This window comes from Paenibacillus sp. IHB B 3415 (assembly GCF_000802655.2).
Taxonomy (GTDB): Bacteria; Bacillota; Bacilli; order Paenibacillales; family Paenibacillaceae; genus Paenibacillus_AQ; species Paenibacillus_AQ phytohabitans.
Window position 1 is genome coordinate 1 of the sequence record NZ_JUEI01000021.1, and the last position, 57,671, is coordinate 57,671.

At 51.7% G+C, this 57,671-nt stretch carries 51 protein-coding genes (1 of these 51 running past the window's edge); 8 read left to right on the forward strand and 43 right to left on the reverse strand.

Annotation, left to right across the window (positions count from 1 at the left end; translation table 11 throughout):
• Window positions 1–93 precede the first annotated feature (93 nt).
• Window positions 94–450 carry a hypothetical protein gene (locus QW71_RS11475; RefSeq protein WP_039297666.1) on the reverse strand — a complete coding sequence of 119 codons (357 nt, stop codon included), beginning with the start codon at window positions 448–450 and terminating at the stop codon, window positions 94–96.
• A 148-nt stretch (window positions 451–598) separates the two neighbouring features.
• Here QW71_RS11475 and asnB point away from each other — a divergent pair, with 148 nt between their 5' ends.
• Window positions 599–2,443 carry an asparagine synthase (glutamine-hydrolyzing) gene (asnB, locus tag QW71_RS11480; RefSeq protein ID WP_039297667.1) on the forward strand — a complete coding sequence of 615 codons (1,845 nt, stop codon included), beginning with the start codon at window positions 599–601 and terminating at the stop codon, window positions 2,441–2,443.
• An 81-nt stretch (window positions 2,444–2,524) separates the two neighbouring features.
• Here the strand turns inward: asnB and QW71_RS11485 are convergent, their stop codons facing one another.
• From QW71_RS11485 to QW71_RS11530, 10 genes are all read right to left on the reverse strand, one after another.
• Window positions 2,525–3,976 (reverse strand): serine hydrolase, encoded by a 1,452-nt coding sequence (locus QW71_RS11485; protein ID WP_039297668.1) that lies wholly within the window; start codon window positions 3,974–3,976, stop codon window positions 2,525–2,527.
• Between the two features lie 186 nt (window positions 3,977–4,162).
• Window positions 4,163–4,486 carry a hypothetical protein gene (locus tag QW71_RS40440; protein ID WP_039297670.1) on the reverse strand — a complete coding sequence of 108 codons (324 nt, stop codon included), beginning with the start codon at window positions 4,484–4,486 and terminating at the stop codon, window positions 4,163–4,165.
• 12 nt (window positions 4,487–4,498) lie between these two features.
• Window positions 4,499–5,335 (reverse strand): aldo/keto reductase, encoded by an 837-nt coding sequence (locus QW71_RS11495; protein WP_039297672.1) that lies wholly within the window; start codon window positions 5,333–5,335, stop codon window positions 4,499–4,501.
• Window positions 5,336–5,541: 206 nt separating this feature from the next.
• The gene (locus QW71_RS11500) at window positions 5,542–6,000 is read right to left on the reverse strand and encodes a cupin domain-containing protein (protein WP_039297676.1); all 459 of its coding nucleotides are present in this window, start codon (window positions 5,998–6,000) and stop codon (window positions 5,542–5,544) included.
• A 143-nt stretch (window positions 6,001–6,143) separates the two neighbouring features.
• Entirely contained in the window at window positions 6,144–7,079 is a 936-nt protein-coding gene (locus tag QW71_RS11505) for an SPFH domain-containing protein (protein WP_152679743.1), read from the reverse strand.
• Window positions 7,079–7,513, reverse strand: a complete 435-nt coding sequence (locus QW71_RS11510; protein ID WP_039297677.1) for an NfeD family protein — start codon at window positions 7,511–7,513, stop codon at window positions 7,079–7,081. The genes QW71_RS11505 and QW71_RS11510 overlap by 1 nt, the downstream gene beginning before the upstream one ends.
• A gap of 330 nt (window positions 7,514–7,843) precedes the next feature.
• Window positions 7,844–9,811 carry a glycosyl hydrolase family 18 protein gene (locus QW71_RS11515; protein ID WP_039297680.1) on the reverse strand — a complete coding sequence of 656 codons (1,968 nt, stop codon included), beginning with the start codon at window positions 9,809–9,811 and terminating at the stop codon, window positions 7,844–7,846.
• Window positions 9,812–10,443: 632 nt separating this feature from the next.
• On the reverse strand, window positions 10,444–11,085 hold the full coding sequence (locus QW71_RS11520) for an XTP/dITP diphosphatase (RefSeq protein ID WP_039297683.1): 642 nt from the start codon (window positions 11,083–11,085) through the stop codon (window positions 10,444–10,446).
• 1 nt (window position 11,086) lies between these two features.
• Entirely contained in the window at window positions 11,087–11,845 is a 759-nt protein-coding gene (rph, locus tag QW71_RS11525; protein WP_039297685.1) for a ribonuclease PH, read from the reverse strand.
• Window positions 11,846–12,175: 330 nt separating this feature from the next.
• Window positions 12,176–13,288 carry a GerMN domain-containing protein gene (locus QW71_RS11530; protein ID WP_039297804.1) on the reverse strand — a complete coding sequence of 371 codons (1,113 nt, stop codon included), beginning with the start codon at window positions 13,286–13,288 and terminating at the stop codon, window positions 12,176–12,178.
• A gap of 261 nt (window positions 13,289–13,549) precedes the next feature.
• Here QW71_RS11530 and QW71_RS11535 point away from each other — a divergent pair, with 261 nt between their 5' ends.
• Both QW71_RS11535 and QW71_RS11540 read left to right on the forward strand, forming a co-directional pair.
• Window positions 13,550–14,149 (forward strand): phosphatidylglycerophosphatase A, encoded by a 600-nt coding sequence (locus QW71_RS11535; protein ID WP_039297687.1) that lies wholly within the window; start codon window positions 13,550–13,552, stop codon window positions 14,147–14,149.
• Window positions 14,150–14,192: 43 nt separating this feature from the next.
• Entirely contained in the window at window positions 14,193–15,020 is an 828-nt protein-coding gene (locus tag QW71_RS11540) for a hypothetical protein (protein ID WP_039297689.1), read from the forward strand.
• A 310-nt stretch (window positions 15,021–15,330) separates the two neighbouring features.
• Here QW71_RS11540 and QW71_RS11545 read toward each other — a convergent pair whose 3' ends face one another.
• The 18 genes from QW71_RS11545 to nifB all read right to left on the reverse strand — a co-directional run bounded on the left by QW71_RS11545 (window position 15,331) and on the right by nifB (window position 35,495).
• A complete protein-coding gene (locus QW71_RS11545) occupies window positions 15,331–15,903 on the reverse strand; it encodes a TetR/AcrR family transcriptional regulator (RefSeq protein WP_039297690.1) in 573 nt (190 codons plus the stop codon).
• A 1,256-nt stretch (window positions 15,904–17,159) separates the two neighbouring features.
• Window positions 17,160–18,161, reverse strand: a complete 1,002-nt coding sequence (locus QW71_RS11550) for an MBL fold metallo-hydrolase (protein ID WP_039297806.1) — start codon at window positions 18,159–18,161, stop codon at window positions 17,160–17,162.
• 39 nt (window positions 18,162–18,200) lie between these two features.
• Window positions 18,201–18,935, reverse strand: a complete 735-nt coding sequence (locus QW71_RS11555) for a bifunctional 2-polyprenyl-6-hydroxyphenol methylase/3-demethylubiquinol 3-O-methyltransferase UbiG (protein ID WP_039297693.1) — start codon at window positions 18,933–18,935, stop codon at window positions 18,201–18,203.
• A 234-nt stretch (window positions 18,936–19,169) separates the two neighbouring features.
• The gene (locus QW71_RS11560; protein WP_039297696.1) at window positions 19,170–20,873 is read right to left on the reverse strand and encodes an alpha-glucosidase; all 1,704 of its coding nucleotides are present in this window, start codon (window positions 20,871–20,873) and stop codon (window positions 19,170–19,172) included.
• Window positions 20,874–20,978: 105 nt separating this feature from the next.
• Window positions 20,979–21,470 (reverse strand): hypothetical protein, encoded by a 492-nt coding sequence (locus tag QW71_RS11565; protein ID WP_039297699.1) that lies wholly within the window; start codon window positions 21,468–21,470, stop codon window positions 20,979–20,981.
• Window positions 21,471–21,681: 211 nt separating this feature from the next.
• On the reverse strand, window positions 21,682–22,260 hold the full coding sequence (locus QW71_RS41300; protein WP_052769990.1) for a hypothetical protein: 579 nt from the start codon (window positions 22,258–22,260) through the stop codon (window positions 21,682–21,684).
• 23 nt (window positions 22,261–22,283) lie between these two features.
• Entirely contained in the window at window positions 22,284–22,988 is a 705-nt protein-coding gene (locus tag QW71_RS41305; protein ID WP_052769991.1) for a hypothetical protein, read from the reverse strand.
• A gap of 332 nt (window positions 22,989–23,320) precedes the next feature.
• A complete protein-coding gene (locus QW71_RS11580; protein WP_039297702.1) occupies window positions 23,321–24,097 on the reverse strand; it encodes a Cof-type HAD-IIB family hydrolase in 777 nt (258 codons plus the stop codon).
• A gap of 176 nt (window positions 24,098–24,273) precedes the next feature.
• Complete coding sequence (locus QW71_RS11585) at window positions 24,274–25,416, reverse strand: homocysteine methyltransferase (protein ID WP_039297705.1); 1,143 nt, start codon at window positions 25,414–25,416, stop codon at window positions 24,274–24,276.
• On the reverse strand, window positions 25,413–26,165 hold the full coding sequence (locus QW71_RS11590) for a HesA/MoeB/ThiF family protein (protein ID WP_039297708.1): 753 nt from the start codon (window positions 26,163–26,165) through the stop codon (window positions 25,413–25,415). Before QW71_RS11590 ends, QW71_RS11585 begins: the two co-directional genes overlap by 4 nt.
• A 37-nt stretch (window positions 26,166–26,202) precedes the next feature.
• Window positions 26,203–26,769, reverse strand: a complete 567-nt coding sequence (locus QW71_RS37940; protein WP_052769992.1) for a DUF269 domain-containing protein — start codon at window positions 26,767–26,769, stop codon at window positions 26,203–26,205.
• Window positions 26,753–27,163 carry a nitrogen fixation protein NifX gene (gene nifX, locus QW71_RS11600; protein WP_039297710.1) on the reverse strand — a complete coding sequence of 137 codons (411 nt, stop codon included), beginning with the start codon at window positions 27,161–27,163 and terminating at the stop codon, window positions 26,753–26,755. Before nifX ends, QW71_RS37940 begins: the two co-directional genes overlap by 17 nt.
• Window positions 27,138–28,466 (reverse strand): nitrogenase iron-molybdenum cofactor biosynthesis protein NifN, encoded by a 1,329-nt coding sequence (gene nifN, locus QW71_RS11605; protein WP_039297712.1) that lies wholly within the window; start codon window positions 28,464–28,466, stop codon window positions 27,138–27,140. Before nifN ends, nifX begins: the two co-directional genes overlap by 26 nt.
• Window positions 28,456–29,820, reverse strand: a complete 1,365-nt coding sequence (gene nifE, locus QW71_RS11610; RefSeq protein WP_039297818.1) for a nitrogenase iron-molybdenum cofactor biosynthesis protein NifE — start codon at window positions 29,818–29,820, stop codon at window positions 28,456–28,458. The genes nifN and nifE overlap by 11 nt, the downstream gene beginning before the upstream one ends.
• Window positions 29,821–30,108: 288 nt before the next feature.
• Window positions 30,109–31,668 (reverse strand): nitrogenase molybdenum-iron protein subunit beta, encoded by a 1,560-nt coding sequence (gene nifK / locus QW71_RS11615; protein WP_039297715.1) that lies wholly within the window; start codon window positions 31,666–31,668, stop codon window positions 30,109–30,111.
• A complete protein-coding gene (gene nifD / locus QW71_RS11620; RefSeq protein WP_039297716.1) occupies window positions 31,665–33,122 on the reverse strand; it encodes a nitrogenase molybdenum-iron protein alpha chain in 1,458 nt (485 codons plus the stop codon). Before nifD ends, nifK begins: the two co-directional genes overlap by 4 nt.
• 132 nt (window positions 33,123–33,254) lie before the next feature.
• Window positions 33,255–34,121 (reverse strand): nitrogenase iron protein, encoded by an 867-nt coding sequence (gene nifH, locus QW71_RS11625; protein WP_039297719.1) that lies wholly within the window; start codon window positions 34,119–34,121, stop codon window positions 33,255–33,257.
• Window positions 34,122–34,127: 6 nt separating this feature from the next.
• Window positions 34,128–35,495 carry a nitrogenase cofactor biosynthesis protein NifB gene (gene nifB, locus QW71_RS11630; RefSeq protein ID WP_039297721.1) on the reverse strand — a complete coding sequence of 456 codons (1,368 nt, stop codon included), beginning with the start codon at window positions 35,493–35,495 and terminating at the stop codon, window positions 34,128–34,130.
• 599 nt (window positions 35,496–36,094) lie between these two features.
• On the opposite strand from nifB, the gene QW71_RS11635 reads away from it, so the two are divergent.
• Window positions 36,095–36,922 (forward strand): TerC family protein, encoded by an 828-nt coding sequence (locus QW71_RS11635; protein ID WP_039297722.1) that lies wholly within the window; start codon window positions 36,095–36,097, stop codon window positions 36,920–36,922.
• Window positions 36,923–37,002: 80 nt separating this feature from the next.
• Here QW71_RS11635 and QW71_RS11640 read toward each other — a convergent pair whose 3' ends face one another.
• The 5 genes from QW71_RS11640 to QW71_RS11660 all read right to left on the reverse strand — a co-directional run bounded on the left by QW71_RS11640 (window position 37,003) and on the right by QW71_RS11660 (window position 44,165).
• On the reverse strand, window positions 37,003–39,342 hold the full coding sequence (locus tag QW71_RS11640) for an S-layer homology domain-containing protein (protein ID WP_039297724.1): 2,340 nt from the start codon (window positions 39,340–39,342) through the stop codon (window positions 37,003–37,005).
• A 153-nt stretch (window positions 39,343–39,495) separates the two neighbouring features.
• Window positions 39,496–40,248, reverse strand: coding sequence for an ABC transporter permease (locus QW71_RS11645; RefSeq protein ID WP_039297726.1), 753 nt, complete (start codon window positions 40,246–40,248; stop codon window positions 39,496–39,498).
• The gene (locus QW71_RS11650; protein ID WP_039297729.1) at window positions 40,242–41,024 is read right to left on the reverse strand and encodes an ABC transporter ATP-binding protein; all 783 of its coding nucleotides are present in this window, start codon (window positions 41,022–41,024) and stop codon (window positions 40,242–40,244) included. Before QW71_RS11650 ends, QW71_RS11645 begins: the two co-directional genes overlap by 7 nt.
• Complete coding sequence (locus QW71_RS11655) at window positions 41,005–41,976, reverse strand: ABC transporter substrate-binding protein (RefSeq protein ID WP_231637720.1); 972 nt, start codon at window positions 41,974–41,976, stop codon at window positions 41,005–41,007. The genes QW71_RS11650 and QW71_RS11655 overlap by 20 nt, the downstream gene beginning before the upstream one ends.
• A gap of 458 nt (window positions 41,977–42,434) precedes the next feature.
• A complete protein-coding gene (locus QW71_RS11660) occupies window positions 42,435–44,165 on the reverse strand; it encodes a cellulase family glycosylhydrolase (RefSeq protein WP_039297733.1) in 1,731 nt (576 codons plus the stop codon).
• A 296-nt stretch (window positions 44,166–44,461) separates the two neighbouring features.
• Here QW71_RS11660 and QW71_RS11665 point away from each other — a divergent pair, with 296 nt between their 5' ends.
• Both QW71_RS11665 and QW71_RS11670 read left to right on the forward strand, forming a co-directional pair.
• Complete coding sequence (locus QW71_RS11665) at window positions 44,462–44,755, forward strand: hypothetical protein (protein ID WP_039297736.1); 294 nt, start codon at window positions 44,462–44,464, stop codon at window positions 44,753–44,755.
• Window positions 44,756–45,029: 274 nt separating this feature from the next.
• The gene (locus tag QW71_RS11670) at window positions 45,030–45,215 is read left to right on the forward strand and encodes a hypothetical protein (RefSeq protein ID WP_039297739.1); all 186 of its coding nucleotides are present in this window, start codon (window positions 45,030–45,032) and stop codon (window positions 45,213–45,215) included.
• Between the two features lie 105 nt (window positions 45,216–45,320).
• On the opposite strand, the gene QW71_RS11675 is transcribed toward QW71_RS11670, so the two are convergent.
• From QW71_RS11675 to QW71_RS11685, 3 genes are all read right to left on the reverse strand, one after another.
• Entirely contained in the window at window positions 45,321–46,202 is an 882-nt protein-coding gene (locus QW71_RS11675) for a DMT family transporter (protein ID WP_039297741.1), read from the reverse strand.
• Between the two features lie 80 nt (window positions 46,203–46,282).
• Window positions 46,283–48,232 (reverse strand): NAD(P)/FAD-dependent oxidoreductase, encoded by a 1,950-nt coding sequence (locus QW71_RS11680; protein WP_039297743.1) that lies wholly within the window; start codon window positions 48,230–48,232, stop codon window positions 46,283–46,285.
• A 37-nt stretch (window positions 48,233–48,269) separates the two neighbouring features.
• Complete coding sequence (locus tag QW71_RS11685) at window positions 48,270–49,538, reverse strand: OFA family MFS transporter (protein ID WP_039297745.1); 1,269 nt, start codon at window positions 49,536–49,538, stop codon at window positions 48,270–48,272.
• Window positions 49,539–49,760: 222 nt separating this feature from the next.
• Between QW71_RS11685 and QW71_RS11690 the strand changes: the two genes are divergently transcribed.
• Window positions 49,761–50,297, forward strand: coding sequence for a PadR family transcriptional regulator (locus tag QW71_RS11690; RefSeq protein WP_039297747.1), 537 nt, complete (start codon window positions 49,761–49,763; stop codon window positions 50,295–50,297).
• 160 nt (window positions 50,298–50,457) lie between these two features.
• Here the strand turns inward: QW71_RS11690 and QW71_RS11695 are convergent, their stop codons facing one another.
• The 3 genes from QW71_RS11695 to QW71_RS11705 form a co-directional block, all read right to left on the reverse strand.
• Entirely contained in the window at window positions 50,458–51,282 is an 825-nt protein-coding gene (locus QW71_RS11695) for an alpha/beta hydrolase (protein ID WP_039297751.1), read from the reverse strand.
• 53 nt (window positions 51,283–51,335) lie between these two features.
• Window positions 51,336–51,734 carry a MarR family winged helix-turn-helix transcriptional regulator gene (locus tag QW71_RS11700; protein ID WP_235441450.1) on the reverse strand — a complete coding sequence of 133 codons (399 nt, stop codon included), beginning with the start codon at window positions 51,732–51,734 and terminating at the stop codon, window positions 51,336–51,338.
• 93 nt (window positions 51,735–51,827) lie between these two features.
• Window positions 51,828–52,190: a helix-turn-helix domain-containing protein gene (locus QW71_RS11705; protein WP_039297754.1), complete on the reverse strand. Its 363-nt coding sequence runs from the start codon at window positions 52,188–52,190 to the stop codon at window positions 51,828–51,830.
• Between the two features lie 172 nt (window positions 52,191–52,362).
• Between QW71_RS11705 and QW71_RS11710 the strand changes: the two genes are divergently transcribed.
• Window positions 52,363–52,893 (forward strand): NAD(P)H-dependent oxidoreductase, encoded by a 531-nt coding sequence (locus tag QW71_RS11710; RefSeq protein ID WP_039297756.1) that lies wholly within the window; start codon window positions 52,363–52,365, stop codon window positions 52,891–52,893.
• 316 nt (window positions 52,894–53,209) lie between these two features.
• On the opposite strand, the gene QW71_RS11715 is transcribed toward QW71_RS11710, so the two are convergent.
• The 3 genes from QW71_RS11715 to QW71_RS11725 all read right to left on the reverse strand — a co-directional run.
• On the reverse strand, window positions 53,210–53,971 hold the full coding sequence (locus QW71_RS11715) for a SagB/ThcOx family dehydrogenase (protein WP_039297759.1): 762 nt from the start codon (window positions 53,969–53,971) through the stop codon (window positions 53,210–53,212).
• A 268-nt stretch (window positions 53,972–54,239) separates the two neighbouring features.
• A complete protein-coding gene (locus QW71_RS11720) occupies window positions 54,240–55,958 on the reverse strand; it encodes a beta-N-acetylglucosaminidase domain-containing protein (RefSeq protein WP_047013747.1) in 1,719 nt (572 codons plus the stop codon).
• Between the two features lie 64 nt (window positions 55,959–56,022).
• Window positions 56,023–57,671: the 3' portion of a family 10 glycosylhydrolase gene (locus QW71_RS11725; protein ID WP_039297764.1), read on the reverse strand. The gene runs 91 nt beyond the window's last position; 1,649 of the gene's 1,740 nt are visible here — the last part of the coding sequence; its start codon lies off the right edge, out of view; the stop codon is at window positions 56,023–56,025.

The window sequence follows — 57,671 nt, forward strand, 5'->3', positions numbered from 1 at the left end:
GGGGGAAAGCTTCCTGCTCTATGGTCCATCCTATAGGTTATTGGTTGTTGGTGATTGTGCAGTGAATCTTCGTTGCAAGAGGTCCCGCCGGAATCAAGAGTACTGCCTGAAATGTTCGCCCAGCTGCTTCTTCAGCTCTCCGAAGATCAGCAGCTCGCGCTGAAATTTGGACCGTTCATCCTCCGGACTCATTACGGTGCTGCCGGTGAAGCCGCTGACCGTCACGTCCTTGAAAGCATCATGCAGATTGTTATCGAACCAATCGGTGGCGGTGTCCGCGTCATTCGTCAAAATACGGACAATTTCGTACCCCTCCTCACGCCGGTCCTCAACAATATACACCAAAAGTGCGGAATCGCCCACAGCTCCAGGCAATACGCCAACCTCTGCACAAGGTGCTCCGTCATACTCGGTCATTCTGCGGATTTTGGCGTCTTTAATGTAATACACTTGTCATCCATCCCTCCTGGCAAATTTCCCTCTCCCCTAGTGTTCGGATAAGGACATACATTTTATCCCTTCCTTCGGCATATATCTGTATTACTTGGCAAAAAAGAAAGGACAGACAACAATCGCACAAAAGAGAGGATGAACCAACATGTGCGGAATAACCGGATTTGTCCAGTGGCGCGGTGATCTTACAGGGCACTCGCAACTGCTTGTCAGAATGACTGAAACTTTAGCGAACCGCGGACCGGATGCAGCCGGAACCTGGATTTCAGGACCCATTGCCTTCGGACACCGCAGACTCAGCGTCATTGATCCCGAGAACGGCGCACAGCCGATGATTGCCCGCCATGACGATAAGGTGTATGCAATTGTGTATAACGGCGAGCTATATAATGCCCCTGAGCTCAAAAAAGAGCTGAAGCAGCGCGGCCATCATTTCCTCACAGAATGCGATACCGAGGTACTCCTGCATGCCTATATCGAATGGGGACCGGACTGCACGGAGAAGCTGAATGGCATCTTCGCTTTTGCCGTCTGGGACAGCTTGCGCGATCAGGTCTTTCTGGCGCGCGACCGTCTGGGCGTGAAGCCTTTGTTCTACAGCCAAGTGGACGATGTCTTCGTATTCGGGTCCGAGCCGAAGGCGCTGCTGCAGCATCCCAAAGTCCAGCCGAAGGTTGGACCGGAAGGCCTTGCCGAAATCTTCATTATCGGTCCGGCCCGGACACCGGGACATGGTGTATACAAAGATATATTCGAGCTTCGTCCAGGTCATGCCATGATTTACAGCCGCAGCGGTATCCGCACCTACGCGTATTGGAAGCTGGAGAGCGACCAGCACACGGATAACGTGGATGAAACGGCAGCCCGGGTACGGGAATTACTCCAGGATACGCTGGAGCGCCAGCTTGTTTCCGATGTTCCGGTCTGTTCTCTGCTCTCCGGCGGACTCGACTCCAGCGCCTTAACTGCGCTTGCCGTAGATTATTACAACCGGACCGGCCAAGGCCGGGTAGATACCTTCTCGGTGGATTATGTAGACAACGACAAGCATTTCAAAAGCCATACCTTCCAGCCCGGAGCCGACGGCCCCTGGATTCAGCGGATGATCGATGAACTGAATACGAACCATCACTTTATTGCTTTTGATACACCTGAACTGGTAACGGCGCTCGACAACGCCCTCTACTCCCGCGATTTACCGGGGATGACCGATGTGGATTCATCACTTTATTTATTCTGCCAGGAGATTAAAAAGAAGGCGACTGTCGCTATCTCCGGCGAAGCTGCGGATGAAATTTTCGGCGGCTACCCCTGGTTCCACCGTGAGGAGATGCTCACTTCCGGCACCTTCCCCTGGTCGGTAGCACCCAAAATGCGCGCCAGTCTATTGTCGCCTGAAATTAATGAGTGGATACGTCCGCTGGAATATTTGGGTGACCGGTACAGCGACGCTGTGGCCGAGGTGCCGAAGCTTGACGGCGAGACCGGCAAACAGGCGCAGATGCGCGTGATGTCCTATCTCAACATTACCCGCTTCATGCCTACGCTGCTGGACCGCAAGGACCGGATGAGTATGGGCGTGGGCCTGGAGGTCCGTGTTCCTTATTGTGATCACCGCCTGGTGCAGTATGTATTCAATATTCCCTGGGAGATCAAAACCGTAGGCAACCGTGAAAAAGGCATTCTGCGCAAAGCACTCGAAGGTGTACTGCCGGACGATGTGCTCTACCGCAAAAAAAGCCCGTACCCTAAAACGCATAATCCTGCCTATCTGAACAAGGTGCGCTCTCAGGTACTCGGCATCCTGAATGATCCTTCTTCGCCTATCCTTCCGCTGATTGATCCGGCCAAAATCCGGGAAATCGCCGCATCACCGGAATCCTCCAGCAATCTGCCGTGGTTTGGCCAGCTGATGTCCGGCCCGCAATTATTCGCTTATCTGGCCCAGGTGGATCTGTGGCTGCGGAAATACAATGTCTCCATCGGCTAATGCCAAATAGATGTGAACATGCCCGCCAAGACCGTATAGCATACGTTCAGGCAGGCATGTTTTTTTCACATTAGTATGAAACTAAGCCAGTTCAAGCTCGCCTATAGCCGCATACTCCGGAATATTAAGCGAAACGTTAATGTTGAACCGGAATTCCAGCTTGTTTTCCTCAAAAATAATCGTGTACGTGACCACATAAGGAGTCTCAATGTAGTACAGCGTAAGCTTCAGCATGTCCTCAGCCAGCCAGTTAGCGTAAGTGACTACCTGTTGCCGGTGTAACGAGAGGTCTTTGTGGAACACATCCTCCGTCCATACCGGTTTGCTGAAATCGAAAGGCAGCACATTATCCCGCTGATCGCCATACACCATTTGCAGCTCAAGCTGCCTGTTATTCCTGGTAAAAGTAATCCGCTGCAGCCCATGGGGATTACCGCCGATCTGGTATGGGCCGCTCAAACCATCCGCCAGCCATCTCTCCGGACAAAACTGCTGAACCACAGGTAAGGCTGAAGTACTCCAATCGGACAATAGCTCCTGCAGACCGGCGTTATGCCCGGAATCCGGCAGCGGGCCGCCTCCAAGCGTATCAAAAATATACTCAAAAATCAGATCCAGCAATACCTGCAGCCGGTTCATACTCCCGAAGCTTGCTGCCACTGCAATGACGATATTCTGCTCCGGAGCCACCAGACACAGCTGTCCAAAAGACCCGTCTCCCCGGTAGCAGCCCCTCCGGCATAGATGAAATTGGTAACCATAGCCCTGCGCCGAGTCGATCCGCTGGACATACGTACGGTTATCGCTCTGTTCAGTGGCGGCCTGTTCTATGTACCGCTCCGATACAATTCTCTGCCCGCTATATACTCCTTTATTCAGCAGCATCTGGCCAAACCTGGCTACACTTTCTGTAGACAGGCTGAGTCCCATCCCGCCAGCCGTGATTCCCTGCGGACAAGTTTCCCAGGATGGCCTCGGGATACCCAGTGGTCCGAACAAACGCGGCATCAGGTAATCGACCATACTTTGCCCGGTCACCCGTTCGAGGATGCCCGCCAGCATATAGCTGGAGGGGGTACTGTAGCGGTAATAACTTCCCGGCTCATGCTCAACCTGCTGGGCGAGGAAGGCGGTGATCCAGTCCTGTTCCTTGACCACAGCAGGATAAATATCTTCATGATGGCCCGCATTCATGGAGAGCAGGTGATGCACTGTCATTTGCGCCAGATTAATAGACACAGCCTCAAGCAGCTTGTCCGGGAAAAAGGAAATCACCGCATCCTCCAGCTGCAGCAATCCCTCGTCCCAGGCAATACCTATGGCTATAGAGGTAAAGCTCTTGCTAAGAGAGTAGAGCAGCTGCGGGGTATCCGGAAGGTAAGGCATCCGGGTAAACTCTGCCGTAACTTGGCCGTCCTGCAGCAGCATGAAGCTGTTAACCTCAAGCCCCCGTTCCCTGACCTCCATGAAAAAACGGCTTAAAGCCTGCGAAGATAATCCATGCTTCTCCGGATAATCTCTGATCAATTCCAACAGTTGTGCCCTCCCATTGATTCCTTCTATTCTCATCATAAAAGCCGGGGCAGCGGATGTCGATGAGCTTTGATTCCAGGTCGTTTGGCGCGTTGTCGCCAAATGCAAAGAGCAGACCACCTGAAAGGGGCCTGCTCTTTGCATTCATGGCTTATACGCCGCCACCCATAGATTGAACCGAGATAGTCAATAAAAAGATGAAAGTACGGAGGGGAATTTTGGAACTGTAGGAGCGTCAGCGACCGCCTTTGTCCCCGGATTTCCACCGCTTATAGCGGTATGAATCAAGAAATCTGGGGACAACAGCGGCCGGAAGTCCAAATATTCACCGCAGTTACGGCTAACATCAATTTTATTAATAATTCCTCCGCCGGCGCCCGCCTTTGTCCCCGGATTTCCACCGCTTATAGCGGTATGAATCAAGAAATCTGGGGACAACAGCGGCCGGAAGTCCAAATATTCACCGCAGTTACGGCTAACATCAATTTTATTAATAATTCCTCTGTTCAATCTACATCAACCCTAGAAATTGAAATTATCCGGGTCCGGGCCGAAGCGGTGATTCTGATTCAGGTCCTCAATGGCCTTGACATCGTCATCGCTGAGGGTGAAGTCGAAGAAGCCGGCATTCTCAATGATCCGCTCCGCATGCACGGATTTCGGAATCGTGATAACTCCCTGCTGCAGGTCCCAGCGCAGGACAATCTGCGCCACGGTCTTGCCGTACCGCTCCGCCAGCTCCTTCAGCAGCGGCACATCCAGGTTCCCTTGCATCAGCGGGCTCCACGCTTCCAGCTGAATGTCATGCTCCCGAGTAAACTTAAGCAGTTCACGCTGGGTCAGCAGCGGATGGAACTCGACCTGGTCAACCACAGGTACCACACCGCTATCATCGATGATATCCTGCAGGTGATGGGTCTGGAAGTTGCTGACGCCGACCGATTTGACCAGGCCTTCCTTTTGCAGATGAATCAGCGCTTTCCAGGTCTCTTTATATTTGCCGGCAACCGGCCAGTGAATAAGGTACAAATCGATCTGCTCCAGACCCAGCTTCTTCCGGCTGACTTCAAAAGCCTTCAGCGTAGATTCATATCCCTGATCAGGATTGCGCACTTTAGTGGTAATAAACAGCTCTTCACGGGCTACCCCGCATTCACGGATGGCTTGTCCAACGCCTTCTTCATTGTTGTACCCGGCTGCGGTATCAATGCTGCGGTACCCGGTCTCCACGGCAGCTTTCACTGCCTGGATAACTTCATCGCCATCCTTGGTCTGCCAAACGCCAAGACCCAGCCAGGGCATGGTCACTCCGTCGTTCAAGGTAGGCCCGCCTGTAAATGGTGCGTTTAATTGACTCATATGTTTACCCTCCAAGCCTAATTTGAGTTCATCAAGCATCCTTAACCTTAAAAGCGCCTTCATAATCATCCAAAATCAGAATCAGTATAACAGATAGGAGTAAAGCCGCCAAAAGTGACAAAAACATGTCTGGTCATCGTTGCGGGTTCGGATAAAAAAAAGGAGTACAGCCTATCCTCCGGCTGTACTCCTTTTCATTTCTGCCCTTATTTCTTGTCAATCAGTTTGAAATCATCAAAGTGGAACTCCGGTGACACGATGCAGGAGACCAGCACCGGCTCTTCACCCAGCGGACGGGCTGCCTGCCATACTCCGGCAGGAATAACTACCTGCGGCTGCTGGCCTGCGGCGATGTCCAGCCCCAGAATCACTTCCGTCACGTTCTCCGGCTGTTCACCGCTGCCGCCCAGGCTTAGTACAATCGGACTGCCGGAATGATACAGCCAGATTTCGGAGGACAGCACAGTATGCCAATCCGAAGTCTCGTCAGCATGAAGCAGGAAATAGATCGAGGAAGCTGAAGCACGCGGCCCCGAATAGCTTCCGCCCAGAGTCTCCTGGGGAATCTCGAAGGATGAATTCCAAAGTCTCTTGTACCATCCGCCTTCAACGTGAGGCTGCAGCCCCAGCGTTTCTACGAGCGGTGAAATCTCTTTTTGCGTCACAGTATCTTCTCCTTAAAGTTTTGCGTAGCAAAACTGTCTTCGTAAGCATAGGCTTAGTTTTGCGTAGCATGCTTCGTAAGCATAGGCTTAGTTTTGCTTCTAACTTTAACGGAATGTGCCGCAATTGTAAAATAGTTCTGAGCTTATTTGCCGTCCTTGCTCGCCTTGAATACTTCTGCAATAGCTCCGAGACTGCCAAGCGTTTCAACAGCACTGGTCGGCAGGAACACTTTGTTCGCCGGTCCCTTGGAGATTTCAGTCAATGCTTCGAAGGACTGATAAGCCAGTACTCTTTCATCCAGTCCTGCACTGGCGATCAGGGCAATCCGCATCTTCTCGGCTTGCGCGACCGCTTCGATCGCCTTGGCCTGGCCGAGGGCTTCCAGCTCCTGCGCCTGGCCGAGACCTTCCGCCTGACGGATACGCGCTTCCTTATCCCCCTCAGCCTTCAGGATCTTACTCTGCTTATCCCCTTCAGCGCGGAGGATCATATCCTGTTTGGCGGCTTCCGCCTCCAGTACAATCGCACGCTTGCTGCGCTCAGCCTTCATTTGTTTGTCCATCGCTTCCTGGATATCCAGCGGCGGCTTGATGTCGATAACTTCTACACGCTCAATCCGCACGCCCCATTTCTCAGTGGCTTCATCCAGCGCGAGACGGATATCCGAGGAGATTTTTTCACGGCCGGACAAGGTTTCATCCAGCTCCAGCTTACCGATAATCTGGCGCATGGTGGCTGTAGAGATATTACGTACACCATAGACATAATCGGAAATTCCGTAAGTTGCTTCTTCCGGTCCTACCACTTGATAGAAAATAATCGTGTCGATCTGTACCTGTACGTTATCCTTCGTGATTACCGTCTGCGGCGGTACATTCGCCTGTTGAATCCGCAGGTCATGATAGACCCGCACCTGATCGATTACCGGAATCAGAATATTCAGACCCGGTGTAAGCAGGCGGTTGAATTTACCGAGACGCTCCACGACCCCCACTCGTTGCTGCGGGACAATCTTGATAGTCAGTGCGATAAATACTACGACAACAACAACAATAATTCCGATAATAGCTAACTCCATCAGTACATATCCCCCCATCGTTCTACTTCGATAATTGTGGTGCCTCTTCTTACAACAATAACCTCTTGATCCTTGCCTAGCGCCACTGTGGATGTTGCACTCCATGTATCGCCGCCTACCTTGACCTGCCCGTAACGGCCGGGCTCAATCGCTTCGACGACCAGACCCTTTCGGCCGACAATATCGGTACCGGTATCCTTGAAGCCCCTGGAATTGCGTAATCTCGCTGCCAAGGGTTTGGTGAAAACGGTCAGGATCAAGGCCACCAGTGAACCGGCCACCACTTGCAGCAATAATGCATCCGGGAGCAGAAGCGCGACCAAGCCGGCAACCAATGCCCCGAGACTAAGCCATAATAGGTAGAATGTAAACGTAAACATTTCTACAACAAACAAGACGCCAGCGGCAATCAACCATAATACCCAAACAACCATCGGTGAATCCACCACCTTCCGCTATATACTACTATAACGAAATAAACGGCGTCACGTTCCATAAATATATTTGACCGGGACAGCCGCCTGCCTCTTTCATTATATTTCAGCTTGTGGAAGCTTATGAACACCGGTTAAATATAACTAAGTATATGTAAACATGAAATTATTCAAACGAAGCAGTAATAGGCGGGAATGGCAAAATGATACTCTGGCTAGAGCGCATAAAAAAACGGTGCCAGCCTTATGCCGGCACCGTTTCTTCGTGTGGAGATTGCTATGCTGCACAGCCTGGCGAATTCAGTGGATTAACCCGGATTCCAATTAAAATCAGTTCAGCTTCCAAAGAGCTGGCGTAGTAGACGGCTCCCAGCTTACCAGCGAGGTGTGTGCCTGCAGACAGGTATATGAATTCCCGCTGTAGGTTACAACATCACCCGCTTTATAAGCAATTCCGGCAGCCCAGGCTGAGGCACCCGTGGTTGCCGTCGGGGTTGCCGTCGGGGTTGCCGTGACCACAGGCGTCGCGGTTGGTGCTGCTGTCGGAGTAGCCGAAGGACTTACAGTGGGAGTGGCTGTAGCGGAAGGCTGCGGTGTAGTGTTGCCGCAAGTGCCGACAACCCTCCAGACTCCGAAGGCACCGCTGAGATCCGGCCGTTCGCCCTGCGTCCACCACTGGGCTTGATAGAGCAGTCCGCCGTAGGAGGCCTGCTGTCCTTGAGTGTAGACAGCGGTTGAATTCCAAGCCGCTGACGTACATTGGCCTGGTGTTGCAGTAGGTGCAACTGTTGCAGTCGGTGTGGCTGTAGCAGTCGGTGTGGCACTCGGCTTAACCGTTGCCGTAGGTGTCGGCGATGGGGTTGCACTCGGCGTTGCCGATGGTTTCACTGTAGCTGTTGGCGTAGGGCTTGGCGTTACCGAAGGCGTTGGTGAAGGAGTCACCACTCCGCCCCCAAGATCAGCGCTCAGCTTAGTCTGCAGTGTCCGGTTACGATCGCCGCTGGTCTCCCAGAACATGGCTCCGGCCAGGCCTTTGGATTTCAGATAACTTGTTTTGTAGCCGATGGATTCTACATCATCGTAGCTGATAAATGTCTGATTTGAAGGATTATAAAGATAAGGAACCTTTGAAGTATTGTTCCAGTAGCGGGTGTAGCCGTTCTTATTGATGTAGTTGGCTTCCAGATCACTGAAATCATAGTTGCCCTTCTCCCAGGTGCCTGTGGAGGAGATTCCCGCCGAGACCTGATACTGGCCATTCCCCGCAGCCGGAGCACCGCCCCAGCCTCTGCCATAGAACGGCATGCCAAGCACCAGTTTGTTTGCCGGCACGCCGGCACTCAAATAGCTGGTAACCGCTTTGTCGATATTGTAATTCGCCGGCTCGGTCAGCCCCGATGAAGCTGCAGCCGGATCATAGTAGAGCGGCGCGTTGTGGCCGGTAGTCGTGTTCCAGCTTCCGTTGAAGTCATAGGTCATGATATTAATCCAGTCCACCACTGCTGCGATTCCGCTAAGGTTATTGTTCTGGATATAAGCCGGTCCTGCGCCGGAAGCGATGGTGAGAAGATACGTTTTGCCGTCGGCAGTTCCTGCAGCATTCAGCTTCTCGCGGATCTTCTGCAGCAGCAGAACATAGTTCTGTTTATCCTCTGCACGGTAGCTATTGCCAGCCAATCCTCCGCTGACCGGGTATTCCCAGTCCAGATCGACGCCGTCCATCTTGTATTTGCGGATGAAATCTACGGCGGAATTGGCGAATACCTCGCGGGTCGCTGCAGTCGCAGCTACATCCGAGAAGCGGTTCGACCATGTCCAGCCGCCGACGGAGATGACTGTCTTCAGGTTCGGATTCTTCTCCTTCAGCTTCCAGAGCTGCTTCAGGTTACCCTTGATCGGGTCATCCCATTTATCGTCACCGAAGCTTTTCTGGGCATCGATCCAGGGATCACCCAGCACAATGGTGCCGTTCGGGACGCTAATTGTCTGGCCTTGCTCATTCTGGCAGGACCAGGTTACCGGATTCGGACCGGTAGGGTCTGGATTGCCATGTATCCCGTTCCAGCAAATATCCGCAAACGCATAGTTGATTACATTCATTTTATTAGGATCAATATCCGTTACATTATACGCCCGCCCGTAAGCGGCCCAGGAAGCATAATACCCGACAAGCTTGTAATCCGAAGCTGCATTAACCGTTCTGGTATTTGTACCGAAAGCCGAAAAAAGAGTAAGGATAAGGACTGCCGCCAAGCCAAGCACAAAGGGTTTACGAGATTTACTTTTGATAAAGACCATTTCGTTATTACCTCCCCGGTTCAATGCGTTGCCCAATCAGAAAGCTTCAGCACTCACCTCCAGGACCCTATTGACCCCCACCCTGTAAATCTATTAAATTCACAACTAGCAGGCTGAATGCTATAGTCCAGCCCAAAAAGCGCAGCTAAGCTGCATACCTGCGGATCTCGTGCTCTCTTGCCGGGTGCGTACCTGTAACTATGGCTTATGCTTGTGTAGTAAGTTTTGCGTCAATCAGCTAGGCTGCCTCTGTTTGCAAAACTTGTGAAAGGAATGGGGTAGCGGAAGAATGCAGAATGTTCGAAAGGGGTGAAGTCAACTCTTATTCTCATACAAAGCACGCTGCTGCGCTAGGGGTAAATTTCCATACTGAGGGGGGATTATCATCTAATTTCCATATCACAATAAAAAATCCGGAAGCCCCGTGCATGTTACACATGCATGGGGGCTTCCGGATAAGTTGTAGCTTTTTATTTCACGTCCCGCTGCGCGGCAGCAAGCTTCTCAGTCAGCAGGGGGTAAATTTCCATACTGAGGGGGGATTATCATCTAATTTCCATATCACAATAAAAAATCCGGAAGCCCCGTGCATGTTACACATGCATGGGGGCTTCCGGATAAGTTGTAGCTTTTTATTTCACGTCCCGCTGCGCGGCAGCAAGCTTCTCAGTCAGCAGGCGCAGTGCCGCGCCCCGGTGGCTGACCGCCTGCTTTTCTTCCAGCGTCAGCTCCGCCATCGTCTTCTCAAACTGCGGAAGATAGAAGAGCGGATCATAGCCGAAACCGCCGCCGCCCGCAGGCTCCGAGGTAATCCAGCCTTCCACTGTTCCTTCCGCCGTCAGCTCCCGCCCGTCCGCCGGATCATACAGCGACAGAGCACAGACGAACCGGGCCGGACTGAGCAGCGGCTGGCCGGTATCCTCACCCTGCTTCAGCCTCTCCAGCTCGCTCAGCAGCTTCAGGTTATTCGCTTCATCATCTGCAGGCTCCCCGGCGTAGCGGGCCGAGTATACTCCCGGACTGCCGTCCAGCGCTTCCACGCATAGACCCGAATCATCCGCAAGCACCGGAAATCCGAGTGCATCCCCTACCGCCCGGGATTTTTTGAAGGCATTCTCGGCAAAAGTCACCCCATCCTCCACCACATCCGGCAGATCCGGGTAATCGAACATGCTTTTGACGGTGAGTCCAAGGGGAGCAAAGGCGTGCTGGAACTCCCGCACCTTGCCTTTATTCTTCGTCGCGACAATCAGAATCCCGCTGCCGGACTTCATATTACACCTCTTGGCCAGGCTGGCCGGAAGGGATTTTGAGCGCAATGGGGCCCAGTACTTCTTTTTGAACGGCGATCAGCTCGTAGATCCCCTTCTCGCCCAGACCCAGCAGCTGGTCAAGCTCCTGGCGGGTAAACGGCCGCTCTTCGCCGGTACCCTGCACTTCAACAAACGCACCGCCGCCTGTCATAACCACATTCATATCAACCTTCGCTTTGGAATCCTCTTCATAGTTCAGATCGAGCAGTGTTTTGTCGCCAACGACACCGACGCTGATCGCCGCCAAGTAATCCGTAATCGGAAATACCGCCAGCTTGTGCTGCAGCGCGATCTTATTAATGGCAAAGGCCATCGCTACAAAAGCGCCCGTAATCGAAGCTGTCCGTGTCCCTCCGTCTGCCTGAATCACATCGCAATCCAGCGTAATACTGCGTTCGCCCAGCGCCTGCAGATTCACTACGGAACGGAGTGCCCGTCCGATCAGACGCTGAATTTCCATTGTCCGTCCGGTAAGCTTGCCGCGTGCTGCTTCGCGCTGGTTACGGGTCTGGGTGGCCCGGGGAAGCATGGAATATTCGGCAGTGACCCAGCCTTTGCCTTGTCCTTTCAGAAACGGCGGAACTTTCTCATCCACGGTTGCCGTGCAGATGACTTTGGTATCTCCCATCTCAATAATTACAGAACCCTCTGCATATTTGTTGGTTTGGGTGGTTATCGTCAGCGGCCGGAGTTGGTCTTCTTGGCGCCCGTTTGATCTCATCTTTTCTGCCTCCTACATCGTATAGCCATAAGTTTGTGTGTACACGAATCCATCCCTTATCTTATACGCAGAAACGGGTGCCGTCCTCTGCTTCAGAGAACGGCACCGCTATTCCTGTCAAGATATCCGGATCAATGAACCTTTATTCTATCAAAGAGTAGGCACAAAAGCATCTTTTTAAAAAGATAAGAATTTATATGCTACACGCCATAAATTTTCCTTATCTTTCTCGCTGAAACGGGTACTTGAAAGCGGTACGTAGTAAGCGCTGCTTCGAAAGCATATGCTTTAAAAGGACGCCCAGCCCTTTCCACTTGCCATGCATTCATTCTACAGCGGCAGCTCGTTCACATATTCCGGTGCCGAGACCGGCTGGCCGTAATCGACATTATTGGTTCCCGTAACTGTCTCTTTACCGTTCAGGCGGATCTGCACCAGGGCATCGTCCGTATTCTGTGCAACCGTCAGCACGACCGATTCCAGCATTTCCTCAGGAACGCTTGTGCTGCCTTCGAACATCTCATCCTTCAGGGAAACGGTAACTACCCCATTCTGGCCTGCTTCTACGGAATCAACCACCGTGCCCTGCGTCATGACCATCTCCAGGCCGTTCTCGGACTGAGGTCCGGCAATCAGCTCGTTCAGAGCTGCCTTCACCGAATCTCCCCCTGCGGGTACAAAGCGCGTAACCGGAACATAATACTGATGAATGCCATCCGGAGAAGCAGCAGAGAAGTAGACGGTCACTGCGCTGGAGTTCATCATGAGCGCACTCTGCTTCGGCAGGTTAATGCCCATGGCCCGGGACAGCGGCCGATCCAGCGGAGTACCCTGCAGCGGCATTTCGGTAAGCTTTTTGCCATCGACCCAGAGCTGTACGCCCTGGATGTCTTCCTGACCCGTCAGGGTCCAAGTGACTGCCTCCAGAATTTTGCGCTCATCCGCCGGATCATAGTCATTGAATGCCGAATTGAATTCAACGATGGCCACCTTATCCTGGCCGATAGATACATTGTTCACTTCCGTCCCTGCCGGCAGTACGCCCTGGAAGCCTTCGGGAAGTACAGATTTGTATGCCCCCTTGCTGACTAGCGCAGTAAGAGAATCCTCCAGCATTGCTGTGCCCTCCCCTTGCGGAAGGGCCAGAGACACCGGTGCCAGCAGGCCGTGCTGATCCTCCAGGAACACGGTTGTCCGTTCTCCGGCCGTAGCGGAGGCTGCCGCATCTTTAACCCCAGCTGCGAGGTCGCTCTCATCCAGCGAGACCGGTCCCAGCACCCCGGTGTCGAGTGTGCCCTCTCCGCTGACCTGCAGCATTTGTGCTTCGACTTCACCCGGAGGCGGGTCTACCGCTGCCGATTCCGAACCGAACAGACTGCAGCCGGAGAGCATAATTGGAACGGCCAGCAGGCAAGCCGCGGAAACCCCGCGGATGTGTTTCATAGGCTTATTCAATCTACATTACCCCTTTCAACGCTAAGATCAGTTTGTACTGCTATGTATACGAGCCCTTAGTCCAAAAAATAACAACAGCTTATCCTAAATTGCAGAAGTTCTGTCCGGGCGGGCAGATACAGCCAGGGTCCGGACCGATACCGCCAGACACAGCCCACGAATCCGCACGGTTCTGGACATCAGTCTGCCGCTTGCGTACAATTTAGTACAAACAGCTTTTCTAACTTACTTACGAATGGAGGACTTCTCATGACTGATGCCAAAATCCCTTACAGCCTCAACAGCAAAGCCGTCGCCGAAGCCACCCGGTTCTGGCTGCAGAAACGCGGGGTAACTATACTTGAGATTGCCGAGCTTGTCATGCTGCTGCAAAAGAAGTATTATCCGAACCTGACCATGGAGGAATGCGTTCATAATGTGGAGATGGTACTGAGCAAAAGGGAGGTGCAGAATGCGGTCCTGACCGGAATCCAGCTTGACGTACTGGCCGAGGAAGGCAAGCTGTTCGCTCCCCTGCAGGATATGATTGAGAATGATGAAGGGCTGTACGGCGTAGATGAGATTCTGGCGTTCTCCATCGTGAATGTATATGGCAGCATCGGCTTCACCAACTACGGCTATGTGGACAAGCTGAAGCCCGGAGTGCTGGAGCGGTTGAATGACAAGACGACCGGCCAAATCCACACGTATCTGGATGACATCGTAGGTGCCGTGGCCGCAGCAGCCAGCAGCCGCATTGCCCACCGGAAGCAGGCAGAACGTGAACAGGAGCTTGGGCTGCCCCATGCGCCGGAGGATGTTGAAGAAGCCGCGCGGAGAAAGGTTCAGGAGAATGAGGAGCCGGAGTAAGACGATATTCTATTGATTTTATTTTGAAAGGTGCGAAGTATGAATGACCTATTCGTTTGTAGTTGAGCCTGTGTCCGTTCTTGACTTTGACAGTGAAGATGAGCTGATTGACCGGTGTAAGGAATGGAATCTCCTGCCCGCTACAGCCACCCGGGTCAAAACTTATCAGTATAAAAGAAACGGCCTGACACTGCCCGTACAAATTGTAGGGTACGTGGACAGTCAGACCGTGGTGATACAGTTTGAGAATAAACAGCAGCACTGCATACATCCCGCTTATCTGAAAGAAATGCAGACCGCCGCCTTTGGACAACGCACTATAGCGCCAGCTGAAGCTGCTAAGGCGGAAGACTCCGCAGAGATGCAGGAAGAGACTCCGCCAGCGGAGAACATCCTGGAAGAGCAGGCAAGCCAGGCAGGACCGGAAGCAGAAGCAGCAAGCGGGGAAATTCTGTCTGCGCCGGACAGCACAGATTCAGATTCAGCAAAGCAAGAGACACCGGTAATTCCGCAGAAAAAAGCAGCCGCCTCCAAAAAGAAAGCCGCTGTCCAGCTGCCTGAAGACAAGCTCGCGATTACCGCTAGGGTCAAAGAGTTCACAACCGTCCCCAATCATTTCTCGGACAACGATGATGAAGTTATTATATATGAAGCCGTTTCGGTAGAAGGCCATGATCTTGCGATTGAGGAGGTCTGGTCCAGCCATAGCGCAACGCTGAAGAAGCTGGAGCTTAATACCGGCGATAAAGTATCCTTCGAAGCCAAAATCGTTTCCAAGAAGCTCACGCAGCATCCGGTTAAATACAAGGTCAACAACCCGTCCAAAATGAAAAAAATCGATCCGGCTTCGCTTACTGAGGATTTGCAGTGACCCGATTACGAATTAGGCGGTATGCTTAATTGTACTTTGTACAACTAAATCGTCTGATTTACAACCAATTATCCGTTTAGTTGTATTTCGTGCAATTAAACTGCGATTAATAGATTGGTTCTCACCATTCAGGCAGATTTAGTTGTACAGAATACAGTTATAAGATACTAACCTACCTTTTCGCTGTTTTTAAGTGTACGTTCTACAACTATCACTGAATTCCACTCGTAACTACTACATCAATTGCTGCATAAAAACAGCGGGATGTCTTTTTTTCGGAATAATATTGTAACCTACGGCTTCTACAGATCTATTGCACAGTATCCAGCGGCCGTGGCGCCATTTGATTGCGCTCCATCAGAGCCAGAATGTCTTCGATCATTTCTTTGGCCGGGTAGGGCATCGAATGGGTGATCCACCACTCCATTACACCCACTACAGCCGATGCCAGGAATTGGATCAGCATCTCTTTGTTCATCCCTCGGTTCAGTCCGCTCATGTCGATCTGCTCACTCAGACCCTGCAGCAGAATCGCATGCAGACGGGTCCGGAAGGCCGGAACGCCTTTATTGTTAAGCAGTGTAGTGAAGACCCATGCGTGCCGCTCCAGATATTCGGCTGTGCGCAGCAGCACGCCTCCGGAGGCGATATGGGCGTCCTCTCCGCCGGCCAGGCAGCTCTCGCACAGCTGTTCCATTTGTGTCTCTATACACTGATCCAGCAGATCGTACTTGTCTACGTAATGGAGATAGATTGTACCTCTGCTTACATTGGCACGCGCTGCGATCTCATTTACCGTAATCTGCTCAAAGTTCTTCTCGGCCATCAGGCTGATAAAAGCCTCGAAAATAGCTTCCCGCGTTTTGCCGATACGTCTGTCCATAAGCTTCTCCCTTTCATCTGTCGTCCAGTTGCTTAGTTGCACTTATTATATTTAACAAATGTCAATAAATCAACAAGTGTGCACATCGTCACCGTGCTCTGCTCTGCCCTACCCACCATACTCGCTATATGCGCACAACGTTTCAGCACAACGGGACACATTGGGCCCGGTTACCTTCGTGGTAGCCTAATGTATTCGATTTTTCGCACACATTCGGCCCCATTACCTTCATGCTAGCTCATTGTATTCGATTTTTCGCATACATTCGGCCTGATTACCTTCGCGGTAGCACATTGTATTCGATTTTTCACATACATTAGGCCTGATTACCTTCGCGCTAGCCCAATGTATTCGATTTTTCGCACACATTCGGCCCCATTACCTTCATGCTAGCTCATTGTATTCGATTTTTCGCATACATTCGGCCTGATTACCTTCGCGGTAGCACATTGTATTCGATTTTTCACATACATTAGGCCTGATTACCTTCGCGCTAGCCCAATGTATTCGATTTTTCGCGCATACATTTGGCCTGATTACCTTCGCGCTAGCCCAATGTATTCGATTTTTCGCATACATTTGGCCCGAATACCTTCGCGCTGGCACATTGTATTCGATTTTTCGCATACATTCGGCCTGATTACCTTCGCGGTAGCACATTGTATTCGATTTTTCACATACATTAGGCCCCATTACCTTCATGCTAGGAATACCTTCGCGCTGGCACATTGTATTCGATTTTTCGCATACATTCGGCCTGATTACCTTCGCGGTAGCACATTGTATTCGATTTTTCACATACATTAGGCCCCATTACCTTCATGCTAGCCCAATGTATTCGATTTTTCGCATACATTCGGCCTGATTACCTTCGCGCTGGCTCATTGTATTCGACTTTTCACATACATTTGGCCCAAATGTCCACTTCCGGCGGATTTAGAGGGATTTATACCTTTCACTTTCTCGTATCGCCCGCTTCCGGCGAATTCAAAGATACTTCTTGTTCCCGCCACTCGGAGTAACTTGGTACTTTTCTAACTAACACAAAAAACGGGTACCCTCCTTGGCGGATAGTGCCCGTTTCTCTTAAGTATGCTGTATTCTGGTAGTTGTTTGGTATTGGAAGTAGTCGTAGTAGTAGTAGTAGTGGTAACAGTAAAGGGTAAGGTTCCCGCGACTGTTGTAAGAACAGCCTCATGGAGAGACGGCAACGGGCACAGATGGACTTATGTCTGCAACAAGCATCCTATTGCAGCTTATCCGGACACCGCCGCCGTGAACAATATGCTCCCGCCGGGGCCGTCCTCCGTCTCGGCCGCCCGCTCCCGGCGCACCAGCTCGGCCAGATGGGCCAGCGCCTCGCTCATCGCGAACCGCATCTGATGCGCAGTCGCGATCCGGCTGCGGAACAGCCCCTCACAGACGGCGAACCCGCTCAGCGGTCCGCCTGCAAGCAATGCGGCTGTAGTATCCAGCCGCTCCTCATGATGCCGGAGCAGGCTGTCCGCCCGCGCCGTGAACCCGCTGAACGGTTCCCGGTGGCCCGGGAACGCCAGCTGCACCTCAAGGCTGCGCAGCTCCCGCAGCCCCTGCAGATACGTCCGCAGCGGCTGCGGATCGCTGCCCGGCTGCAGCCCGACATTGGGCGAAATCTGCGGCAGCACAGCATCGCCGCAGAAGATTTGCCCGCTGCCGCCGTGGTAGAGCGACACATGACCCGGCGCATGCCCGCCGGTCATTAGAACCTGCCATTTGCGGCTGCCCATCACAAACGGCTCCGCCTCATTGATATAGGTGACCTCCGGCTGCGGGGTCACCTCCGGCCGGAAGCTCTCCAGATGCTCCCGGATGCCCTGAATCCAGACCTCCGGCATGCCGTGCCGCAGGAAAAACAGCGGCAAAGCCTCATCCAGAATCGCCCCGCTGCCCCAGGCAAGGCCGGCTTCAGCATGAGCCCGCTCCGACATCCAGACCCGCGCCCCGCTGCGCGACTGCATCCAGCCGGCAAGACCATAATGGTCGGGATGATGATGGGTAACGACGATATCCCGCACCTTGGACCAGGACAGATCCAATTCCTCCAGCACGCCCTGCCAGGCAAGCTCTGCATCCGGGGTGTGCGGACCCGGGTCAATCACCGTAATCCTGCCGTCCCGGTCAGGCAGAATATAGCTGTTCACCTGACGGAGCGGCAGCCCCATCGGCACAGATACCTGCAGAACTCCGCCATCCCAAGATTGAATATCCGCCTTGTGCAAAATCCTCTCTCCTCCTCCGGCTCTTCTTCCCGCCGCCATCTATGGTCTAGCTCCTGTGAAGATCATCCGGGTTGAGGACTCAGCATCATATTCCTCTTCATCGTAGCTGCCATGCACAGCTTCAAGCCGCAGCCCGGCAGCAGCGATCATCTCGCGGAAATTGTCCACGGAATAGAGCTTCACCCGTTCATGATATTTCCGGGGCGCCCCCCCGGCCTTCGAGATCAGAAGGATATCCTTCTTCACATAACCCTCCTCAATCCGGCGTGATTCATCGATCAGAGTATCCCCGTCCTCACGGACAGAGTGGGGCACCAGATGGCGGATGACATAAGCCGGATTCAGAAAATCAATAATAAATTTGCCCTCCGGCTTCAGCATCCGGCAGATTTCCTTCAGCACCTTGATCTGCTCCTCGTCTTCTTCGAAATATCCGAAGGAAGTAAACAGATTGACCACTGCATCGAATCCGCCCTCCAGGGAAAGCTCACGCATATCAGACCGCAGCCAGGTTACGGCTTCCGCACCCGCCTGCGAACGTGCTTCACGCAGCAGCGCCTCGGATAGATCAACACCGGTCACCTCATAACCAGCCTCCGACAAAGCCAGTGAATGGCGGCCCATACCGCAGCAGAGATCAAGCACCCTGGCACCCCTGGGCAAGTCCAGCCAGCCAATCATCGTCTCCACCTCATGGCGTGCACCGCAGAAGTCCCTGTGTCTATAAACGATTAAATAGTCCTCGCCAAAGCTTGTTTCGTACCACTCACTCATCTCTCTATTACTCCCTCCACAGCCTTTTTCCCAGTACGGTCTTATGCCTCTCTTTAATAACGCTTATTGTACCGTCTTTTACTGTGGAAACAAAGCATCAGGATCACAATTCAGCCGGAACATAGATTGAATAATTATTTATTTTCGTGAAAAAAAACAGCAATCCCCGGAGACCACTCCCGGACTGCTGTTTTGGGTTCTTCAGTCGGCTGTCCGGGGAACCCGGGTCCGGCCTTACGTTTTGCTGCTTAAGCGCTGCAGATATACGCGCGCTTCATACGGACGCAGCTTCAGACTGCGCAGATCATCCTCTTTGGCTGCAGGATAATTAGAGATCAGCAGCTCCAGCTTCTCCGCCGCCTGAAATTCCTCCGGAAGCTCAAATAGCGGCTCACGTTCATAGAAATTCAGAATGACCAGCAGCCGCTGGTCCTCCAGTGTCCGGGTGTAGGCATAGATCTCGGGATGCTCTTCCAACAGCAGACCATATTCGCCGTAGACGATCACCTGATGTTGTTTTCTAATCTGAATCAGCTTCTTATAGTAATTGTAGATGGAGTCCGGGTCCTTGACTGCATTAGCCACATTAATCTCCCGGGAGTTCGAGTTCACCCTGATCCAGGGAAACCCCGTCGTAAATCCGCCATCCTCACCATCGTCCCACTGCATCGGTGTGCGGGCATTATCGCGGCTTTTGGTATGAATAGCGGCCATAATATCGGCTTCGGGAACGCCGGCGGTCCGCTTTTCCTCGTAGAAGTTCAGCGTCTCTACATCCCGGTATTCATCAATCGACTCGAAGGCGACATTGGTCATCCCAATTTCTTCACCCTGATAAATGTAGGGGGTGCCTTCCAGCATATGGATGAAGGTCGCCAGCATTTTGGCTGACGGGATACGGTAGAACAGATCATTGCCGAACCGCGACACCGAGCGCGGCTGATCATGGTTGCACAGATAGTTGGCGTTCCATCCCCGGTTATGCAGAACGGTCTGCCAGTTGCTGATAATCTTCTTCAGGTCACCCAGCTTCCAGGGCACGACATCCCATTTCCCGCTGCCCGGTGAAGCGGCATCCAGATTCATATGCTCGAACTGGAAGGTCATGTTCAACTCGCGGCGTCCGTCACCGACATAATCCAGCGCCTGCTCCGGCCCAAGACCCGAGGTTTCCCCCACCGTCATAATATCGTAGTAATAGAGCACCTGATCATGCAGATTCTGCAGCAGCGTATGCACATGCTCCAGGTTCGAGAACATATCATACGCGCGCACGGTCGGCGTGCCGCCGGGATTCAGGGCATCCGGATAACCTTCGGCCTTCACAATATGGGCAATCGCATCAAACCTGAAGCCGTCAACCCCCTTCTTCAGCCACCACTCCACCATCTCATGCAGCTTGTCGATCACCGCGGGATTCTCCCAATTGAGATCGGGCTGAAAACGGGAATACAAATGCAGATAATATTCATCCGTACGGGGATCGAGCTCCCAGACCGAACCGCTGAAATAGGATTCCCAGTTGTTCGGCGGACCGCCGTTTTTCCCTTTTCTCCATATATAATAGTCCCGTTTGGGATTATCCTTCGAGCTTCTGGATTCAACGAACCACGGATGCTCATGCGAGGTATGATTCAGCACCAGGTCCATCATCAGCTTCATCCCGCGGGTATGCATCTCGCGCAGCAGCAGGTCAAAATCATCCATCGTGCCGAATTCCTTCATAATGTCGCAATAGTCGCTGATATCATAGCCGTTGTCATGGTTCGGTGATTTATAAATCGGGCAGATCCAGATCACATCTACGCCGAGGTCCTGCAAATAATCGAGCTTCGATAACACTCCGCGCAAATCGCCCTTCCCGTCACCATTAGCGTCCATGAAGCTGATCGGATAAATCTGGTAGGCAACACTTTCTTTCCACCATTTGGGGTTCAACTTAGATTCCCTCCGCTTCTATTGGTTCCTGCCTCTGTAAGACATATTAATATATCTTAACCAGACCGAAGGAAGAGGATAACAATTTATTCGAAAAGCATGCGCCTACTCCGCCGCAATCATTCCCCGTATGCCTGCCTTCAGCCGCTTATCGAGCTGCTCATTCCACTTCTGCCCCTCTGCTGCAGATTCCCCGTGGATGTAGAACATAAGTATAGCCCCTTCCTGATAGGCTTTAAAAGGAATCAAATCCGCAGCAGCCGTCTGTTCCCCGAATTCTTCCCAGCCTGCAGCCCGCTCCTCTGCTGAAGCGAAGAGATATAGCGACAGCTCCACTCCGTCCATGGAATATACCTGCGGCTTAAGCCCGTTCAATTCCAGCTGAAAAATAGAGCCAGGTACCTCTTCCCCCGTCTGCAGCGACAGACCCTGATCGGCAAAAACAGCAATGACGTCCTCCCGGGACAGCACACGGACCTGTTCCGGTGCAGAATTCTCTGCCTGCCCGCAGCCTGCTAACAGCAGGGCGAATCCGGCCGTCAGGATCAGCACAATGATCATCAGATACCTGTAGTTAACCTTTCCGGCTACACTCATGATCTTCCCCTCTTCCTCTATTGCTCTATTCCTGCATCCTGCTCTTATGGAACCTCTCTAATCTGACGGAGGCTTATGGTTCTAGGTTGCGGCGATACCCTGTATTTTGTAATTTCCCGCACAACAAAAAGACAGGATACCCTCGAACCGGTACCCTGCCTCCCTCCAAGCCTGTTCTGTAACCTTCAATTCACTCTGCTTTCTGCTACTGCTAGGCCAGCTGCTTAATGACAATCGACGCATTGACATTTGCTTGTGTCCCGCCGGCCAGCGTCTGCAATGTGACTGCTGACGACGAGCTGTGATTTCTCAGCGTCAGCACATCTCCTGAAGACAGGGACAAAATGACCTGCCCGGTATTCTGCTGTGTTCCTGCACCCGAACCATATACCGTTCCCGGAACCTGGGCACCATTCACGAATAGGGCAAACTGGTTCGGCTCTACACCGGATACCGAGAAATTAACCTCGTAGACACCCGCATTGGTGACCGAAATAGTGGTCGTACCCGGAGCATGTGTAATTCCTGGCGTAAGAAACCCATTCGTATCAAAAGATACATCCGCCTCAATCGGCACCACCTGTGCGCCGAGGTTATATACATAACCGAACTGGGCAATCCCGCCAGCGGCTCCGGTTGCTCCAGTAGCCCCTGCAGGTCCTGCCGCACCTGTGGCACCAGTGGCCCCGGCTGCTCCTGCCGGTCCTACAGGCCCCACTGCTCCGGCTGCTCCTGCCGGTCCTACAGGTCCCGCAGGTCCTGCTGCTCCTGCCGGTCCTACAGGCCCCACTGCTCCAGCTGCCCCTGCCGGACCTACAGGTCCCGCAGGTCCTGCTGCGCCCGCCGGCCCTGCGGGACCGACCAGTCCGGCAATTCCCGCGCTGCCCCTGCCGGACCTACAGGTCCCGCAGGTCCTGCTGCGCCCGCCGGCCCTGCGGGACCGACCAGTCCGGCAATTCCCGCCGGACCGATCCCGCCCAGCGCTCCCGCTGCACCGGCCGCTCCGGCGGCACCCAAGGCGCCGGCGACTCCCGCTGCACCGAGTGCGCCTGTGGCTCCAACTGCGCCTAGCGCTCCAGCGGCTCCGGCCGCTCCCAGCAGCCCGGCGGCACCTACGGCGCCCAAGCCGGTTGCTCCACGGGCACCCAAGGCACCCGCTGCGCCTACAGCGCCCAGCGCACCGGCAGCGCCGACTGCGCCGAGTGTTCCGGCGGCGCCCGGTGCACCGAGCGCTCCGCCTGCACCTGCTGCGCCTAGCGCACCTGCCGCACCTGCAGCGCCAGCCGCTCCCAGCGCCTCTACAGCTCCGGCAGCACCCAGGGCCCCTGCTGCCCCGGCCGCTCCCAATGCCCCTAATGGAATATTAACGCGTACGATCTGCTTTTTGACGATAATCTTCTTGCAGCTGCATTTGTTGTTATGCAGTTTTCTTTTCGGACGTTTAATTTTTGGCAGCGGGCACTCTAATACATCGTCTTTGCAAATACGTTTTTTTCTCTTAAGTTCTGGACGACCCATAATCAACACCTCCAATAGACTTTATGTATCCTACTCCGTTTACCCATATGGGGCATGGACATTCATCCCGTAGGCAAATATTTATTTTAGGGAAAACGGGTTGTTTGTACCGGCTGGACAACCTGATTTCAGCCGGGCAGGGCCAAAATTGTTCACCCGCCTTATCACACCCCGTCCAACAAAAACATATACTAATGGCAGACAACCCGCCCTTTGGAAGCCGGGCGCACAAAAAAAGAGCATCCTACTGCACAATCTGCATTAGAATACTCCTCAGGTACCGCTCTCAGGCAGGTAACGCCCGGCTTCCGCTTACACCATCCATCCCTGCCCTACAGCAGTCCAACCATCTTCAAGCCTTCGTAAATCCCGTCCTCACTGACATGCTTCGTTACGTAAGCGGCAGCAGCCTTCGCTTCAGCCTCCCCGTTGCCCATAGCAATCCCGTAGCCGACGAACCCCAGCATCTCTACATCATTCAGACCATCGCCAAAAGCATATACATCTTCCTTCCGGGCGCCGACAACCTTCAGCATTTCCGCAATTCCGTTAGCCTTGGAGCCATTGCCCGGCAGCACATCCATACACAGCGGGTGCCAGCGGATGAAGTTCAGCTGCGGATACCGCTCAGTGTATATAGCCTGACTCTCCTGCGGGCAGAAAATCATCGCCTGATGCGTGTCATTCTTCAGGAAATATTCTGCATCATGCGTCGGAAACACCAGCTTCAGCGAACCGATGCTCGTCTTGATATACTCATGATCCGCTACATTCACTTTCATTCCCGCCGTGTCTGTATACGCCACCGGATGATCCAGCTTCTCTGCGAACAAGGTAAGCTCCTCCAGCGTAGGCCTCTCAATCGGATTGCTGTACACCGGCTTTCCTTCATATACTACATATTGCCCGTTAAGCGAAACATAGGAATCGATCCCCAGCTCCGCTCGCAGTTCCTCGAACATATAATCCGCTCTTCCGGTAGCAATCGCCACATGGTGCCCGCGTCTTTTCAGTTCGGCTATCGCTTCTTTGGCGGACGGGGGAATCTGCTTTTCTTCATCATAAATCGTGCCGTCAATATCAAAAAAGATCATTTTCCTCAATGTCATAGCTGCCCATTCTCCTTGCTTTCTTCCGAAGTAACATCCTGCTCAAAGTGTAGATGCTTCCTGCAAGCTATGCAAGTTATCTTTTCAGAAAATGGCGGTTTCACAGCAAAAAAGCAGCACTGTTCTCCCTAAGGATAACCAGCGCTGCTTAATATAATCATTATTCCAAAGCTGTCCTATACCGCATTCTGGGCCCGCTGCTGCTCTTCCATCAGCCACTGCACCAGCATATATTCCGGCACAGTGCCTTTGCGGGCTTCCGCATATTCACGGACCTTCTCCAGCAGCCGCCCGGCCGTGTCCGCGCTGACCTCAAGGCCCCGCCGCTCCAGCACATGCGTGACACCGCCGCTACCGGAATGCTTGCCGAGCACGAAGCGGTGAGCCCGGCCTACCTCCGCAGGATCGAAGGACTGATACGTGGACTTCTCCTTCATCAGCCCGTCCACATGAATCCCAGATTCATGAGTGAAGGCAAGCTGCCCCACAATCGGCTTCGCGTCGCCGACGCTGCGGCCGGAGGCGGCAATCACCTTGTCAGCCAGGCCTTTGAGCAGCTCCAGCCGGACCGCACATTCCCCGCCGTACAAATAGCGCCAGGCCATGGCTACTTCCTCCATAGCCGCATTGCCGGTCCGTTCGCCGATTCCGGCCACCGTCGTGCTGGCCCATACCGCCCCTGCCGCGATGCCGCTAAGCGTATTCGCACAGGCCAGACCGAAATCATTATGGCAGTGCACCTCCAGCTCCACATCATCAGGCACTGCACCCCGCAGCCGGCTCACCCGGTCTGCCATCTGCCCCGGATGATGCGCCGAGACCGTATCCGCATAACGGAACCTGCGGATACCTTCCTTATATAATGTATTCACCACTTCAATGAGGAAATTCATATCTGCCCTGGAGGAATCCTCCATGCCTACCGACACCGTCATGTCCTGCCGCAGCCCGTATTCTACTGCACGAAGCAGTTTGTTCAGACCTTCCCGCTGCGACAATCCCAGCTTGCCCTGTAGCTGAATCTCCGACACCGGAATGGAGACATGACTCCAATTCACCCCGGTAGCCTTTGCCTTGTCAATGTCACCGGGAACCGAGCGGTTCCACGTCATCAGCTTCATGGGCAGTCCCAATTCAGCAATGGCCGCAATATCCTCCTGCTCCCGTTTGCCCATGGCAGGAATCCCAACTTCTGCTTGCTCTACTCCGCACTCCGACAGCAACTTTGCGATTTCCAGCTTTTCCGCCCTCGTGAATGAAACTCCAGCCGCCTGTTCACCATCCCTCAGTGTCGTGTCACATAGCTTGAGACTTTTCACGGTTTACCTCCTTCTCCGCAGCAAGCGCAATTCGGATTACGGGTAATATGGACGCTATAACAGGCGAAGTCGAGTGAGCTGAAGCGATGCATTACGCCCGCATAAGTTGTCCCTACCCCTGTAATCCATTTTACGGCTTCCAGCGCTGCCAGACAACCTGCAATCCCGGAAGTCGCACCCAGAACAGGAAATCCGAACGGTTCCCACTGCGGCTGCACATCCGGATACAGGCATTCGAGGCAAGGCGTCAGTCCTGGAATCACAGTAGTCAGTGATATTTCAAAGCCATACATTGCCGCTTCCACCATCGGCGTGTTCGTATCGACACACAGACGGTTCAGCGCGTACCGCTCAGGGAAGTCATACCGGGCGTCAATCACAATATCGGCAGCCTCTACCCAGGGTCTGGCCGCGTGATATTCAATTTTAGAATTATAGCCTTCAATTGCCACATACGGATTCAGCCGCTGCAGCTGGGCAATAGCCGTACTCATCCGCTCCTGCCCCAAATGATCACTATCCATCAGAATCTGCCGGTTAAGATCCGGCGCGAGAATGTTTCCCTCATGGGCCAAAATAAGCTTGCCGACACCTGCCGCCGCCAAATAGAGTGCAGCTGTTCCCCCAAGTCCGCCGATGCCGGCCACCATGACCGTCGCTTCCTTCAGTGCCTTCTGCCCGTCTTCCCCGAGCAGCTTCAGCTGCCGGGCATACCGTTCCAGCTCCAACTCTCCGGCAAGCTGCTCCATCCCTGAATCCCCCTGTAACTGCGAATTAAGATCTGCCCTAGCCCTCCAGGCTGAGCAGCCCGTGCTCTGAAGTCATTACCTTGTATTTCTCCAGAAAAGCCAGCCCCTCTTCAATGCACTCCACGCCGTACCGGATCGTCTTCTCCCCCGAAGTAAAAGGGAAAGGGAAGCCCGCCCGTAAGCTTTTGAGCACCAGGATAACTCTGCCGCTATACAGCAGCCCCCGTCCAAAACCCTCGCCGTTAATCTCAGCGGTACTCTGGATCATAAGGCCCGTTCTTTCTTCCATCACTCCGGCCATCGCCTGGAACAGCAGCGGTACCTGCTGGCGCACCTTCGGCGACACGGCACAATTGAATTCGGATTGATTCTGATCCTCGGCAGTAGCCAGGAACAGCTTCCCGATCTTCTCCAGCGGCGGAAGCATGGCATTACGCCCGAAGAAATCTCCGGCATCCAGCAGATGACACAACCGCCGGACCAGAGCATCCGCTGTCTCCTGATTCAGTTCCTTGCGCACTTTCCGGCTGCGCAGCCTCATTGCTGCAGCTTCCGTGTTCACCGTATCCTGCAGCACCGCATTCTCATTAGCCATGGGTTCCATTCGCTTCTCCCCCTTCGCTCCCGCTATTCTCCTCCGCCCGCAGAACCTTGGCCAGCCACATAGGCGGCTTACCCTGAAGCATCTCCACCAGCCGTTTCAGCTGTTCCTCTATGGGACTGCCGAAAGGCACCTTCACCGGCATGATCTTGCGGCGCGTCACCCGCGCGGCCGCTGATGCACCGATCTGCATGATGAAGATCAGGGTACAGTCGCTTACTGCATCCAGCCGGCTGTCGATTTTGCCTGCTTCATCCTGGTTCAGCACCGCTGGCAGCTTACGCAGCTCAACCAGTGAGGCGCCTGATTTCGTTACATTATATACAGCAAACATCGGACTTTGGCCGAAATGGGCATTTACACGGTTTCCATCATCTGTGGCGAACGCTACTTTCACGGTGTCCTGCCTCCCTTTGCATTAACAAATTCCCTGCTTTATTACTCCATTCCATAGCGCCTCGGTACCCGACCGAGACAGACATATAAGCACCCAGCTCATTCCAGACCGGGAATCCGGCCGGCATAAACGCTGCTTCGATCCGCTGCGCACCTGCCAGCCCGTGGGAATTGCTGATCCACAAATCCGCTCCCTGGCCGAGTACCTCGGCATCATCCAGATCCCCCACCCATACCTCGCGTTCCATTCCGGCAACGAGCGGGGTTTCGTATGAGGTAATCAGCGCCTTCTGCTCTACCCCCAGCTCCTCGAGCCATCCCGAGACCGAATACAAATGATCCGGTTCCAGTGCAGTCAGAGCCGACATGCCGGCGAACTGAAAATGGGCATCCAGCATACTGTCGAGCAGATTCTCCCTCTGCCAGCAATAACGCAGCGGCACCGGCTCCCCGCTGATCTGATGCAGGAAATGCAGCAGTTCATCGGTGGCTTTGAGCCCCATAGCGCCTTCGAATACCTTATACGGCGTGCCCAGTGCATTGTGCAGCCGCCGGGCCGGACGCTCCATGCTGCCGCCGATGGCAATCGTCAGCCCGGACTGCAGGCTCTGCAGCATGGAATCCAGCGGAACTCCGCCCCGGGTCAGCGGCGAGAAGCCTGTCAGCAGATGGCCCGAAAGGGACGTCGAGATATCCGGCAGCGCAATCACCTCGAACCCGAAGGAGGAGATGATCTCCTTCAACTCCATTACATCGGCCGGGGTTAAGAATGATCCCGGCAGCAAGGTGATCTGCCGGGTGTTTACGCTCCTGGACCCCCGGTGTCCGACCTGCTGGATCATCTCGTCAATCATGGCTTCTACCGTAGAGCTGAAGCCCGATTCCAGTGAACCGCGAAAATCAGGAAGCACGACGGAGAAGGCGAGACCGCCGCGCATATTCCGCTCTCTTTTATACGTCTTAAGCATGTTCTGATAATCCACACCCGCCACATCGGTCAGCTCTGTTCCAATAATGCCGATGATATCGGGACGGTGTTTGCTCAGCACCAGATTCAGCGCCTCTTCCAGATTGCGGTTGGCGTCGAAGATGACATCCATCTCCTGCAGCGCCGAGGTCTGCACGGCAATCGGTTCCCGGAAATGCCGGGTCAGCAGCGCCTTTGGAAAAGCGGAGCAGCCCTGGGAGCCGTGAATCAGCGGCATGGCCCGGTAACAGCCCTGCAGTGCCAGCACGGCACCCAGCGACTGCCCGATCTTCATCGGGTTGACCGATGCCGGCTTCTTTCTCCGGTTAACGGTCATAAGGAGGAGCCTCCTTATCCCATGGGGCCGGGCTCGCCGCCAGCTTCCAGATTGGATTGGCCAGCGAATAGGTCAGTTCCTTGGCCAGCCTCAGCAATCCCTCATATCCGGCATACGCCTTGTGCCGCTCCTGATTTATATCGATGAACGGGATCTGCTCTTTCATCGCCACGTACATATTGCGTCCGCCGGCAATCATAATATCAGCCTTGCGTTCCCTGACCGTCTTAATAATCCGGCTTGCTCCGCCTTCGGGAATGTATTCCGTATCGTCGCCCACCCGGTCGGCAATCCGCCGCACATCATCCTCAGTACTCTTGTTCGTGCCTACCCCGACTACCTGGACACCCAGCTCCTTGAGCGCCGAGATCACCGACCAGCTCTTGACGCCGCCTGTGTAGAGTACCGCCCGCTTCCCTTTCAGCAGCTTGCGGTAAGGCCGCAGATCCTGGCTTAACCGGGCTTCTTCCCGTTCGGTGAGCCGGTCTACCCGCCGCTCCATCTCACGGTCATTCATCAGAAACGCCATTTGCCGCAGTGAGTAGGTCGTTTCCTTGGCCCCGTAGAACGAACCTTCGAAATAAGGGATGCCATATCTGGACTCCATCTCCTTGGCAAGGCCCAGCAGCGCCCGGCTGCAGACCACCATATTCACCTTGGCCCGGTGCGCCCAGGTAATCTCCTTGTAACGGGCATCTCCCGTTATCCGCGAGGTTACCGTGATCCCGGCGCTGTTCATCAGCTTCTCGATATCCCACATCTCACCGGCGATATTATACTCTCCGATCAGATTCACGCCCAGCGGCGTCAGCGGCTCCGGCTCTCCCGTACCGATGACGTACTGCAGCAGGGCATCCCCGGCCAGGCGGTTGCCGAGATTCTTGCTGCCGACGAAGCCGGGACTGTTCACGGGGATCACAGGAATCCCGATCCGCTCAGCCGCAGTCTTGCAGACCGCATCCATATCTTCGCCAATCAGCGCTGTCACACAGGTTGAATATACAAATATTGCCGGAGGCGCAAAGCGCTCGGCAATATAGTCGATACTTTCCTTCAGTTTCTTCTCGCCGCCAAAAATAATATCGGAATCCGTAAGATCCGTAGCGAAGCCATATTGGGACAGGGAGGGGCCGCTTGATAACGTTCCTCTGCTCTCCCAGCTATTACCGGCACAGGCAATCGGTCCATGGACAAGATGTGCAGCGTCCATAATCGGCAGCAGCGTAATTTGGGCTCCGTCGAAGGAGCAGCCTCCAGCTGCTTCACCCGGTTTGGGCCGCGGACAGGGCTTTGCTTTTGGGGCTATGCTCCCGCAAGCCTCGGAATCAAATTCGTCTTTTCGAACAGGGTCCATCGGCTCTTCATCTCCTTCGCTTAAGATGCTGTGTTTCACGCAAATCTTGCGCTGTTCCTGAGGCGGCATTTGCACATGATGGCAAGAATCCCGGCCCTCCGCTGCCCCCACGGATTCCGGTCATAATAACCGCTGCCGAATGTACCGGGGGACGAAGGATGCCAGGTTGAGTATTTTTACATTTATTCAAATAATTACATCAATAATATACATTTCATTTCAGAAAGTTTCAGTAATCCCTCTCACTCTTAGTGATCACTTTAACTTAGATAGCTGATAAAACTATGTTTAGCGCACCAGCTCAAAGTTAAATCCGGAATTATTATCATCGAGCTGCTGGAGGATCGTGTTCACAATTAAGCTGAGCAGATTCAACGTCCCCTGATACCCGATAATCGGATAACGGTGCATATGATGACGGTCAAAGATCGGGAATCCGACCCGGATCAGCGGAACATCGGCATCCTTGGCGGCGAATTTCAGATGGGAGCTGCCAATTGCCAGATCAACCGTATCATTCAGCAGCAGCGATCGCATATGCCACAGGTCTTTACCCACATGCACTGTTGCTTCTGAACCGTAGGGACTGGTGGCGAGAAGCGCCTCTGCTTCATCCTTGAACTTCACTTCATTGTAATCAACATCACCGTTAGAGCAGACGATATGCACCGGCTCCATCCCGGTTTCCAAACAGAACCCGATCAGACCGATCAGCAGATCCGGATCACCTACAAGCGCAACCCGCTTGCCGTGCAGGTAAGGATGACTGTCCATGAGCGCATCTACTACGCGGCCGCGTTCTTCGGTAAGTGATGCAGGAACCGGCAGTCCCGTCAGTTCACTAATCGTTTCCAGCAATTTATCGGTACCTTTAATCCCAAGCGGTGTCGATAATGCGGAGATTTGCTGCTTCCAGGTTCCGCTGATATATTCCTGCGTCTTTTTCAGCGTATATTTTTGCAGAGACAGGGTTCCCAGTGCATTCGCTGCCTGTGGAACATCCTCAAGCTTCGTGCCGCCATAATAGTATTCGTATTCTCCTGTGGCCGGGGAGTCATAATTCCCGCTGTGATCTCCCAGGATCGTGTACTTGGTATCAAAAGCCGCCAGAATCTTGCGCAGTTCAGCAAAGTTGCCGGTGTATGGCTCGAACCCAAGCAGAACATTCAGCTTCTCTCCGCTTTCCGCACCGCTTCCCGGCTTACTCTCGATTCCCGAACGGGTATAGAGGTAGCTCAGAATGCCTTTGATCATGGCGTCATAGCCTGTGATATGCGAACCTACGAAGCTTGGTGTGTTGCAGAAAGCTACCGGGTATTCTTCACTGATCACCCCTTTGATCCGGGCATTGCCGATAAAAGAGTTGAGGTCATCCCCGATAACCTCAGCCATACAGGTGGTACAGATGGCAACCATCTCCGGTTTGTACAGCGCGACACTGTTCTCCAGACCGTCGATCAGGTTGTTCATTCCGCCGAATACGGCCGCATCCTCGGTCATTGAAGTGGAAACGGATGGCGTGGGTTCTTTAAAGTGACGGCTGAGATGGCTGCGGAAGTAGGCGTTGCAGCCCTGCGAGCCGTGTACAAACGGCAGTGTTTTCTCAAACCCGAGCGCGGCCATTACGGAACCCAGCGGCTGGCAGGCTTTATGCGGATTGATGACCACATTCTGGCGGCTGAAGTTCTTTTCCATATACTCAGCAGATTTGGAGTAAGCGAGTGCTTCAGCAGTTTCCTGCTCGCTGCAAGGCGCTTCGAACTGTTTCTTGTTCTCCCGCTGCTGAACATAACGTTCTTCTTTAAACAAGCTGGTATTATCTTTAATGTTCAGATCGTCCTTGCTCATATGCTCGCCTCCTCTGGCTGGATTTTGGATTTCCGGGTTACCAGATCCCATACCGGGCTGTTCACAGTCATATCCATGTCCTTGGCAAAAACCTTAAAGCCGTCGAAGCCATGATACGGGCCGCTGTAATCCCAGGAGTGCATCTGGCGGAACGGAACACCCATTTTGTGATACACATACTTCTCTTTGACACCCGAACCTACCAGATCAATGTTCATTCTCTGGGTGAGCTCCTCCAGCTCATAGGCTGTAGGGTCATCCATAATGATCGTTCCTTCCTGCAGCATCGGAAGCATCTTCTCATAGTCATCCTTATGGGCGAATTCGTAACCGGAAGCTACAATATCCATCCCCAGATCTTCATACGCTCCGATGGTATGGCGGGAACGCAATCCGCCGATCATCAGCATGACCGTTTTGTTCTCCAGACGGGGTCTGAATTTATGGATAATGGCATCCATCACCGGTTTATATTTGGCAATCATTCTCTCGCAGTTTTCCTGAATCGTAGCATCGAACAGGGCTGCAATCGCCCGCAGACTCTCATAGGTCTTGGTCGGTCCGAAGAAGTTGTATTCCAGCCAAGGAATACCGTAGGCCTTCTCCATATGATCCACCATGTAGTTCATCGAACGATGGCAGTGAATCAGGTTCAGCTTTGCCTTGTGGGCTACTTCCAGCTCATTGAGGGAACCGTCACCGGACCACTGTGCAATTACGCGCAGGCCCATCTCTTCCAGCAGGATGCGGGATGCCCAGGCATCACCGCCGATATTATAGTCGCCGATAATGTTGACATCATACGGACCGGTCTCCGCCAGTTCGGCACGGCCCATAACGAAATCGCGGATTGCATCGTTCGCGATATGGTGACCCAGCGATTGGCTGACCCCCCGGAACCCTTCGCAGCGCACGGGAACAATCGGCATATCCAGCTCTTTGGACATCTTTTTGGATACCGCTTCAATATCATCACCGATCAGACCGACCGGGCATTCGGATTGAACCGAGATCCCTTTGGCCAGCGGGAACATTTCGGTAATTTCACGCATGATTACGGCCAGCTTCTTATCCCCGCCGAAGACAATATCCGTCTCCTGAAAGTCACTGGTGATCTGCATAGCCGTAAAATTATCAATACCCAGCGTCCCGTTCGCAAAGTTACGGCGTGAGCCCCAGCTGTATTGTCCGCAGCCGACAGGTCCGTGACTGATGTGAACCATATCCTTGATCGGGCCCCATACTACCCCTTTGGAACCTGCATATGCGCAGCCGCGCGGGGTCATCACACCCGGACGGGATTTAATGTTGGACTTGACTGCGCAAGTACCGCAATCTATTGCATTATCTGTAGCAACCTGGAAATGCTTCTCGCGGTCTTTCTTCGCTTTTTTCGGGTAAGCTTCCAGAACTTCTTCTACCAGTTTTTTATTTTCTTCGATATTCAGTCCCATGTATTGACCCTCCTTTTCTTGATGCAGGACGTCTAAGCCGCCTGCGTGGCTAATACCACCTGAGATGATCCGGCGAAGGCCGTCTCTCCACTCCCGTTCACCGGATCACTCTGTAGATTACGGCTTAGAGTCTTATTGACCGGAAGCCTGCAGCTTCTTGATTGCAGCTTCTTCATCTTCGATGATGCCGAATTCCATCAGCAGCTCTTCCAGCTCTTCCATGGAAATCGGAGTAGGGATGGTCAGCATTTTGTTATTGAGGATTTTCTCAGCCAGCGTTTCATATTCCTTCGCCTGCTGATGGGTAGGATTATATTGGGCAACAGTCATCCTGCGCAGCTCGGCATGCTGAACGATGTTATCGCGTGGCACAAAGTGAATCATCTGTGTGTTCAGACGGCGGGCCAATTCCATAATCAGCTCATCTTCACGGTCCGTGTTACGGCTGTTGCAGATCAGGCCGCCCAGTCTTACACCGCCGCTGGTAGCATATTTCAGGATACCGCGGGCGATATTGTTCGCTGCATACATCGCCATCATCTCACCGGAACAGACAATGTAGATCTCTTGCGCCTTGCCTTCGCGGATTGGCATTGCGAAACCGCCGCATACAACGTCACCAAGTACGTCATAGGATACGAAGTCCAGATCCTGATAGGCACCTTCCTGTTCCAGGAAGTTAATGGCTGTGATGATCCCGCGTCCTGCGCAGCCTACACCCGGTTCAGGTCCGCCGCATTCTACGTTGATAATGTCGCCGAAACCTGTCTGCAATACATCTTCAAGTTCAAGATCCTCTACCGAGCCAAGTTCAGCCGCCAGTTCAAGCACGGAGTTCTGGGCTTTCGTGTTCAGGATCAGACGGGTAGAGTCTGCCTTAGGATCACAGCCAACGATCATTATTCTTTGTCCGAATTTTGTAGCCAGCTGAGCCAGGGTGTTTTGTGAAGTTGTCGATTTACCGATACCGCCTTTACCGTAGAAAGCTATTTGTCTCATTGTTCATCATCCCTTCGAAATGTTTATATTTTCAAAATAAGAGCTGTACTTGACGCTTTCGAGAATGGCTTCCTGTATTCCGCCTTTACGGACGAGCGGCAATACTCCAATTTTGTTCAGACTGGCCCGGGGAGCATCCCCGATACCTGAGCAGAGAAGAATGCGGCAATCACTTAGAATAGAGATGATTTCTTGCAGCGTGGCGGTTTTGTCACCGTTACAGTCTGCTTTGCCATGACAATAAGCTTGTATCTTGCGGACACCCAGGAGCTGTACATCTGCGCCGTCAGTGTCGTAAATCAGAAACTCAGTGGCATGACCGAAATGCTGATTCACCTTATCGCCGCCTCTAGTGGCAACTGCGACTCTGGTCTTCGGCCCGCCTGCCTGAATGCGCCTGGCCTGTTTGGCTTTGACGCGCTCGCGGATTTTGGAATCCAGCTCACTCTGGAACATTGCCCTGGCCTCTTCATTAATGACCGGTTCAGCTTCCATTGCTTCAAGCGGGAAATCCTGATTGCGGTCCTGGCCCAGCAGCCCGATCGCATCCGCCCGGCATTGGCGGCAATGGCGCATGACCTTCATGCCGTCACGGCCGAGCAGCTCCTGCAGGTTAAGCAATTCCTTCGGACGGGGCGCTTTGCGCCCATCCGCTTCATACTGGCTGCCCGGTGCGATAATCAGCGGTGTTACATTATGCAGCGTGGCCCCGAGTTCTTTTACTCTTTGGGACACGGCAGGCAGATGATGATCGTTGACCCCCGGAATCATAATCGAATTCACTTTGACCAGAATCCCCAGCTTCGCCAGCATCTCAAGCCCCAGCAATTGACGGCTGATCAGCAGCTCAGCTGCTTCCCTTCCTTCGTACCGGACCCCTTCATCGAACACCCAGGGATAAATCGCCTGGCCGACATCAGGATCAATGGCATTGATGGTGATGGTGACATGCCGGATGCCAAGCTCGATAATCTCATCCACATGCCGGTACAGCGCAAGTCCGTTGGTACTAAGGCAGAGGGACACGTCTGGCACATACTTCTTGACCCGGGCAAAGGTATCAAATGTCTGCTCCGGATTCGCCAGCGGATCTCCGGGTCCGGCTACACCCACAACCGAGAGCTGCATCAGCTGAGCGGCAACGCCTCTCACCTTGCGTTCTGCCTGCTCCGGCGTAAGCACTTCACTGACCACGCCCGGCCTGCTTTCATTTACACAGTCGAACTTGCGGTTGCAGTAATTGCACTGGATGTTACAGGCGGGAGCAACCGGGATGTGCATCCGGGCATAAAACCGGTGGGCCTCCTCGCTGTAGCAAGGGTGGCGGCTAATCTCCTCCTCCGCTTCACTTGATATACATGACGGCTGCATCATTTCCCACCTCCTAAAAGTTTTGTGAGCTAAGCTTCCCTGACATTCTCATATGCGACAGTCAATTGGCTATCCGCTTAGTTATATGTTATATTTCATAACATCAACCTCGCTTGGCTGCTTTAATTAGTCTCATCATATTTTCATAACCGGGTATCGTCAATTAGGATAAAGCTTGATTTGCCCTTAATTTCCTTATGTTTGCAGTTTCGACATATGGTATGTCAAGTTATATAACTCATACATCCCATGTTTCCGTTTACAAAACAATCATTTCCTGATGATATTTATTCTCATAAGCATTGACAACGCCTCTCAACTCATATATGATATTTTTAGTCAGATACGTAAATCCTAAAATTTCATATATCCCGTAAAGGGGAGTAGCTGTTAGATAAAATCGTCAATACGAGAATATGAGGATATTCTCCGGTTTTATCGGCAATTCATTTTGTTAGCGAGACCTTTACCAATCAGGTTACCTTTATTCCAAAGGCTAATCTGTTTGGTAAAGGTCTTTTTTATATAATTTTGGTTACAATAATGGTAATAAGGGTATTTTTTATGAAAAGTATCCAGAGCCACATGAGGAGGAAACAGCAATGGATTGGGGATTATTATTAGAATACGGATGGGTATTGCTCGTTCTGGTCGCACTGGAAGGGCTGCTTGCCGCAGACAACGCACTTGTATTGGCAATCATGGTTAAACATCTTCCTGATGAGGAACGTAAGAAGGCGCTCTTTTACGGATTGGCAGGAGCGTTTGTGTTCCGGTTTGGATCACTTTTCGTCATCTCTTATCTGGTCGACATCTGGCAGGTACAAGCTATCGGCGCAATTTATCTGTTATTTATCGCGGGGAATCACATCTTCCGAAAAGTGTTGTTCAAGAAACCGGTCACGGATGAAGCAGCTGAAAGCGGCACTTCCGGGGCCGTCAACAAGAAGAAATCCAGTTTCTGGTTCACCGTACTTAAGGTTGAGATTGCAGATATCGCCTTTGCAGTAGACTCCATCCTTGCAGCTGTCGCCCTCGCCGTTGCTCTTCCGCCAAGCGGAATCGGCCACATTGGCGGACTTGACGGCGGACAGTTCCTGGTAATCTTTGCGGGCGGATTCATCGGCCTGGTCATTATGCGGTTTGCCGCTTCTTTCTTCGTCAAATTGCTCCACACACGTCCAGGTCTCGAAATTGCCGCCTTCTTCATTGTCGGCTGGGTAGGGGTTAAGCTTGCCGTCATCACTCTTGCACATCCTTCGCTGGGTGTATTGTCTGAAGACTTCGCGCATAGCACCTGGTGGAAACTGACCTTCTACGTGGTTCTGATTATTATTGCGGCTACAGGCTGGTTCATGAGCAGCATCAAGACCGAAGAAAATGTCGGCGAGAATCCTGTCAAGGAAGTCGACAAACAGCTCGGCAAATAAGCTTCTCCACTTCATAATGCGACGTCAAAAAGCCCGTTCCCGCCATAGTGGCGGAAACGGGCTTTGCTGTGCTCCATTCTCTATTGGCCGATCACCTGATCGGTTCTGCCCTGCAGCTCTACAAGCTTCATGATCACATTAGCTGCCTGCGCTTTGGTTACAATCTGCTGTGGATTGAACTTCCCGTTCTCTCCCTGCAGCAATCCCAGCTTTACAGCCAGCGCTACTGCCCCTTTATCCTGAATTGCCGCATTGTCACTGAAGCCGGTTATGACAGAATCATTACCCAGAAAAGCTGAAAGCTTATCGTACTTCAGGAAGGAGGCTAGCAGAACAGCAAGCTGTTCGCGGCTTAACTTACTCTCAGGCTGCAGCGCAGCCTCTCTGCTGATCCATTCACGCTCTGCCGCATAGCTAACGGCTTCATAATAAGGGCTGTCCGGACTCACTCCAGCCACGGCTTTAGGTTCAGAACCATTCGAATATCCTGCATAATAAGGTGTTGAGGATCTGGCAATCAGGGTGAACCAGTCTCCGGCCGTTATCTCCTGGTCCGGATTCACCTTCTTATCCGCATCTACACTCAGCACGCCATATTTCAGCAGCTCGGTCAGTGCCTGCTCTGCTGCATGCCCCTTAAGATCAACTGCCTCCGCTCCACTCCGTGACTGCAACGGGCTCTCGTAGGTCGTGACCCATTCCTTAGTTTGCGCGTCCAGTACCTTATAGGTATCCTGAGAATCTGCCGGTGTCGGAGCGTATACCAGCTTAACTGCCGGTTCAACATACTTATTGTCTATATTATATCCGCCTAAACTGCTGTACTGCAGTTTAAGATCATATCGGCCGAGATAGCTCTGAAGTGCTTCCGCCCCGGAAACTGCCGGAACAGGCTTGTCTTTGAGCGCTTCATAACCGGTGCTGCCTGTATTCATGTAGCTTAGCAGTCTGCCGTAAACATCCATTGTCATGACTATATTACTGTCACTAACCGGAATACCCTGATAATAGCGCACGAACTGGTAACGGTACCCCTTCCCGTCCTCAAGGATACTCCACTTCCCTCCATGCTCAGCCAGCTTAAGACTTCCGCTGGCCTTAGGATACAGACGGTTGATAAGCTCTATCGCCCTCTCCTTGGATTGTGCCTGCGTCAGTTTGATTCCGCCTGCAGGTGCAGGCTGTTCCTTCAATTCCTGGCCTCCATACTGATCCAGCTGGAATTGAATGATTTCTCCGGTACTGGAGTCTACTTCAGCATAAGTACGCTCCTGCATTGCCATATTCGCAGCCGTGCGGCTTGCTTCCCAGGATAATCTCCAGAGCTTTTGCTTATCATTCTGGGAATTCACGCCAGAGTTCTGGCCTGAAAGCTTGCGTTCTGCAGGAATCGCAGCGACCTGCTGTACCAGCTTCGCCGCTGCAGCTGCGGTCAGCCCGGCGGCGCTTGCCGGCTGGAAAGCATTCTTCCGCTCTGGAACCGCCTCATAAGTGACAGCTGCCGTAATTGCCTCGCCTTCGTTATCTATGCTTTTGCCAGTCTGGGCATCTACAAGGGACAGGGACTCACTCTCAGGGCGCCACCCCAGAATCCAGCGCACTGCTGCGCCATCTTTATATAGAGGGATATAATAGAGTCCCACCTTAAAGTTCCCAGCAAATTGCTTGCTTGCTGATTCCGGGGAGACCGCCGGCTTCGCTGACGGATACACTCCGTCTGTAGCCGGTTTGCTGAATTGAACGATATTCCCGTTTCCATCGACGGCGATGTTCAGCATATCCGCTGCCGAGGGAAGCCCGTTTCTCAAGATTCTGAACGGAAATCTATATTCAAACATACCAAAGAGTGCGTCCCTGCCCATATAAGTCTGGTCGTTATCATCCAGTACAAGGTCCTTGGCTGCCAGGGATGGTGCGGCCGCGGCAATAAAGCTGCGGGCTTTCGCCAGCGCCTCCTCCCGTGAGAATTCCGGAGGGTAAAAGGCATTCTCCCTCAACATAGGATAAGAAATATACGTATTAACCAGATCACCTGTCATCGCATCGACCAAACTGGAGAACCCGTAACCTGAGCTGCCCAGCTGGTACTGCCACTGGACATTCCACACCATCTGGTTCCCGGAAGGAGGGTAAGAATCCGTGCCAAGCCGTACATTGGATACCGTCGCTTCCTTCAGAACGGGAAACCACTCTCTTAGCTTGGCAATGGCCTGCTCCTGTGTGATTTTGGCCTTGGCCGGGTCCGGGGCTGCGGAATTGGCGGCCTGTCCGGCAGCTGCTGTGGAGAGAGGCACCATTACCGAAGTGTAGCTGGAATCCGCAGCAGCCAGCCCGCCAGGCAGCAGTAATGCAAGCGCTACCGAAGTAATCAGGGCTGTCCGGGCGGTTTGCTGAATAAATTGATTACGTTTACTGTTCAAAACATTTCATCCTCCTCAAATAAGTAACATGGATATTCTAATTATAATTATATTTAGATATATTTACCATGTTATATTTGCGACAGGAAATTACAGCATTCTCAAACAAAAGAAACGGGCACCGTCCTTATGCGGACAATACCCGTTTGCAGACTACCGCCGCCACTTCATAAACCGGTAATCCAGCAGATCCACCAGCAGGAAAAGGACAAAGCCTACCAGACTGAACAACATAATTCCCGCATACATCTCCGGATAATCCAGCCGCAGCCAGGCATCCATAATGAAGAAGCCCATGCCATGCTCCGTACCGTAAATTTCGGTGAAGAACAGCACCGATATTGCCGTTCCAAGGGAGATACGAATGGTGCTGAGAATGACCGACAATGCGCCGGGGAGCGTCACATTCCAGAACTTCTGCATTGAGCTGGCGCCGATGCTCGTAAGAACATCATATGTACTCTCAGGGATCGCCTTCACACCATCACGTACGGATATGATTACCTGGAACAGCAGGATCAGCATGATCATCAGCACTTTGGAGGTCTCTCCGAGGCCGAAGAACAGCATCACTACAGGCAATAGCGCAATCTTGGGAATCGGATAGGTCAGATACACTACCGGATCCAGCAGCCTGTTCCAGAGTGGAGAGCGGCCCATCAGCAGGCCTACCATCAGTCCGAGCAGCAGCGCCAGCAGCACACCCTCGAAGATCCGGAGCAGGCTGTAGCCGACGTTCAGCGCCACATCACGCGCGCCTAAATGAAACATAGCTTCATAGACTGCACCCGGACTTGGCAGAATGGAATGATTCATCAGCAGATAGGCTATATACCAGATTACATTCATGCCCGCAAAAACTAACAGCAGCCGCAGCAGGTGAGGGAGATGCCGTTTTTTCACCATTTCTCCATCATTACCTTTCTGATTCTCTTACTCTGCTCGAAATACTCATCGCTCTCCCGCTTGTCCACATGCTTCATTGCAAACACAGCGGAGTTATCGAGAATCTCCGGCGGCTCCTGTTGCCCGGGCAGCATCACGATAATCTTCTGTCCCAGGAGAATCGCTTCTTCTATGTCATGGGTGACGAACAGCGTGGTTGCCGGATGAGCCTGCCAGTTGTCGATAAAAATCTGCTGCAGCCCTTCCCGCGTAATGGCATCCAGCGCTGAGAATGGCTCATCCAGCAGCAGAAGGGTCGGCAAAATGGCGAACGCGCGGGCAATTGCCACCCGCTGCTGCTGCCCGCCGCTGAGCGAGAGCGGAAACCGTCCAGCCAGCTGGGCTATCCCCATGGACTCAAGCCAACGCACGATTTGCCTGTCCTGCTCCTGCTTATTTTTGCTCACGCCGCCGGAGCGGGCAATTTTCATGGCAATCCGGATGTTGTCACGGACCGTCTTCCAGGGCAGCAGCCCATAATTCTGCGGCACCAGCCCGATCAGCGTTTCCTTGTCATGGACGGATCTGCCGTTGAAGAGCAGCTCCCCCTCATACCCCGGCAGCAGTCCGGCAATCGCCCGCAGCAGCGTGGATTTGCCGCTGCCCGAAGGACCGATCACTGTGTATATCCCATGCTCCGGCAGGGTCAGATTCATATCCCCAAGCGCGAGCTGCCCATTGGTGTAAGCTACCTGCAGGTTATTAATCCGCAGTCCGCTATTCTTTAAACTGGACATCGGAGATCACTTCTTCAGCCGATATATTTTTGGTGAGCAGTCCTTTTTCACGCGCCCAGGCGAAGGCAGCCTCCACTTCCTTCACATCCACCTGGTAAGCAGGCAGGTATTCCGGCACTTGAATCTCATTCTTCAGGGTGTCCGGATAACCCACTTCCTTGATAATAAGATCGATATATTCCGACTGGTCATGCGTTTTCATATAATCTACAGCTTCATCATAAGCGGCGTACATATCACGGATAGCTTGTCCCTTGGCATCAATCGCACTCTGCGGGAAAGCCAGCACGAACGGGTTAATCCCTGCACTATGGGTCGAGCTTAGGACGCGCAGGCCTGCAGTTTTGCCCATCGTCACGAACGGCTCCGGAAGGACGGCTGCATCAGCTTTATTACTTTTCAGCAGCTCCAGACGGGTTGGAATCTGTGGCACTTCGGTCACTGTAATATCGTCTTCGGTCAGGCCGGCCTGCTTCAGCATCATCGCCACGGTATATTGGGTCGAGGTATTCTTGGACAGAATGACCGTCTTGCCCTTCAGATCCTTAACCTCTTTGACTTCATCATTTCCGGTCAGCAGATCAAATTCACCCGTTGTGGTGCTGGTGATTTTGACATCCAGTCCAGCTTCATTATAGATCGAAATTGCTACGAGATCTGCACTGAGGCCATCCACTTTGCCGGCTTGAAAAGCTACATCGCGGTCCTTGGCGCTCTTGAAGGTCTGGATATCGAGGTTAACCTTATGCTGTTTATCAAAGCCTTGCTCATGAGCAATAATAAACGGAATTGCATCAATCGAAGGCAGCAGTCCAAGCGATATGGTGACCGGCTCAGCCGGAGCTTCCGCAGCATTTCCGGAGCTTGCATTATTGGCATTGCCTGCATTATTCGAATTCCCACAGCCAGCCGCTACCAGACCAACCGCAGCAGTCAACATTACTATTTTCATAAGGTTCTTCCAGTTTTTTCTCTCCATGAATCTTAATTCCTCCGTCTCTTTTCGGTTCATCTTCTTGCTGTTGCTTCGCTTCTGCTTCCGGGAACAGGATCATCCTGTGGTGTAGTACGGCATAGCCCCCTCAGGCCAGAGGTCCATGCGCATTTATTCACATATAGGCATAGAAGTAGAAACGTTCATGCCGCCCTTCAAAGCACGGCACTCGTTTCTATGGATACCGATTCCTATTCTGCTCGCCGGGAAGACCTAAGTAATGCAATTTTACACCCATTGCCCTATTTTGTATATTTATAAATTGAAATAATTCTTGATGTGCGATCACAGGCGGGAAAGCATACGTACCATGAATCCGCCAGGGTTCCGTTCATTTGGCATACCGCAATAAAAAAGCCTTCTTCCATCCCGCAGGATAAAAGAAGGCTCTTGGACATCCTCTGCTTGTGCTACATCTACATTGCCGTACCGGTAACGCTCGTTCCGTTCTTGGTGATTTTGTAATTCACGACTTCGCCGCTCCAGAAATGGAACTTCAGGATCACGTCACCATTGTTCACTTCATTGAAGAACGCCGGCAGCAGACTGATTTCACCCGTGATATAGGAAGGCGTAAACGTATAAGCAAATTCTTTATAAGACGTCCAGTTTTGCGGGCCGGCATTCCCGCCTGAAGCATAAACGGCTTCCATCGTAGCAAGGGTGTCGCCATTGAACACAGCCGGTATTTTAAAAGCACTGGCTGTTCCCTGAACGCTGCTTAACTTTGGCGTATTATAGAGAATTACGTTAAAATTCCAATCCGCTCCTTTGTTGAAGCGGGCCGTCAATACTGCATTGACACCAAGCTTACCGGAAGAAGTCAGGCTGGTGAGCTTCGCTGCTTTGAACGTCAGCTGGTCACCGTTTAGGGTATAATCCGTTCCCTGCACCAGCTGCTGGCTGCCGTATAGAATTGAAGAGAGCGTATTGCCGTTCAGATTCAGCTTAACCGTCACATCCTTGGCTGCGGCACTCTTTTTCAAATGAATGAGATCGCTTTCAGCAGTGGACGAGCGGCCGGTCCAGCTTGCCTTCATCATATTGTAAAGCTGCGGATCGGTCCACTGGAAGGAAGTGCGGCCGAAATGCTGGCCATTGTCCCACAGCATCGGTGTAATTTGCTTGGACTTCAGATAATAAGCCAGGTATTCAAAAAACTTCAGCTTCTCGCCCTGCTCGATCACACCAGTGTTCTTGTCAAAACCAAGCAGCCCATACTCGCCCACAATAACGGGAATGCCTCTGGCGGTAAAGGTGTTATAGACATTAGTAAAGGTAGTCACGATATCGTTCTGCGTATCGTTCTCGAACCTGGTATAACCGGCAATATTGACACTGAACGGCCAGAACCCGTAATAGTGTACAGTCGCGATCAGATTGGAGTCGTTCAGCCTGGTGATGGTCTGGTACAAGGCATCCATCCGGCTCTGCGTCGGTGAAGCTTCCAGCGTGGACAGCACCAGCGGACGGGTGGCATTATTCGCACCGGAGGCTCTGACGATGCCATGGAAAGCCGCATTCAGCTCATCCAGCATCTGAATCGCCTTGGCCTCATCCGTGGTTCCGCCATCGGTGAAACGCGGCTCATTCACGCTCTCGAACATCAGCTTGGTGGAATATCCCTTGAAGCGGTTCGCAATCTGAGTCCAGACCGCCTTATAGCGGGCCAGCACCAGATCATGCTGCTGCTCCATTTTGCTGATCCACAGCCAGGAATCATGGTGAACGTTGATCATGACATACAGATTCTCTGCTACTGCCCAATCAACAACCTGCTGGACACGGGACAAATAGGCCGCATCCACTGTATACGGGGCAGCCGCTCCCGTATGTACATCCCAGGTCACGGGAATCCGGATGCTCTTATAGCCTTGGGCAGCAATCTTCTTGATCAGAGCCTGTGTGACGGCCGGGTTGCCCCAGGAAGTCTCATCGGCTCCGGTCGCATCCAGTGTATTGCCCAGATTCCACCCCGGCTGCATGGCATCTACGTAGGATTGAAGACCCGTGGATGCAGCCGCAGCTGCGGCAGCCTGATCCTGCGGCACCTGTTCTTCAGTTGCAGCAGAGACCATCGGTGTGACCATAGCGAGCAGCAAGACAGCGGTGAAGATGAATGACAGAAACGATTTCTTTTTTGGCATGGATCGTTTATTCCTCCCGGTTTGTTGTGATCGGCTGATGCATAAAATCAGCTTCAGGATTTTTATGCAACCGCTTACCAAAATCAATATAGCATCTTTGCCGATTGGTAAATATCCCAATTATTAGTGTAAAAAACACTCATAATTAGAGATTTTTCTTTGTTCCAGGCAGGAATGCCGCGCTTCAGCTAGTTTGCTCTTTTTCCTCGGCCTGCCCCCCCGTCTTATGCTATAATAATTAAACATAATCCAAAGAGCCCGCTTCTGATGTAATCCATATTTGAGGAGCTGTGACGATGAGCGATCCGATTTTGCAACAGATTCTTACGGAATTACAGGGAATGAAATCTGATCTGAGCGAGGTCAAGTCCGAGCTTGGCACAATGAAGGCTGATATTGACAGCATCAAAGAAGATACGAAGCTGATCCCGCTGATCCAGCAGGCTGTATCCGAAGTCAATGCTGAAGTCATTGCAACCCGGGACACTCTTGAGCGGATAGACAAAACATTAACCGTACATGATGCTACACTGGACATGCTGGCCAGACGTTCTATTGATCAGGAAGCCGCATTGAAACGTATAAAATAAGCTCTCCCTACAGGAATTTGTTATAAGCGGCCGCCATTTCCGGCAGTCGCTTTTTCTTTTACCATTCCTCATTGCCTATTGTCTCTCCCACAAGGACATAATTCCTTTCACAAAGCACAGACCCTCTCCACTTCACACTTTGTACTCTTTTGTTGTCTATTTCACACGGACACACCTTTGATTTTCAACTTATCCGTGTTATAATGAAAGCGTAAACAAAAGTGATTGAAACCCTATTATCCATCGGATTTCATCGCCAAGGAGGATGAATGCAATGCTGGCAGGAATTAAGGAACTGAAGAATTGGGTAACCGGAATGTGGCAGCCTGGGATGGCTTCGGGAGAAGAAGACTACCGGAAAATGGAATACAGCGTAGAGCGTCATTTGCACACACCGCAAACTCCAAGCCCGCTTACTTACGAACAGGAATCACGGATCAAGACTGTCAAATTCCATTAATCTAACCGGATGTATATAGATTGAACTATAGCCCACACTTGAAAATCCACAATAACAAGGCCGCAAGTAACCGGATCATCCGGTTCATGCGGCCTTTTATTTATTTCATGTCCCCTTACGGTCCGTAGAGGCAAAATAAGTACCAGCGATCATAATGATGAGTGCCATAATAAACGAAAAGGGCGGTAAATCGAAATACATGATCAGTGACAGCAGCACTCCTATAAATGGAGAAATGGCATAATAAGCGCTGGTCTTCGCCGCTCCAAGATACCGCTGTGCATATATGTACAAATAGATGCTCAGTCCATAAGCAACAAATCCCAGCAGCAACGCAGCAAAGATATACCCGATGCGATCTGTAGTTTCTCCGAGAATGAGTGAGATGACAAGTGAGCCTAACCCTGAACCGAACCCTTTGATCACTACAACCTGTAGCGGGTCTTTGGCGGACAGCTTGGAGGTCAGATTATTCTCAAGTCCCCAGCAAACAGCTGCAAGCAGCACAAATATTGAACCCCACGATAATGAAATACTGCCGAAATCCTCGACAGAAAGGATCATACTGGCAGCTGTAATGAGGATAACCGCCAGCCACAATCTTGAATTAATCGACTCCTTGAACAGCAGAAGGGCAATCAGCGCGGTTGCGACAATCTCAAAGTTATTGAGGAGTGAGACCGTTGCAGGAGTAGTCACCGTTAGTCCGATCATCAGGAAGATAGGAGCGGCGATATCCAAGACAACCATCCCGGCTGTAAAAGGCAGCTCTTGCCTGGTCAGCCGCATTTCCCTCTTCTCTACTTCTCTTCTGGAACGAAACCACCCGATGACCGACATCCCCATACCTGCACCCAGATACAGAAGCGCAGCCATCATCGTTGGCGGAACTTCCTTTAATAGCTCTTTGGATACCGGCGTGCTGATTGCATATAGTGCAGCCGCGAGGATCGCCCAAATGACCGCAGTTCTTTGCTTTGTTGCCAATGGAATTCCCCATATCCTATAGTATAAAACCGTCTTAAACATCTATACCCAGTATCCCCCCTGGGGGGATATGTGTCAAACTAAATATCAAGCGCTGCATGATATCCCTGATAAATTGCAGTAGTGATCGTTGACGCTTTTACACAGTCCCCGATCTGAGCCACATAAGGAGCACAATCAATTAACTCATCTACGATATCTCTTCTTGCCCGTTGTCCAAGTGCACAAATTACGGAGGTTCCCGGAATCAGCTGCTCTTCCCCGCTTGGATTCAGGCAAACTACGCCCTCTGGCGTAACACATAACCCTTTATATCCCAGATGAACCTTAATATTCAGCTTGTCGATCTCCTTCAGCATAATCGGGCGATGTCTGATATTGGCATCCGGTGCCAGCTCAGTTCTCATCTCAACCAAATGCACCGTTTTGCCTTCCTGGGCAAGGTGAATCGCTGCTTCACTGCCCGCCAGTCCGCCTCCCAGTACAACCACACTATCGGTAACCTTATCTTTCTCCAGATAGTAGTCATTAACTACAACTACATTATCACCATCAAGTCCCGGGATTGGCGGAACAATGGCCGCGGAACCGACGGCTATAATTAACGCATCCACATTTTCATTATCAACATACGCTTGGGTCACAGGTGTATTTAGACGGATCTCGACGCCTGCGTCTTTGGCTAATTTCCCGAGAGTAACTCCCAGCTCATACATCTCATATTTGAAGGGCAGCGCCTGCTCTCCCCGCAGAATACCGCCCACATCATCTGACTTCTCACATAAAATGACCTGATGTCCGCGTTTGGCAGCAGTCATCGCCGCATACAGCCCGCCGGGGCCAGCACCCGCTACCAGAACCTTACGCGGATTAGCCGAAGGATAAATTTCTGTCCCGTCCATTTCACGCCCGATTAACGGATTCACCGTACAGCGTCTTGTAGAGGTCTCTGCACGCTCCGCCATACAGGTGAAGCATCTCAGACATTTAATAATGTCCTCGTCACGGTTGCTCATGACCTTCCGGGGCAGCTCTGGATCAGCCAGCAATGCGCGGGCCATCTCAACCACATCCGCCTGACCGCTCGCAATGATCTCTTCCATCTGAGCCGGGTCATTTAAACCGCCGACCGTAGCAACGGGGACACTTACATGCTTCTTGATCTCTGCTGCCAGATACACATTACTGCCATGCGGCAAGAACATCGACGGATGGGTGATTCCGAAGCCGGTCTGATACGTGCCCGCAGATACATGCAGCAGGTCGACTCTTGATTCGACAAGCTTGGCAATTTCAATACCTTCAGTAAGGTCATATCCGCCTTCAAACAACTCCGAACCGCTTATTCTGAACTCGATAGGGAAGCCAGGGCCTACGGCGTTGCGGACACTGTCAAGAACCTCCTGGGCAAACCGTACCCGGTTCTCCAAAGTTCCGCCATACTTGTCGGTTCTACGGTTGAAGTACGGAGAAAAGAACTGATTGATCAGCCAGCCATGTCCGCCATGGACCATAATCATCTCATAACCGGCTCTCTTAGCCAGTCCGGCACATCTGCCATAGGCTGCTACGATGTCATCAATTAGTGCTTGTGTAAGCTCCTTCACTTCCCTGCCGTCTGGGCGTACTCCGGGGCTGGGCCCCCACTGGGCCAATTCCTGCTTCTTATTCTTGTCCGTCAGATATGTACCGGCATACTGTCCGGAATGGGATAGCTCCACACTCGCAATAGCTCCGTGACGGCGGATGGCATCTGCAGTATAAGTAAAGCTGGCAAGAGAATCTACAGTTCCCAGGTCCAGATGGTACATATGGGAGGCTTCGGTTTCGGGATGTACAACAACTTCACTGACTGTAACTGAGGCAGCGCCGCCTTTAGCTCTTAATTCATAGAACGCTGTGGATTTGGGTCCAATCGTACAGTCTGCTGTAATATCGGTTCCGCCCATAGGAGAGCCAAACATTCTATTTCTGAAGGTTACATTACCTATTGTGATGGGTTTAGACAGGTTCGGATATTTTCTATGCATGATTTCATTCTCCTTCTCTCTACATTGCTTCTGTTCTTTATATACTAGCTTCCTGAGGCTTAGCAGCAGTTCTCGCCTGATATTTGACAGCCCACTTATAGACAAAGGTCAGGATAATTCCGGTGATGCCAAAGATGGCCGCAATCACAAAGGCTCTCTGATAGCTGCCGTCTGCACTGTACACATTCTTCATAATGGACGGGCCAAAATAGCCCGCTAATGCAAAGCCGATAAACATAATTCCATAATTCACACTATTATTCTTGGCACCGAACTGATCTGCAGTAAATCCGGGGAATACGCCCATCAGGGAGCCAAAGCTTAAGCCGATCACAGAAATACCGATATAGAAGGTCGCCACACTATTAGCTCCTGAAATATACAGCAGGGTGAGCCCCACTACAGATAAGAGTGAAGCAAAGGTGAGCGTGTTGATCCGGCCGATTTTGTCAGAAATATAGCCCGCCAGGATGCGTCCGCCCGTGTTGAATAGAGCCAGTACAGAAACCACAGTCGTTGCCGCTGCCGCAGACAGGCCAACCATTTTTTGAGCGATAGGTGAAGCTTGTGAGGTACACATTAGTCCGGCAAAAGCACCGCTGATTAATAACAGGATCATTACATAGAATAGTGGACTTGCCAGCATGCCTTTCCAGTCTTTGTCGCTTTTTAAAGAACGGCCAGTACCCGGCAACTTGGGTGTCCAGCCTGCCGGAACGAAATCCGACGGACATTTCTCAATGAAGAAAGAAGCGGAGCAGATGATAAGAAGAAATGCGCTGCCGATGATTAAGAATGCTGATTTCACTCCAGACGAGCTAATCAAGCCATTGGCAATTGGAGGGATGATGACCGAGCTTAATCCATAGGCAGCAGTGGTTACTCCGCCAACCAATCCCCGTTTGTCAGGGAAGAACTTGATGGAGTTACTGATAGTGCAGCCGTAGACCATGCCAGTTCCAAGGCCAAGAACGATGCCGTACGTAAGGACCAGGAAGCTAACCGAGGTTGCAAACCCGGACAATATCATCCCGCCCCCGAATAACAGGCCACCTACCAGAATTACCCGCTTAGGTCCGAATCTGTCATTAATCCATCCGCCTGAAATCATCGTAATTGGACCGACTGAATTGGTAATCGTAAAAGCGATAGCCAAATCCCCCGGCGTTAAGCTGAGTCCTGTCAGCCCGCTCAAATACGCTGCCATCGGGGCAGCAAACACACTCCAGGCGTAGATTGAGCCAATACACAGGTTAATAAAGCAGCTCGCAATCAGAATAATCCATCTCTTCTTTGTAAGTTCCACTGCAATCTTCTTCTCCTTCATCAATCGTATTGTGAATTTATTCACATCTAATCCGATTTCATATTAGCACAGGCTCTTATTTATATCAATACAAACATGTATATTTTTATATGTTTAATAAAACATGTTTATTTGCATATGTAACAAATGTTATTGTCGACTGGCTAAATATGCTATACTAGCGAAGTAGAAAATGACGAATATGTATAGGAAGCGAAGCTTATGAGAACTTTGAAATACGCAATTTTGGGGTTATTAAACAAAGAGCCAATGACTGGCTATGATATAGGTAAGGAATTCGGCAAGGATTTAGGTGAGTTCTGGAATGCCAAGCACAGTCAGATCTATCCGGAATTAAAAAAGCTGCTGGATGAGGGACTTATTGTATTCGAGATCCAAATTAGCGGAGAAATACTGGAGAAAAAACTGTATTCGATTACGGAGCAGGGCAAGAAAGCTTTTTTGCAATGGCTGAAAAAAGAAGAGCCGCTTGAGCCTACGCCTAAAGATGTGTTCCGGCTGAGAATGTACTTCTCCAATAATCTGGATATAGCCACCCGGATTCATCTATTGGAGCATCAGCTGCATCAGCATCAGGAGAGACTGAAGCATTTAAGCAGGAATAAAGAGCGGTATGACAGCATCCCCCCACTCGACAGCGATAATTTCGGTGATTATCTTGTGCTGGATGGCGCAATTCTGCGCGAGACGGTAACGATAGAGTGGCTGGAGAATTTCATAGCCCACTGCAAGCAATAAACAAACAAGTAGAAACGGCTTTGCCGTCCTTTTATAGGACGGTACCTTTTCAGCGAGAAAGATAAGGAACATTTATTGCGCGAAGCATATAAATTCTTATCTTTTTAAAAAGCATAAAGATTCGAGATTTTGTCACCTCGGATCTTTATGCTTATTTTGGTTAAAATACTCTTTTCAACCAGTCGAGGACAGTCTCCACTGCTTCCAGATACCGCTGCCCTACGAGTACACCGGTATGGGTAGTGTTCCACAGGCCTTTATATTCTGCATGAAAATGCTCTGCGTTCACTTTGCCCCGGCGGTCGTCCTCCGCACTGTTAACAGCATGGATAACCAGACAAGGGCAAGTAATGGACCGGCTGTCTACCGGGATTCCGTCCGCACCGTAATGATAAGAAAAAGCGCTAAACGCCTTGGAGGACTCCATAGTCAGATACTTTCTTTGAAAAGCTATATCCTCTGCCGATTCATCTATGCCCGTCAGCTCCTCACGAACCGGAGCAGGCACTACGAGGCCAGGTTGTGTCCGGACGATGTCCCGGTAAGGCACCCGGTCATGAACCTCCTTACAAATACTTGAATCGATCAGCACGAGCCCGGCCGGATCTGCCGTTTCCGCCAGCTTTTGGCTTAGAATCCCGCCCATGCTGAACCCGATCACAATAGGCGGAGCCCCGCACTCAGCGATAACCTCGCTTATATCCTCCAGATAGTCCCCGAAGGTTATCTCCGTCATATCCAGCACCCGGCTTCTGTAATGACTTCTCAGATTCATGACATAACAGGTCCAGCCTTCACGGATAAAATGGGGAATGTATTTGCTCCACATCCAGCTTCCGGTAAAGGCACCATGCACGAATAGTAAAGGAGGCCTGCGGTCAGCGTCTTCTGGAAGGTTCCTTCCTGCAAATATCTGCAGATACAGATCGTTCTCTCCGATGTATTTCTCTGTATGCGGCGGCAATTCTGCCGTGTAATCTCTCACGGGTATGTCCTCCTCAATATTTTAGTTTGATATAAAACTATATAATATATTTTTTAGAAGTTGTTATTAATTTTGCTTAAAATGCTCAGCAGCGCTTCCTTCTCCTGTTCGGTGACATTGAGGTAAAACTGCTCCAGCATGTCTGCGGATATCGCCTCAAAAACCGTTTCCAGCTCCCTTCCCTTCCCCGTCAGAGCAACGTACACAAACCTGGTGTCCTCCTTCTCCCTTTCTTTCGTCACCATGCCAAGCCGGACCAGCTTATCAACCAGTGCCGTGACGGTCGATTTGTCTTTATTAATTTTGGCGGAGATCTCTGCCATAGTAAGCCTAGGCTTCTGCAGCAGCGCATAAATAATGTCCCCGTGCGAGGTGCCGATACCTTCCAGTCCCTGCTTCACCATCTCTGCAACAATGAACCGGTTAACCTTCTCTCTGATCTTGGAGATCAATGAAATAACATCTCTAGTTTCCATACAGGAATTATAGTTTGATATCAAACCATTGTCAATGGCGGGCATTCTATACAGCGGTGCATCGCAGGTTCACTCTTCGTTTGACTTAGTTTCCAGCAACACCACATCTTCACCCTGCTGCTGTCGGATTGTAATATTGGCTCTGCCCCATGAACACATTACATCAATCAATTCATTGGCTGTAGTTCCATATTCCGTTATATAATATTCGACTTTGGGCGGCATTTGATTATAGACATGTCTGCCGATTATTCCGTCTCTTTCAAGTTCGCGAAGCTGCTGGATCAGTACCTTTTGCGAGATCCCCGGGATATTGCGCTGTAATTCGCTTGTCCTTTTCTCACCCGATATTAGATTACATATGATCAACGATTTCCACTTTCCTCCGAGAATTTCAAGCGTTGCTTCTATGCCTAAACGATATTGTTTCATACCTGCCACCTCCTGCTCTAATGATTTCTATCTTGCCATATAACGATCCGAAGTCCAATGCACACTTTGAGGTAACCATGTTACTTTATTGTGTGTATTTACATTTTTACTGGCTTCCAAAATAATATAAACAGCTGCACCAAACCAATATCCGCCGGAAAGGTGATTAAATATGAAAACCCTTGTGATCCTAGCGCATCCTAATATTGAAGATTCTAGAGTAAACAAAAGATGGAAACAAGAGCTGCTTTATCATACAGATGAAGTTACGGTCCATGAGATTTATAAGGAGTACCCGGACTGGAGCATTGATGTTCCGAAAGAGCAAGGTTTACTCGAAGCACACAGCCAAATTATTTTTCAACTCCCTTTATATTGGTATAGTTACCCGCCTTTACTGAAAAAGTGGCTAGATGACGTCTTCACTCACGGCTGGGCGTATGGCTCAAACGGGAATAAGCTGAGAGGAAAGAAGCTGGGGATAGCTATGTCCATTGGGGATAAGCAGGAAAATTACCTGCCTGCCGGTTCCGTTTCTTTTACTGTAGATGAGGTTATAGCCCCTTTTAAAGCCAGTGCCGTGCATGTGGGTGCGATCGCATTACCCTATTTCGCGGTCTTCGGAGCCTCCTTTCAGGCGAGTGATGAAGAAATCAATCAGAGCGCAGCAGACTACTTCCAATATATTATTGAGAATAGATAATTCTCACAGACCTCACTTGTTCCTTTTGTGAAAATCCTGCCCAAAATACAACATTCCCCTACTCATCTCGGCCATAATCCAGAATTGTTGTATAAAAGGCAGGATTTCTCTTCCTCCAAGCGGCTTAACGGGATAATTCTTGCATTTTATACAACAATCCTATGGAATCCCCTGATATCTAGGTCTCAGAGTTGCAATATGTACAACATTACTGCAAGTATGGTGTGAAAAAACCTTCCCTCACCCCAAAGGGTAAAGGAAGGTTTAACGCATCGCCCCAGAAGACGGCAGCTATACTTTCAACTCGTCAAGGCAGCTATTCCCGTTTCTTCCCCACTGCGCCAAGATAGATAACAAACTCCTCATCGCCGTCTAACTCTAAAACCTCATCAATCAGCTTCTGATCATAGATGCCAATGGCGCAGGCACCTGCACCAATGGATTCGCTGGCTAAATACAGGTTCTGGCAGACATGTCCTACATCGATGAGGATTTTTTTATGAGCGGAAATATCATATTTCCATTCGGAGCGGTAGGGCGTGGTACTCCAGGCAAACAGCACGGAAGCCTTGCGGGCAAAGTTAGGGACAAAGGGCTGATCCAAAGTGATCGCATCAATCTTCTGTTCCAACTGATCTAATTCAAACATAAATAGGATCTTATGCTCGATCGGAAGGTATCTGTAGATCCCTTGCGGAATGCCCTCTACCCGCATAATCATTAAATAGGTTTCAAAGGTGTGTGTCGCCCCACTGCAGGGCACGGTCCGCAGCGTAAGCCCGTTCTTGCTCATGCCGGTAATCCCTTGGGTAGCCCATAATAAATAGGATAACTCCTCCAGACTTAAAGTATCCGCAGAATAGAAGCGTGTACTTCTTCTTTGCTCGATACAATCAAAAATATTCTCTTTACTCACTACATCTCTGCTAACCTTCGGCAGATCAATAATTAGTGATTCCGGATCAAACGGCTTAACAATTGGCGGCTGGGCAATTCCTTTGATCTTGTCTGTTTTAATATGTTTGAATTCATGAAAATTGGATTTCAGAAAATTTCTTTGTTGTTCATATCTGGTCATAACAAATCCTCCCGGATTAACTTGATAGCTTTAATTTACCACTCCGTCAAAAATAGATTGTGATTTCATTCACTTTTCACATTACAAAAATTAAAATACCAAAAAACCTCCCCCACCCCGAAGGGTAAGGGAAGGCTTAAACGTGTCGTCTGAAGCACGGTCGCTATATTTCCAGCTCCGCAAGCTTGATGAGTCAGGGGAACCGTTTACGCACGGCTTATTACGTTACTGCTTGGCACTGTGCTCTGCCCATATTGTGCTCTGCCGATTATATTCCAGCCTCCGCTTCCAAAGTCAGCCGGTATCCGTTCTTTCCTTCCCTGACAGCAAATCCCCAGGCTTCGGCGGCTTTCCAAGCGGGATCACTCCCCAGCCGGACCTGAAAGGCTTGACAGGCTTCGGCCCGCTTGTGCAATTCTTCATCGGCTCCGGGCAGAGGCGTCCCGGCAACCTTCTGCCGCAATGCTCTCCACAGCTCTACATCCGCCAGGGCTCTTTGCAGCCAGGGCCCTGCCTCTTCCTTAAACTTGGAATTCTCCATTTCAAGTAACCGGTAGGAGACGCTCTCCAGGCGGTCGAAATACAAATCAAGCCTCGGGATATCTTTGCTCTGCAAGGCCTCTTTCAGTTCCTCATACCCGCCGCTATAGAGCTGGCTATTTAGATTCTGGCTGCAGAAGAACATCATATCCTCTGCCAGCTCTCCGGCGAATTCCCGGACCGACAGCTCCCAGGAGAGCTCCGGCATATAACGCTCACTGTTCCACATGTAGTGGGCCATTGTATTCAGTGTAATCTTGGAGCATTCCCATTGAACCATCGGATTCGCTACCACTGCCTGATGCCCGGTCTGACCAAGCTGCGAATAACGTCCGCGAACCGGGTCCAGAAACAGCCGGTCGTAGTCGGCATCATTGACGGGAATGTTATCCCACAGCCACAGCTCATGTCCGTAATAGCTGTAATTATTCCGTGCATCCCTGCTTCCGACTTGCCGGGCGAAGACCGAAGAGCCGGTCCAGAATATCTTGATGTCCGTATGCAGCTTCTCACGGATATCCCGCTTATATTCGGTATCCCAGTTAGACCAGTATTCTGAGGGGCACATCACCAGAGTAACCTTCTGCAATTGACGGCTTAAATAGTCATAGACACGGTTTGCCACATAGGCATGCGCCAGTCCGGAGCGCTCCAGGTAATGGAGGTTCTCCCCTGACAATGCGTAGTCGATGTCGTCCATGAGCAGGGCGAAATGCCGGACACCGATGGCGATCATCGCTCTCAGCTTCGCTTCCAGACTGGCAAAATCGTCTTCACTGCGAAACTGCAGATCGTTCCCCGGACTAATGCAATAATAGAAGTCCACCAGCTGGGCATCGCATTCCTGCTTCAGCTCACGAATCTGGTCAAACATAGCCTCAGGATAAGGCTCACGCCACAGCTCACGGTGATAGGGATCATCCTTGGGAGCATGCATGAAGGCGTTCATGCGGTGAGCAGCCAGATAACGCACAGCATCTATCCGGTCGTCAAAGCTCCACGGCGTGCCATAGAAGCCCTCAATAATGCCGCGGACCGGAAAAGAAGGCTCATCGTGAATTGTAGCCACGGGCAACCGGCACTTACCTTCATCTATACTCAGCAGCCGGTGCAGAGCATCCATCCCATACCTTAGTCCTCTCTTATTGGAGGCAGCTATTGTAATTTTGCCGTCCATACGGATGTCCAGCCGGTAGCCATCCGCCTTAAGCGATCCCTCATATTCAAGCTCCAGCGTGGCATTGCCCGGTGCGGGTGCCTCTCCTTCTTGCGGCGGTTCAATAATTACAATCGGGCCATCCGCAGCAAGCGGCCACTCCCACTTCTGGATCATGGAGAACTTTGAAGTCAGCCCGATTCTCAGCTGCTGCCCTTCCAGCACCAGCTCCTCACCCTGATCGTAGTAGTCCCGGAAGTAATACTGCCGTTCCCGTAGCGGCATAGTCATATTCACGCCTCCTTCAGCCTCACTATATAGCTCATATTGGTTCTCCCGGCTCTCAGGCTTAGGCTTAATCCGTAACCTTCACATTTCCAAACACGGCCTTGCCCCGCGAATCATTCCCCGGATTGCTGAGGGCTATGCCGATATACACCTTGCGTTTCATGGGGATCTGAACCGTTCCGACCGTCTGCCAGCTGCTCCCGTTTGCCGAAATCGACCCTTTGAACGTATTTCCGGTTCTGGTCAGCTTCAGCCATTTCGGAGCCGAGGCGGCCGCAGTATGGTCGGTCATATCGCCTGCGGTTTCAGCACGATACTGGAAGGTCGCCCCATTCCCGGGGGTAAGCATCATATCCGCGTGCCTGGAATTATGGCCCAGCGATTCCCGGATCATAATGCCGGCCTTGGCCCAGCCGTCCAGCCAGCTGGTGGACTGAACCTTAACAATAATCTCCGCATTGCCGCTCACGGGCTGGTATATATAATTCAGCTGATCCGCATTCCCCCAAATATCCGTCGAGCTGCTGCTGAGTGTAAATTGCTTATTGGAAGCATTGTAGGTGGCATTCCCCGGCATGGAACCGATATTCCGCGCCTTCCACACGGCGGGCAGCTGGGCCGGATAATCTTGCTCTACCGGAGCCGTCCAGCCTGGCGTCGGCCAGGTCTCACGTTCATGGATGTTCGCCAGCTCATCTTCCGGCCAGGCCCCGTAGGCAAAGAACGACAAGCGCTTCACGTCCGGATAATTCTCGCGGATGCCTTTGTAGACCTCCTGATATTGATCATCGGTCCAGTCATTATCCAAGGTGGCTACGATATCCGCATCACTGCCGCTGATCCGGTCGCTCGTATCCTTCAGGATGCCGTAGGAAGTGCTGTATACCCAATCACTGTTGAACTCCCAGTCATCGAAGTACGCCATCGGTGCGACAAAGTCGATCTCGTCCTTGAACTTGGCTACATTCTGTCCAACCTCTGTAAATTCCGGCGGCAAAATATACACACCAAGCTGCACATCCGGATTCGAGGATTCAGAGATATCCTCACGGATATCGCCTACATACTGTCCAATTTGTTCGGTTCTCCATTCGTTCCACTGCTGACGCTGCGGCGAATCCGTATCAAAGTCAATGCTGAGCGGCGAATACCCGAACTCCGCCTGATACTTTGCAACCGTATAATCACTGACGTCCATGTTGTAATTGTCGAAGCGGATCCAGTCCAGCACAACGCCGTCTACATCATAATTCTCAATCACTTCCTGAATGATGGAACGCTCATACTGCTGCACTTCATGATGAATTGGATTGACGAAATATTCGTTGCCGTTTGAGCCTGTAAACGGAGTCTGAACCCCGTCCACCAGTGCCTGCATCTGCCATTCATCGTGTGCCAGGAAGGCCTGCTGGTCATGGAACTGGGGAATCCAGGCATGAACCCTGATTCCTGCGGCATGAGCTGCCGTAATGACAGCCTGCAGGGCATCGAAATTCTGGTAGCCCTGGGCAATGGGCGCGATATCACTCTGATAAAATACACTGCCGGACGGAACCTCATCATCTTCATCCTGCTTCACGTTCATGCTGATGACATCGACCCCGTAGCTTGTGGACAGCCCGATGAAATTCTGCACATCCGCCATGTTCTTGAACTGGTTCACGGTCCGTACAATCACTTCCGTCTCAAAAGGGGGATTGCTCTGCTGCTCGGCCT

Excerpts from the sequence above, each read along its gene's own strand:
- asnB (WP_039297667.1), top strand. The coding sequence starts at position 599 with ATGTGCGGAATAACCGGATTTGTCCAGTGGCGCGGTGATCTTACAGGG.
- QW71_RS11495 (WP_039297672.1), bottom strand. The coding sequence starts at position 5,335 with ATGAGTCAATTAAACGCACCATTTACAGGCGGGCCTACCTTGAACGAC.
- QW71_RS11505 (WP_152679743.1), bottom strand. The coding sequence starts at position 7,079 with ATGGAGTTAGCTATTATCGGAATTATTGTTGTTGTTGTCGTAGTATTT.
- QW71_RS11510 (WP_039297677.1), bottom strand. The coding sequence starts at position 7,513 with ATGGTTGTTTGGGTATTATGGTTGATTGCCGCTGGCGTCTTGTTTGTT.
- QW71_RS11515 (WP_039297680.1), bottom strand. The coding sequence starts at position 9,811 with ATGGTCTTTATCAAAAGTAAATCTCGTAAACCCTTTGTGCTTGGCTTG.
- QW71_RS11520 (WP_039297683.1), bottom strand. The coding sequence starts at position 11,085 with ATGAAGTCCGGCAGCGGGATTCTGATTGTCGCGACGAAGAATAAAGGC.
- rph (WP_039297685.1), bottom strand. The coding sequence starts at position 11,845 with ATGAGATCAAACGGGCGCCAAGAAGACCAACTCCGGCCGCTGACGATA.
- QW71_RS11530 (WP_039297804.1), bottom strand. The coding sequence starts at position 13,288 with ATGAAACACATCCGCGGGGTTTCCGCGGCTTGCCTGCTGGCCGTTCCA.
- QW71_RS11535 (WP_039297687.1), top strand. The coding sequence starts at position 13,550 with ATGACTGATGCCAAAATCCCTTACAGCCTCAACAGCAAAGCCGTCGCC.
- QW71_RS11540 (WP_039297689.1), top strand. The coding sequence starts at position 14,193 with ATGACCTATTCGTTTGTAGTTGAGCCTGTGTCCGTTCTTGACTTTGAC.
- QW71_RS11545 (WP_039297690.1), bottom strand. The coding sequence starts at position 15,903 with ATGGACAGACGTATCGGCAAAACGCGGGAAGCTATTTTCGAGGCTTTT.
- QW71_RS11555 (WP_039297693.1), bottom strand. The coding sequence starts at position 18,935 with ATGAGTGAGTGGTACGAAACAAGCTTTGGCGAGGACTATTTAATCGTT.
- QW71_RS11565 (WP_039297699.1), bottom strand. The coding sequence starts at position 21,470 with ATGAGTGTAGCCGGAAAGGTTAACTACAGGTATCTGATGATCATTGTG.
- QW71_RS41305 (WP_052769991.1), bottom strand. The coding sequence starts at position 22,988 with ATGGGTCGTCCAGAACTTAAGAGAAAAAAACGTATTTGCAAAGACGAT.
- QW71_RS11580 (WP_039297702.1), bottom strand. The coding sequence starts at position 24,097 with ATGACATTGAGGAAAATGATCTTTTTTGATATTGACGGCACGATTTAT.
- QW71_RS11590 (WP_039297708.1), bottom strand. The coding sequence starts at position 26,165 with ATGGAGCAGCTTGCCGGAGAGTTGGAGCTGGAACGGTATGCCCGGCAG.
- QW71_RS37940 (WP_052769992.1), bottom strand. The coding sequence starts at position 26,769 with ATGGAACCCATGGCTAATGAGAATGCGGTGCTGCAGGATACGGTGAAC.
- nifN (WP_039297712.1), bottom strand. The coding sequence starts at position 28,466 with ATGACCGTTAACCGGAGAAAGAAGCCGGCATCGGTCAACCCGATGAAG.
- nifE (WP_039297818.1), bottom strand. The coding sequence starts at position 29,820 with ATGGACCCTGTTCGAAAAGACGAATTTGATTCCGAGGCTTGCGGGAGC.
- nifK (WP_039297715.1), bottom strand. The coding sequence starts at position 31,668 with ATGAGCAAGGACGATCTGAACATTAAAGATAATACCAGCTTGTTTAAA.
- nifD (WP_039297716.1), bottom strand. The coding sequence starts at position 33,122 with ATGGGACTGAATATCGAAGAAAATAAAAAACTGGTAGAAGAAGTTCTG.
- nifH (WP_039297719.1), bottom strand. The coding sequence starts at position 34,121 with ATGAGACAAATAGCTTTCTACGGTAAAGGCGGTATCGGTAAATCGACA.
- nifB (WP_039297721.1), bottom strand. The coding sequence starts at position 35,495 with ATGATGCAGCCGTCATGTATATCAAGTGAAGCGGAGGAGGAGATTAGC.
- QW71_RS11635 (WP_039297722.1), top strand. The coding sequence starts at position 36,095 with ATGGATTGGGGATTATTATTAGAATACGGATGGGTATTGCTCGTTCTG.
- QW71_RS11645 (WP_039297726.1), bottom strand. The coding sequence starts at position 40,248 with ATGGTGAAAAAACGGCATCTCCCTCACCTGCTGCGGCTGCTGTTAGTT.
- QW71_RS11650 (WP_039297729.1), bottom strand. The coding sequence starts at position 41,024 with ATGTCCAGTTTAAAGAATAGCGGACTGCGGATTAATAACCTGCAGGTA.
- QW71_RS11655 (WP_231637720.1), bottom strand. The coding sequence starts at position 41,976 with ATGAAAATAGTAATGTTGACTGCTGCGGTTGGTCTGGTAGCGGCTGGC.
- QW71_RS11660 (WP_039297733.1), bottom strand. The coding sequence starts at position 44,165 with ATGCCAAAAAAGAAATCGTTTCTGTCATTCATCTTCACCGCTGTCTTG.
- QW71_RS11665 (WP_039297736.1), top strand. The coding sequence starts at position 44,462 with ATGAGCGATCCGATTTTGCAACAGATTCTTACGGAATTACAGGGAATG.
- QW71_RS11670 (WP_039297739.1), top strand. The coding sequence starts at position 45,030 with ATGCTGGCAGGAATTAAGGAACTGAAGAATTGGGTAACCGGAATGTGG.
- QW71_RS11680 (WP_039297743.1), bottom strand. The coding sequence starts at position 48,232 with ATGCATAGAAAATATCCGAACCTGTCTAAACCCATCACAATAGGTAAT.
- QW71_RS11690 (WP_039297747.1), top strand. The coding sequence starts at position 49,761 with ATGAGAACTTTGAAATACGCAATTTTGGGGTTATTAAACAAAGAGCCA.
- QW71_RS11705 (WP_039297754.1), bottom strand. The coding sequence starts at position 52,190 with ATGAAACAATATCGTTTAGGCATAGAAGCAACGCTTGAAATTCTCGGA.
- QW71_RS11710 (WP_039297756.1), top strand. The coding sequence starts at position 52,363 with ATGAAAACCCTTGTGATCCTAGCGCATCCTAATATTGAAGATTCTAGA.
- QW71_RS11715 (WP_039297759.1), bottom strand. The coding sequence starts at position 53,971 with ATGACCAGATATGAACAACAAAGAAATTTTCTGAAATCCAATTTTCAT.
- QW71_RS11720 (WP_047013747.1), bottom strand. The coding sequence starts at position 55,958 with ATGACTATGCCGCTACGGGAACGGCAGTATTACTTCCGGGACTACTAC.